We start from the raw sequence: 57,671 nt of genomic DNA, 5'->3' as shown, positions 1-57,671 counted from the left end.
GGCCGTTCATGCGTTAAACGGCGCGGGCGAACGGAATCCGTCGCGGTGTCTGCAAATAAATTTCGGCCGGACCTGACGCGCGTCGGCGCGGGCCGGATGCCGCGATGCGCCCACCGGGACGTGTGCCAACGCGCACGGGGTTGCCTTGCTGTCACAACCCGGCAAAACTGCCCTCCGACAATGTTTGCCACCGGAATCCCGCTCGTTTCCGGCCCACGCCCCGGCCACGCCCGCACCCGGCCAGGCGGTTCCACATCTCGCGTCTCCACCAACGAAAACACCGACCATGTCGAACCAGGACAACTCCCCGATCCAGCCGAACGAGCCGGCCGCGTCCGTCTCGCGCCGCGGCTTCCTGAAACTCGCCGGCGTATCCGGCCTCGCCACCGCCGCCGGTGGCCTCGCGGCAGCCAGGGCCGCCGCGTCGAACCCGGACGGCACGCCCGAACAGGTCCACCTGACGTGGGGCAACGACCCGACGTCGGAAGTCGTGATCTCGTGGGCATCGCTCGCGTCGGCCGTCAATCCGCGCGCGCGCATCGTCGCCGACGGCGAGCCGGCGCGCACCGTGCACGGCGTCCAGCGCCTGTACACCGACGGCCTGAACGGCGAGACGGTATTCGCGTACCACGCGCGCGTGCACGGGCTGAAGCCGAATACGCACTACCGCTACGAGATCACGGCCGACAACGACAGCAACGCCGCGCAGCCGTTCTCCGCGAATTTCTCGACCGCGCCGCGCGGCCGCGCGCCGTTCCGCTTCACGAGCTACGGCGATCTCGCGACGCCGAATGGCGCGTGGGTGCTGTCGTCGCCGCAGAGCCGCTTCGCGGTGCAGGCCGTCGAGCAGTTCCAGCCGCTGTTCCACCTGCTGAACGGCGACCTCTGCTACGCGAACCTGAACCCCGCGCACCAGCCCGAGGTGTGGCGCGATTTCGGCAACAACAACCAGACGTCGGCCGCGAATCGTCCGTGGATGCCGTGCCCCGGCAATCACGAGATCGAGTTCAACAACGGCCCGCAGGGGCTCGACTCGTATCTCGCGCGCTATACGCTGCCGGAGAACGGCACGCGCTTCCAGGGCCGCTGGTACAGCTTCCGCGTGAGCTCGGTGCTGTTCGTATCGCTCGACGCCGACGATGTCGTGTACCAGGACGCCGCCGCGTTCGTCGGCGGCCCCGCGCCGCTCGTGCCGGCCGCGAGCACGGGCCGCCCGCCGATCGAGCCCGGCACGTCGTTCTACGTGCGCGGCTACAGCAACGGCGAGCAGACGCGCTGGCTCGAACACACGCTGCGCCATGCCGCGCATGACGACGACATCGACTGGATCGTCGTGCAGATGCACCAGGACGCGCTCAGTTCGTCGAAGACGGGCAACGGGTCCGACAAGGGCATCCGCGAAGCATGGCTGCCGCTGTTCGACCGCTACGGCGTCGACCTCGTGCTGTGCGGCCACGATCACGATTACGAGCGCAGCTACCCGGTGCGCGGCTGCAATCACCGCGCGGGCGTCGATGCGACGACCGGCGAAGTCGTCGAGACGCTGCAGCCGCGTCCGGTCGGCTCGAACGACCCGGACCGCACGAAGTTCGACACGAGCCACGGCACGATCCACCTGATCCTCGGCGGCGGCGGCACCAGCGCGCCGCTCGACGTGTATGGCGAGAACCCGGCGACCGGCTTTGCGCGGGCGAAGGTGTTCACGAAGCCGAACCGGCCGGTGCCGGGCACGGCGCCGAATACGTTCGTGCGCGAGCCGGCCGATGCACTCGAGGATGCGATCTGGTCCGCGCGCCGCGATACGGGCACCGGCTACGGGATTGCCGTGTTCGACCACGACCCGGGCAAGCCGGGCGGTCACACGACGATCACGATGCGCTACTACCACGCGCCGGGCGCCGACCAGCACCCGACCGCCGACTACGAGCTGTTCGAGACGATCGAGCTGAGCAAGAAACGCAACGAGCGGTGATCGGGCGGGCGCCCGTCGCGACGGGCGCCCGATGCTTCATGCGCGCGGCCGGTTGCGTGCGCAACATTACGGTGCGATCAGGATGCCGCGGTTCGCGAAATAGCGGTCGAACGTCGCGCGCGGCATCGCCACGTTCTGCTGCGTGCGCACGTCGAACCCGGACGGGTTGTGGAACAGCCAGTCGCCGGTGTCGCGGTTCGCGCCGAACACGAGCACCATATGGCCGCCGCGCGACGGCGGCTCGAACCCGTCGTGCCGGATACCGGGATGAACCGACGCCATCAGCATGTGGCCGTCATGCAGCTTCGGTTCGAGCGCGGCCGAATCGATCCCTTCCACGACATCGCCATCGATCCCGTACCGCTCGCGCACCCAGTGCACGAAGGGCCGGTAATGCAGGCGCTTGCCGGTGTCGCCGAGTTCAGGCCGGTAGACGCCGAACCCGACGGCTTCGCGCACCAGTTCGAGCAACGGCACGATCGCATTCGACCGGTGCGCGAGCAGCATCTTCAGGCACGCGATGCCGCAGATGCTCGGGCTCCACCGCGCATATTCTTCCGGCGTGCTTGCGCCGGAGCGATGCCACAACGGGTCGTCTTCCGGGCGCAGCTCGCGGGACACGAACCGCGACACCAGGTGCGACGATTCCCATTGCGCGAAATACGGCACTTCTTTCATGGCTTCCCTCTCTGAAAGCGCGATGCGGCCGGCTCGCTACATCAGCGAGAACGTGATCTTCTGCTTCATGCGAATCGGACGTACGCCCTCATCGGCGGTACAGTGAATGCACATGAACGCCGCAGTCACCACGTCGTCGAGTTCCGTATGCCCGCTGCTCGCGAGCAGCGTCACGTCCGACACGGTGCCGTCCCGCAGCACGACGCCGCCGACCGTCACCTCCCCGCTCTGCCCGGCCCAGCGCGCGCTGGCCGGATACGGTACGTCGCGGGGATCGATCCGGGTGCAGCGTGGGACTTCGTATGCGTTGATGTAGGGCGCTTCGGCGCGCGCGACGCCGGAGATCGCAGCGAAGGCGGCGGCTGAAATGACGAGCATTGAGCGACTCGACATGGATCTTCTGGTTGGTCTTATGGGATTCGATGCATGCGACGACGGCTGCGTGACTATACCGCGACGACGCGCAGGCGCCCGATGCACGCCCACTGCGACGCGTTTCGCCATGACACGCGCTAGACTGCCCGCGTCGCCCACCGGCCCATGAAGATGAGTTTCGAATACCGCATCCACACGATCCCGTCGGCCGACGCATTCGATGCAATCGCGAACGCGTTGCGGCAAGCGCATGGCGACATCGACATCGATCCCGACCGACGACAGCTTGAAGTCCGTGGCGACGCCGGCGGCTGGCCGCTGGTCAACCTGTGGACCGACGACGACGGCTTCTTCCTGGCCACGACACTTGGGCGGTCGCGATACGCGATGCTCGACTCGATCGGCCGCGCGCTGCCGGCAATCGGCGCGGCTTGGCACATCGACGACGCATGACCGGCCCCCGTTTCGCCAGCTCGCCCGAATCGGCCACACACGCCGGGCCGCCCCCCCGCCGACGCCCGCCATTCGGCTCTCCCGGCTTCGTCCCTTTAAGCTACGCATGTCCGGGCACGCCACCCCGTGCCCACACCGGCCTCGCCCACGCGGCGAGTTAAGGTGTAAACCCTTATTTTTGCTTGGTCTATTCTCAACCTAAACTGTGTCTACAGTTTGTAGACAATGAAATCATGTCCAGACAGAAGCTTCAGACCGCCTCACCGGATGCCGAATCCGGCGGTTCGGCGGATCGCAAGAACGTAATGGCGGAGACACTGCGGCGACGCATCGTGAGCATGGAGCTCGCGCCCGGCGCCGTCGTCGACGAGCTCGCGCTCAGCGAGGAGTTCGGGCTCTCGCGCCCGCCGGTGCGCGAACTGATGCGCCAGATGGCGGCGGAAGGCTATCTCGAACTCGAGCCGAACCGGCCGGCCCGCGTGTCGCCGATGGGTTATCAGTCGCTGCGCAGCTTTTTCCTGGCCGCACCGCTGATCTACGTCGCGACGACCCAGCTGGCGGCAAGCCACGCGACGGCGGAAGAAGTGGAACGGCTGAAGGCGATCCAGGCGCAGTTTCGCACCGCGATCGAGGAGAACGACCTGCAGGCGCGCGTGCTGCAGAACGACGCGTTCCACTTCGAGATCGGCCGGATCGCGCGCAACGCGTACCTGATGCCGAGCCTGCGCCGCGTGCTGATCGATCACGCCCGCCTCGGCAAGATTTTCTATCGCTCGCCGGCGACGAGCGACATGCAGCACGATCTGGAAACCGCAGTCACGCAGCACGACCAGATCATCGAAGCGATTGCGCAGCGCGATGCGCAGCGCGCCGGCGAGCTGGTCCGCAGCCACATGGAGCTGTCGCGCCGCCGCATGGCCGAGTACGTGATCCCGGAAGGCCTCGACGTACCCATCCAGTTTTAACGGCCGCACCGGGCGGCGCACGCTTTCACGTGCGCCGCCTCTCCATGCCATCGATCAGGACTCTTTACCGATATTGGATTTAGGAATGCATAAGGTTACATCGCTTCCCGCCGACGACAGGATGTGCGGCTGGTACCACACCAGCCGGCAACGTCAGCCCCGGCCGTCGCACCGCGGGGAATCCAGCGCGCGCTGGGCCGTCGTCGGCGCGGGTTTCACCGGCCTGGCCGCCGCGCGGCAGCTCGCGCTGAACTTTCCGGACGACGAAATCGTCCTGGTCGATGCGCAGGAAGTCGGCTTCGGCACCTCGGGGCGCAACGCCGGTTTCGCGATCGACCTGCCGCACGACATCGGCGCCGACGACTACATCGGCGACATCCCCACCGCCAGGACGACGCTGAAGCTGAACGTGCTCGGCCAGACGATCCTGCGCCGGCTCGTCGCCGAGCACGGTATCGATTGCGCGATGAGCGCGTCCGGGAAATACCAGGCGGCCGTGGAGGCACGCGGCATCGCCGTGCTCGACGCCTACCGCCGCGGTCTCGACAAGCTCGGCCAGCCGTACGAGATGATCGAGGGCAAGGACCTGCCCGCGCATATCGGCACGTCGTTCTACCGGAAGGCGCTGTTCACGCCGGGCACCGTGCTGATCCAGCCGTCGGCGCTCGTGAAGGGGCTGGCCGACTGCCTGCCGCCAAACGTGACGCTGTACGAGCACACGCCGATCACCGACGTCGAGTACGGCGACAGGATCGTGCTCGCGCACCGCAACGGCCGGATCACGGTCGACAAGCTGGTGCTCGCGAACAACGCCTTCGGCATGCGCTTCGGCTTCCTGCAGCACACGATGCTGCCGGTCTTCCTGTACGCGAGCCTGACCCGGCCGCTGACCGGCGCCGAACAGGCGCAACTGGGCGGCAAGCCGTTCTGGGGCGTGATTCCGGCCGACCCGTTCGGCAGCACGCTGCGCCGCACGCACGACAACCGCATCCTGGTGCGCAACAGCTTCAGCTTCAACCCCGACGGTCGCCCGCGCGAAAAGTGCCTGCCGCGCTTCGCCGAGCGGCACCGGCTGTCGTTCGAACGCCGCTTCCCGATGCTGCCGGACGTCGAGTTCGAATACACGTGGAGCGGCTCGCTGGCGCTGTCGCAGAACCACAAGGGATTCTTCGGGCAGCTGGCGCCGAACGTCTACGGCGCGCTGTGCTGCAACGGCCTCGGCATCACGCGCGGCACCGTGACGGGCACGCTGCTCGCCGACTGGCTGGCCGGCAAGCGCAGCGACCTGGTCGACTTCCTGCTGGAAACATCCGGGCCGAACCGTACTCCGCCGGAGCCGTTCCTGTCGATCGGCGTCAATTCGACCCTCTGGTGGGGGCAACGCAAGGCGGGACTCGAAAGCTGACCGGGCCGCGGCGAGCGTCACCCCGTCGGGAAGCACCGGACAACCGAAACCGATTCATGCATCACGCTTAGTAGACCATATCAATAGATCGCGCAACGGTGTTCCGTTCGCCATTTCATGGAAGGAGACAGGCAATGTCAACGAATCACACGTCCATCGAGGATGTTCCGCTCAATGGATTCCACCAGTTGCTCACGATCCGCTCGGGCGGCGGCTGGCTCATGGACGGCTACGTGCTGAGCATCATCGGCGTCGCGATGGTGCAGTTTTCCGACGCGCTCGGCCTGACCGGCTTCTGGCAAGGCATGGTCGCCGCGTCCGCGCTGATCGGCATCTTCTTCGGCGGCTTCATCGGCGGCTGGCTGAGCGACCGCCTCGGGCGGAAGAAGCCCTACTTCTTCGGCCCCGTGATCTTCTTCGTCTGCTCGCTCGCGCAGCTGTGGGTCCACTCGGGCGAAGCGCTGTTCGTGCTGCGCTTCCTGATCGGCATCGGCGTGGGCATCGAGTACCCGGTCGCCGGCTCGCTGCTCGTCGAGTTCATGCCGCGCAAGTATCGCGGGCCCCGTCTCGCGATGCTGACCATCATCTGGTTCTGCGGCGCGGCGCTCGCGTACATCGTCGGCAACATCATCCTCGGCAGCGGCGGCCCGGATGCGTGGCGCTGGGTGCTGGCCAGCCCGGCCGTGATCGGTCTCGCGCTGTTCGTCGTGCGCATCGGCACGCCCGAATCGCCGCGCTGGCTGCTCAGCAAGGGCCGTGTTGCGGAAGCCGACGACGTGATCCGGAAAGTCTACGGCCTGTCGTTCTCGGTGAAGAACCTGCCGGAAGAGCAAACCGAAAAGAAGATCTCGCTGTGGGCACTGCTGCACTCGGGCTACGGCAAGCGGATGCTGTTCGTATCGGTGTTCTGGAGCTGCTCCGTGATTCCGGTGTTCGCCGTCTACTCGTTCGCGCCGCGCGTGCTCGAAGCGTTGCACCTCACCGGCCAGTGGGAATCGCTCGGCTCCGTGGCCATCACGTTGCTGTTCGTGGTCGGCTGCATCATCGCGACGTGGATCATCAACGAACTCGGCCGCCGCGCGATGGTGATCCACAGCTTCCTCTGGTCGGGCCTCGCGCTGCTGACCCTCGGCGCCTGCTCGGGCGGCTCGGCGGTGCTGATCCTCGTACTGTTCGGCGCCTATGCGGTGCTGATCGGCGGCGCGCAGGTGCTGCAGCTCGTGTACCCGAATGAAATCTTCCCGACCGACATCCGCGCATTCGCGGTCGGCATGGGCGCATCGCTGTCACGCATCGGCGCGGCTGTCGGCACCTGGCTCGTGCCGATCGCACTGCAGACCGTCGGCATCGGCAACACCATGTATGCGGCAGCCGCCGTGTCGTTCGTCGGGCTGATCGCGTCGCTCGCACTGGCGCCCGAAACGCGCTCGCTCAGCCTGCAAGAGGCCGCGTCGCTGAACCACTGAGACCCGTCACCGGAGCGCCGCCTTCACGACGGCGCCCCTTTCGTCAACCTGCCCCTATCCATTTCCGAGGAAGCACATCATGAATTTCGAAGGCATCTACACCCCGGCCATCACGCCGCTGAACGCCGCCGGCCAGATCGACAAGACCGCATTCGCCGACGTGATCGAATCGCTGATCGCGGCCGGCGTGCACGGCATCATCATCGGCGGTTCGACCGGTGAATACTATGCGCACACCGCGCAGGAGCGCTTCGACCTCGGCGCATGGGCGCGTGAAGTGATCGGCTCGCGCGTGCCGCTCGTGATCGGCACCGGCGCGGTACGCACCGAGGATTCCGTCGAATACGCGAAGGCGGCCAAGGCCGTGCGCGCCGATGCGATCCTGGTCGGCTCGCCGCCCTACGCGCTGCCCACGCAGCAGGAGAACGCGGCGCACGCGCTGGAGATCGACCGCGCGGCCGATCTGCCGATCATGCTGTACAACTACCCGGGCCGGATGAGCGTGTCGATGGACCGCGAATTCTTCCGCACCGTCTGCGACGCCTCGAAGAACATCGTCGCGATCAAGGAAAGCTCGGGCCAGACGGGCCAGTTGCACATGCTGGTACGCGAGTTCCCGACCATCAGCGTGTCGTGCGGCTGGGACGACCAGGCCCTGGAATTCTTCGCGTGGGGCGCACGCAGCTGGGTATGCGCGGGCTCGAACTTCCTGCCAGCCGAGCATATCGCGCTGTATCGGGCGTGCGCGATCGAGAAGGACTTCGACAAGGGCCGCCGGATCATGTCCGCGATGATGCCGTTGATGGATTTCCTCGAAGGCGGCAAGTTCGTGCAGTCGATCAAGTACGGCTGCGAACTCGCGGGGCTGCGTGCGGGCGGCGTGCGCGCACCGCTGCGCGCGCTCGACGAACAGGAAAAGCAGGCGCTGGCCGCAATCGTGGCCGGCATCAAGCGCGAAGTCGCCGCCGTCACCGGAGGCAACGCCTGATGGCCGACCTGCTCAGCGCGCCCGAATACGCGGCGTTGGCCGCGGCGTTGCGCTTCCCGACCGAGCCGTTCATCGACGGGGCGTTCCGCAAGGCCAGTTCCGGCGACACGTTCGCGACCGTCAATCCGGCCACCGACGCCGTCCTCGCGCAGATTGGCGCATGCAATGCGGCCGACGTCGACCTCGCGGTCGCCCATGCGCGGCACGCGTTCGAGGACGGTCGCTGGCGCAAGCTTGCGCCGTCGCACCGCAAGGCCGTCCTGCTGAAGTTTGCCGACCTGCTCGAGCACCACGCGCACGAGCTCGCGACGATGGAAAGCCTCGACAGCGGCAAGCCGATCCGCGAATGCCAGAACATCGACGTGCCGGAGACGATTCATACGATCCGCTGGCACGCCGAGCTGATCGACAAGATCTACGACAACACGGCGCCCGTCGGCGGCCATGCGCTGGCGCTGGTCGTGCGCGAGCCGATCGGTGTCGTCGGCCTCGTGCTGCCGTGGAATTTCCCGCTGCTGATGCTCGCGTGGAAGATCGGCCCGTCGCTCGCGGCCGGCTGCTCGATCGTCGTGAAGCCGGCGAAGGAAACCACGCTCACGGCACTGCGCGTCGCGGAGCTTGCACACGAAGCCGGCGTGCCGGCCGGCGTCTTCAACGTGCTGCCGGGCGGCGGCAAGGAAGTCGGCGAGCCGCTCGGCCGTCACGCGGACGTCGACATGGTGAGCTTCACCGGGTCGACGGATACCGGGCGGAAGTTCCTCAAGTACGCGGCCGAATCCAACCTGAAGCGCATCGTGCTAGAGTGCGGCGGCAAGAATCCGGCGGTCGTGCTGCCCGACGCCCCCGATCTCGACGCGGTCGCGCAGCACATCGTCAACGGCGCGTTCTGGAACATGGGCGAGAACTGCTCGGCGTCGTCGCGGCTGATCGTCCATGCCGACATCAAGGACGAACTGCTGCGGCGTATCGGCACGCAGATGCGCGAATGGCAGATGGGCAACCCGCTCGACCCGGCGCACCGGATCGGCGCGATGGTCAGCAAGGCCCACTTCGAGAAAGTGCGTTCGTACCTCGAGCAGGCCGGCGCGGAGCGCTTGCACGTGGCATTCGGCGGCCACACCGACGGCGGCATTTTCGTCGAGCCGACCGTGGTGGACGGCGTGAGCCCGCACAGCCGGCTGTTCCGCGAGGAGATCTTCGGCCCGGTGCTGTCGGTGACGACGTTCACCGACATCGGCGAGGCGATCGCGCTGGCCAACGACTCGGTGTACGGACTCGCCGCTTCGGTCTACACCGGCAGCCTGAATCATGCGATCCGGCTGTCGCGCGAGATCCGCGCGGGCGTCGTGACCGTCAACTGCTTCGGCGAAGGCGACGTGACGACACCGTTCGGCGGCTACAAGGAATCCGGTTTCGGCGGCCGTGACAAGTCGGTCTGGGCGCACGACCAGTACACCGAGATCAAGACCATCTGGATCGACGTACCCGTGGATCCCGCGTAAGCGGGCTGCATGGCATTGCCGGTTGCCGCCGCCCCGCGTGACGGCGGCAACCGGATCATTCCGCCGGCCATCGCGGCACGGGCAGGCGGAACCGAATCACCTGAAATCGAATTTGAATGTTGAAACAGGCAGGAAGCATGAAGCGCAAGAATAAGGCAACGCTCGCCGGGCTCGGCGCGGTGTTGTTGTGGGCCTCCGTGGTCGCCCTCGTTCGTGGAGTGAGCGAAAGCCTCGGCGCGACCGGCGGCGCCGCGATGATCTATACGGTGGCATCCGTGCTTCTGCTGTTTACGATCGGCTTCCCCGATCTGAGCAAATTTCCGAAAAACTATCTGCTCTGGGGCGGGCTGCTGTTCGTCGCGTACGAGCTGTGCCTGTCGCTGTCGATCGGCTATGCGAGCAATGGCCAGCAGGCGATCGAAGTCGCGATGGTCAACTATCTGTGGCCGAGCTTCACGCTGGTCGCGGCGATCGTGTTCAACCAGCAGCGTGCCAACCTGCTGGTCGTGCCGGGTGTCCTGCTGTCGATGCTCGGGATCTGCCGGGTGCTCGGCGGCGACCAGGGCCTCGATCCGGCCGGCATGCTGCACAACGTCGCGGACAATCCGCTGAGCTACGGCCTCGCGTTCTTCGGCGCGCTGATCTGGGCCGGCTATTGCACGGTGACGGCGCGCCTCGCCGACGGCAAGAACGGCGTCACGCCGTTCTTCATGCTGGTGGCGCTGGCGCTCTGGATCAAGTTCGCGATCGAAGGCGGCGGCGGCATGACGTTCAGCCTGCATGCGGTCGTCTACATCGTGCTGGCGGCATCGGCGCTGGGGTTCGGCTATGCGGCCTGGAACACCGGCATCATGCACGGCAACGTGACGATCATCGTCGGCGCGTCGTATTTCACCCCGGTGCTCGCCGCGATGCTCGCCGCCACGCTGCTGCATGCGCCGCTGTCGATCGAATTCTGGCAAGGCGCATCGATGGTTTGCGGCGGGTCGATCCTGTGCTGGCTCGCGACGCGCAGCCGGCGCCGTGAAAAAGCCGCGCCCGCTCGGGTCGGCAACGAAGCGCAGGGCAATTGCCAGGGCTGACGATGCCGGGCGCTGTCGTCGCGCTGCAGCGCGAACGCAACCGGGCGGTCCGGCAAACCGCCCGTCACCCGCGCTAGCGCGATTCCAGTGCGATACGCACGGCCAGCCCGGCCAGCACCGTGCCCATCAACCAGCGCTGGACCGACGCCCAGACCGGCCGCCCCGCCAGAAAGCCCGCGATGGCGCCGGCCATGCAGGCAATCAGCGCATTCACGCTGACGCTCACCGCGATCTGCACGCAGCCGAGCGCCAGCGATTGCGCGAGCACGCTGCCGTGCCCCGGCGAAATGAACTGCGGCAGAAGCGACAGGTACATCACCGCGATCTTCGGATTCGCGAGGTTCGTGACGAAGCCCATCGTGAACAGCCTGGCCCGGCTGTCATGCGGCAACTGCCTGACCTGGAACGCCGAGCGACCGCCCGGCTTCAGCGCCTGCCACGCGAGGTACGCCAGATAGAACGCACCGGCGAAACGCAACGCGTCGTACGCATACGGCACGGCCATCACCAGCGCGGTGATGCCCAGCGCGGCACACACCATGTAGAACACGAACCCCAGCGCGACACCGCCGAGCGACACCAGCCCAGCGCGGCGGCCTTGGCAGATCGAGCGCGAAACCAGGTAGATCATGTTCGGCCCGGGTGTCAGCACCATGCCGAGCGACACGAGTCCGAAAGCAAGCAAGGCGGGCATGGTCGGCACGGCAATCTCCTTCGGGGCAATGCGGTCAGGGGGTGGGTCCGAGCAATGTATTGCATCTCGAACGTCATCGGCATGAATAAACCTCAAGCCACCCATGAGCGCCGTTCATCGCTGAAGCCGCTCGTTACCTCCCCTTTCTCGCGCGCGTGTTGACCGCCTTCGCCGCCTTCGCGCGTTGCGCGTCGACGAGCCGCACGAACGCGTCGGTAATCGCATTGCCGGCCGCGTTCCACGACAGCCGCACGGAACGATGCAGCCTCGGTGACAGCGCCAGCACGTGGCCGCCAAACGGTGTGTACGTGAGCGTGATGCGCGGCACGATCGACACGCCCATGCCGGCTTCCGCCATCGACAGGATGGTGCGCATCTCGACCACGTTGAACGCGGCCCGCAGTGGCGCACCGCTGCGCGCGAAGTAATCCGCGATCACCGGCCCGCATCCTGCCTTCGAGAAAATGAACGGCGCCGCGGACAACTGTTTCGCCGACACGCTCTTGCGGCCGGCGAACATGCCGTCCGCCGCCACCGCGACAAAGTCCTCGTCGAGCAGCGGCAGATTGTGCGCGAACGTCTTCGAGCCGGCTACTACGCCGACATCGGCCGTACCGTCGTCGATCCACCCTTCGACTTCGCTGTCCGTGCCTTCGAGCAGCACCGCCGACACGCCCTGATGCATCTCCTTCAACGCCTCGAGCGCGGGCACGACGAACGCCAGCGACACGCTCGGCAGCGACGCGACCACCAGCTTCCCTTCGAGCTTGCCGCGCGACAGGCTGAACTGCTGGCGCAGCAGCTGCGCTTCCCGCACCACGTTCTGGATGGACGGCCACAGGCGCTCGCCCGCCGCCGTCAGGACGACCGGCTGCCGGTCGCGCCAGAGCAGCTTGACCTCCGTGAGGTCTTCCAGCTCGGTCAATGCATGACTGATCGCGGATTGACTGCGGCTGAGCCGATCGGCCGCGGCCGTGAGCGAACCGAGTTCGACCACGGCCGCCAGGGCCTGCAACTGGGCAAGCGTCATCGGGTCTCCTTGTTCCGGGGTATGTATGTCGCACATGAGACGACACACTGTCATGAATTATATTGAACCGCGGAAATGATCACGCAGACGCGACGGGTGGCGTGCCGCGGCCGGCGCCGAATGTCCTCCGCAACGCTCAGGTAAGATGCATCCTCGAACCGCGTGTCGATTGCCTGCGGCGCTCGCCGCACCACGGCACGGCGCCATGCGATCGACTTCCGGTTCAAGCCAATCCAGAACACATGCGTGCAACACGCACGCGACCGCAACGGGCTCCGTCGACAGCGCTCGCTGCCGGATATGCCGCGACAAGCCATTCCATGATGCATTTCAATCTGACTGAAGGTGTGCTGGTCTCCAGCCTGCAGGGGCTCAGCGCGTTCGACCTGGCCGGCATCGCCATCGCGCTGCTGCTGGGCGGCATGGCCAAGGGGATCACGGGCATCGGCGTGCCGCTGATCGCGATGCCGATACTCAGCCAGTTCCTGCCGATCCGGCACGCGGTGCTGCTGCTGTCGATGCCGATCATCCTCGGCAACATTCCGCAGGCGCTGGAAGGCGGTCAAGTGCTGGCGACGGCGCGCAAGATCGCCGCGCCGATCGTGGGCACCGTGATCGGCAATATCGTGGGCGTCGCGATCCTGCTCTCGCTCAATCCGGGTCATGCGCAAGCGGCGTCCGGCGCGCTGCTGATCGTGGCCGCGGCGCTGATGCTCGCCGCGCCGAAACTCAACCTGCCGGAAGCATGGCAAAAGCCCGTCGGCTTCGCGCTCGGCTTCGGTGCGGCGCTGATGGAGAGCATTGCGTCGGTTCCGGGCCCGCTGCTCGCCACTTACCTGATTTCGTCCGGTGCGACCGGGCGCGTCTTCACGAAGCAGATCGCGATCATCCTCGTCGTGTCGATCGTTACGTTGATCACGACGTTCAGCGGTGCCGCGCACGCAAGCGGCGCCGACCTCGCGATCTCGGCGGCCGCCAGCCTGCCCGCCATAGCCGGCATGTGGCTCGTCCGCCCGCTGCGGGACAAGATGTCGCCCCGGATCTTCCGCATGGTCGTGCTGCTGTTCGTGCTCGTCGCGGCGTCGCAGATGATCTGGAAATCGGGCGTGTTCCGGCACGGCGGATCGCACGTCACTCAGACGGTCGACATGCACGCGGGCAAGAACTAGGAGATGGTGCCAAGCCATCGATCGCGCATGCGTTCTGAAAGCTGCGAAGCGTAGTATTCGCGGACCCGGCGTATCGCCCCGCCCGACGACGCGGACGATACGCCACCGACTTTACTGCCCGCACGTCGATGCCCATATCGACGCTGCCACGCTTTCAGAGGCATGAAATGGAAACCTACGTATTACTCGGCTGCGGATTCGGCCTCGGCCTGTTGATCGCCATCTGGGGCATCTGGCAGCTCAAGTAACGCTCGCCGGCCCCGTCCACGCGCAAGCCATCCGTATGGAGACAGACGGGAAATTGTAGTTTGCGTCCGTATTCGTCACGCGATTATTTCGCACTCCGATTCAGCCATCCGACAACACCCGCTACCCGTTCCGGCTTCCGTTCGACAGCAAACGGGATCGAACCGTATCGAAGCGCTCGCACTCGGCCTTGAGCCAGTCCGAAAAGACCGCGGTACACGGATCGTCGGGATTGCGTGACAACAGCATGTAGCGCGCCGGCGCACGCACGTGCGTGCCGAAGACATCCACGAGCCGCCCGCTCGCGATCTCGTCGTGCACGAGCGCGGCGCGCCCCATCGCGACACCCTGATGGTTCAGCGCGGCCGTGATTGCCAGGCTGGAGAAATTGAACTGCGGGCCGTCGAGATGCGACGTCCACGCCGGACAGGCTTCCTCCAGCCACGTGCGCCACTCCACGAATTCGGGCGCGCCGCCCCACGGCGCGGCGTCGTGCAGCAGGACGACGCCATCGAGCGATTCCCCGCCGGCAAAGGCCGGATGCTGCGCCAGGTACGCAGGCGTGGCGACCGGGAACAGGATTTCGTCGAGGATCGCCTCGGCATGCAGCCGATCGTATTGCACCGGGTCGTAGCGCACCGCCACATCGATGTCGTCGGTCTCCATCGCCTGACGGTCCAGCACCTGGAACTCGGCCTTCACGCGCACCGGCACGTTCGGGTGTTGCCGGTGAAATTCGGACAGGCGCGGCATCAGCCATTGCAGCGCGAGCGACGGCAGGCAGCTGACCTGCAGCGGCGCGTCCGACATGCCAAGCGCCTGGAGCGTGCGATTGATGTCGACGAACGCGCCCGACATCGTCCCGAGCAGGATCGCGCCCTTCTCGGTCAACTTCAGCCCGCGCGCCTGGCGCACGAACAACGGATAACCGAGCCGGTCCTCCAGGTTCCGGATCTGCTGGCTCACGGCGCTTTGCGTCAGGTTGAACGCCTGGGCCGTCTTCGTGAAGCTCAGCAACCGGCCGGCCGTTTCAAAGCAGTGCAACGCACCCAGGATCGAACCGTCGAGTCGCATAGATATAAGTCAGGCTAATGCATTCATTAGAAATCGGCGCTTTTGCGCAGGCTTCCGGAATCGTAGCATTCCGGCCAGGCTTCCCGATTATCTGATGCGCGACCGATCCATGACCGTCACCCTCCAGCCCACCGATCTATTAGCCAAACTGCAATCCCGCCACCCGCTGCTGTGGCTGAACCCGCATGTCGGCAGCCCGTTGCCGCAAGACGCGCCGGGGCTCGGCGCCATTGCGATGGCCGAAGCGCGGCTGGCGCGCTGTGAACCGCTGATGGCCGAGCTGTTTCCCGAACTCGCGGCAAGCGCGGGGAAAGTCGAATCGCCGCTGATGCCGGCCGACAGCCTGCCGCGCAGGTTGTCGCTCCCCGCAAACGCATCCGGCACCTGGTTCATCAAGCGCGACGACGCGTTGCCGGTCGCCGGTTCGATCAAGGCACGCGGCGGCTTTCATGAAGTGCTCGCGCTCGCGGAATCGATCGCGATCGAACACGGGCTGCTCGAACCCGCGGGCGACCGGCGGATCCTCGCATCGGCCGGCGCACGCGAACTGTTTGCCACGCACACCGTGACCGTCGGCAGCACCGGCAATCTCGGCCTGAGCATCGGCGTGATGGCCGCCGCGCTGGGGTTCGAGTCGATCGTGCACATGTCGATCGATGCGAAGCCGTGGAAGAAGGCGCGCCTGAGACAACGCGGCGTACGCGTGATCGAACATGACGGCGACTACGCGCAAGCCGTCGCGGCCGGACGCGCGCAGGCACGCAATCGGCCGCGCAGCCACTTCGTCGACGACGAAGGCTCGCTGATGCTGTTCCTCGGCTACGCGGCCGGCGCCCGGCATCTCGCCGCGCAGCTCGCCGAAGCGGGCCGCCGCGTGGACGCGACGCATCCGCTCTTCGTCCATATCCCGTGCGGTGTCGGCGGCGCACCGGGTGGCATCGCGTATGGCCTCAAGGCGCTGTTCGGCGAGCACGTGCATTGCTTTTTTGCCGAACCCGTCGCTTCGCCTTGCATGCTGGTCCAGCTGGCCGCCGGCCCCGGGAAGCCCGTGTCCGTCTACGACGTGGGACTCGACAACCGGACCGAGGCCGATGGCCTGGCCGTCGCACAGGCATCGCACCTCGTCAGTCCGCTGATGGCGTCGCTGCTGTCGGGCGTGTTCACGGTCGGCGACGCGCAGCTCTACGCCCAGTTACTCGCGGTTCAGCGCGCTACGGGCGTGGAACTCGAGCCGTCGGCCGCCGCTGCCGTCGGTGGCCCCGGCTGGCTGATGCAGTCCCCGGCAGGCCGCGACTACTTGCATCGCCGCGCGATCGACGTGCGCCAATCGACGCACGTCATCTGGGCGACCGGCGGCTCGCTCGTGCCGCCGGAAGAACACCGCCGCTTCCAGTCTCATGCGAAAGCGCTCGCCGATGCCGCCGCGGCCGGCACATGACACGCCGGGGCAAGCGTCCAGCCCCGTTCCCGAAGACGCGTTAGACTGTCCCGATGGAACAATGCCGTTATTGCCAGAGAATCCGCGATGAATGGGATTGCCACGGTGACGAATGCCGCCGGGCAATCGCCAAGGCGCTGCGCCGGCAGCGCGCGGGCCTGCCCATGGTGCCCGATCGCATCCGCAACGAACTGCCGTCCGGCGCGCCGACCCAGCAGGTGATCGCCGTGCTGTCGCGCCAGCGCCTGCGCGCGCGCCGCGGCAACGAGGAACGCCGGGAACGCAAGGAAATCGACGACGACGTCTGATCCGGCAGCGTCGCCGCCCGTCCGTCTCCTTTCCGCCCGCGCGTTCGCCGCGGCGCGCCCGTCCGTGCACGCGATCCACGCCGCACGCCCCCACCCCTCCCCCTTGCAGATCCGGCAACACCCAATAGGGACGGACCGCGTTTATCTCCAAATTATTACCCCGGCTGTAACGATCCTTCACCAAAACTCACGTTTACCCTAGGTCGACCGGCGCCTACGATGTAATCAACCGCTTACGACATGGTGTCGAACGCGGAAAGCCAAAAACATCGGAGATCATCATGAAATCGCTCGTTTCCGCAGTCGTTGCCGCCGCCGCCCTGTCCGCCTCGTTCGGCGCATTCGCCCAAAGCACCGTGACCCGCGCCCAAGTGCGCGAAGAACTGGTCCAGCTCGAAAGCGTCGGCTACAAGCCGGGCCAGTCGAGCCCGCACTACCCGGCCGACATCCAGGCCGCGCAAGCCCGCGTGAACGGCGGCGACAACAGCGGCTCCGGTGGGCAACCGGCCGCGACCGTTCAGGGTGGCGCACCGGCCGCCACGGTACAAAACCCGCGCGACTCGGTCTACTTCGGCCACTAAGCAGGCCTGGCGCTGTGCGCCTTCGCGCGCAGTCCGCACCGTCAACGAGCCCGTCCCGCGACGGGCTCGTCGCGTTCGAGCCGCGCGCATCCGCGGCCGGCCGTCACCGGCTGCCGCCCGACGCGACGCGGCCGGCCGCTTCGTCCGTCCCGCTGCCGGTGCCGGTGCCGCCTGTGCCGCTCACGCTGCCGACCAGTTCCTGGTAGCGCACGTATGCGCGCTGCGCGGACGCCTTCGCCGCGTACATCGCCGCGTCGGCCTTGACGAGCAACTCTTCGGCCGACGCGCCGTCGGCCGGAAACTCGCTGACGCCGATGCTCGCGCCGACAGCCACGCGCCGGTCGCCGAACTCCAGTTCCTCGGCCATCACGAGCTGGATCCGCGACGCAACATCGCCGATCACCGCCGGTGAGCGCACGTCCGTAATCAGCACGATGAATTCGTCGCCGCCGAGCCGCGCGACCATGTCGCCGCCGCGCAGCACGAGGCTCAGCCGCTTGGCGACCGCGACGAGCGTGCGGTCGCCGGCCGAGTGCCCGTGCTGGTCGTTGATCTGCTTGAAGCGGTCGAGATCGACGAACATCACGGCCAGCCCTTCGTGCATCGCGGCCGCCCGCCGGATCGCGGCATCGAGATGCTCCATGAACAGCAGGCGATTCGGCAGCTCGGTCAGCGCATCGTGGCCGGCGAGGTGTGTAAGCTCCAGCTGCTTCGCGCGCAGCATCGCGACCTGCGTGCGGATCTCGACGCGCATGCTGTCGAAGCAGCGCGCGAGCACACCGATCTCGTCGGCGCGCCCGACCGGCAGCTGCTCGGCGGCCGGATCGTCGAACACGTGCGTCGCGGCACGCGCAAGCGTCTGCAGCGGCCGCGTGATCGCACTCGCGAACAGGATCGCGAGGATCACCGCCATCAAGCTCAGCACGAGTACCATCCGGACGATTCGTTCGCCGAGCATGCCGGCCGGCGCCAGCACGTCCGCCAGCGGACGTCCCATCCCGAGCACGACGAAGCGGTTGCCCTCGTCGTGCCCGAACGGCGTGCGTGCGAACGCGAACATCTGCCCCGGCGCCTCGGCGGGGTCGGCCAGGCCATTGAGGGTAACGTTTGCACGCACGCTGTCGAACAGCGCATGCGTGACGGCAAAGCGATCCTGCATCAGCACGCGCCGGCCGCGATCGAAGCCGAACGTCTGCGACGGATCGGGGTGCACGAGGAAATCGCCCCACTCGTTCGCGAGATATACCGCGTAGTCTTCCGGCAGATCGCGTTCGAGCCGCTCGAACACGCGCGACAGCTCGACGTCGACGACGAGCGCGCCGACCGTCTGGCCCGACGTGTCGACGACTGGCGTGCCCACGCGCAGGATCGGCAGCCCCTCGGCCGCGTGCGACCCCGTCTCGTGGTTGATCACGATCGGCGACAGGTAGATATGGCCGGGCGCCGTCGCAAGCGTATCGAATACGTAGGAAAACTGTCCTTTCTCCTGGAACGCGCTGTCCGGCAGCACGACGATGCCGTGCGCATCGCGATCGACGCGGATGCGTTCGAGCCCGAAATCACCGCGTGCGATCAGCCGGATCTGCAGGTACTCCGGGTGATTCTTCATGAAGCTGTAGAACACCTGCTCGAGCCGCGCGCGTGGCGCGCCGTCCCGGTTGTCGCCGCCCGAGACCAGCGCGCACGACGGCAGCTGCGCGAGCACGAGCGCATCGTCCGCGACGTCGGACAGCGCCGTGGTGAAGCGCTGCCCGAGCAGTTGCGTCGACATCAGCAGGCTGTGCTGCGCTTCCTGCACGAGCATCGCGCGGTTCGCGCGATACGTGTAATAGCCGGTCGCGCCGGACGCGATCACGCCGATGCAGGCGAACAGCACCGACAGTTTCGACGTGAGCCCGAGCCGGATCATTTTCCGAACCGCTCCGGACGGTCGCCCGACACGATGCGGCTCCACAGCGATTCGCGCCGCGCGATGTCCTCGACGGGCTGGAGCCAGACGAGATGCTGGTGCCCGGTGTCGAGGCCCGGCGGCGGCGCGAGCGTGTTCGCGAGACCCTGGCGTTCGGTCAGCAGCGCGCCGATCGCCGGTTCGAGCATGTAGTTGATCCATGCGAACGCGAGCTCGGGATGTTGCGCACCGCGCGTGACGGCCCAGCAGTCGAGCCACGCGAGCGCGCCTTCGTCGGGGATCACGTAGCCGACGTCCGCACCGGCACGCCGCAGCAGCTCTACCTGCTGCGTGCCGTAGTTGCCGAACATCAGCGCTGCGCGATGCTGGACGAACAACTCGGTCGCCTCTTCAGGAAGCGTGTAGTACGTCAGCAGGTTGCGGCGCAGGTCGATCAGCTTGTGCGCGACGGCGAGCGTCTGCGCGGGCGACAGGCGAAACGGATCGGGATAGCCGAGCGCCAGCGCCGTGAACGAGAAATTGTGCTGCGCGCTGTTGAAGTCGAGCACCTTGCCGCGGTAGCGCGGATTCCACAGCTCCCGCATCGAGCGCGGCGCGGCCGTCACCTGCTTGCGGTCGTAGATCAGCCCCATCGACGAATACGTGAACGGGATCGCATACGCGGCGCCATCTTCCACGAGCCCGTCGATCGTCGCGAGTTGCTGGAAGTTCGGCAACTGCCGCCGCCGGTTCGGGATGCGCGACAGGTCGATCGGCGCGAGCAGGCGTTCATGCGCATAGCGCTGGATCTCGGCCGTGTTCGCGGCCAGCACGTCGTAAGGCGGTGGCGCCGCGCTGTGCATGCGCGCCCACAGTGCTTCGTCGGAGTCGACGAACGTCACTTCGACGCGTACTTGAAATTGCGCCTCGAACGCACTGACGATGTCGCTGTCCGCATAGCCGGGCCAGGCGAGCACGCGCAGCACGTTGTCGTTGATGGCTTCGGGAGAGGCGGCGAATGCAGGAGGAAACACCGAGGCCAGTAAGCCCGCCGTCAAAATGATGAGCAGCCGGCGCACGGCGGCACGTACGCGTGTACGTCCGCCGATTCCCCTGATCAATTGGACCCCGTGTGAATCGCCCGGCTGCATTCGACTTTCCTTTTTCGAGTCGATGCGATATCCCGCAACGAGACCATAAAACCTACGGTCGCGCAATTGGAAGAAGCCGTACACGCGGCGCGTGCGTCTGTCGTCGACGCTGAATGACGGTGCCGTTACAACGCCCCGTTTCGATTGACCGGAACGAACGTCAGCGCCACGCCTGCGTGAATTCCGCGATCACGCGCGACAGGTGTGCACGCATCGCTTCGCGTGCGGCAGTTGCGTCGCGCGCCATGATCGCCGCGAAGATCCGCTGGTGATCTTCCTGCGACGCCTCGCGCAGCGCGGTCGAGTGAAAGTGCTCCTCGATCTTGTCCCACAGCGGATCGCTGCGCGCGCAGTCCCACATCGCGGTGACCATGTGCAACAGCACCGTGTTGCCGGTCGATTCGGCGATGCGCAGGTGGAACTGGCGATCGGCCGCGTCGTACGCGGCCTTGTCGTGCATCTGCTCGCGCATCGTCGTCAGCGAGAAAAACAGCCGGTCGAGATCCGCATCCTTGCGCTCGGTCGCCGCGAGCGCCGCGACTTCCGCCTCGATCAGCCCGCGCGCGCGCAGCGTCTCGATCGGCCCGGGGCCGCGCGGCACCTCGAACGTCACCGGACGCGCAGCGTCGGCTGCCGATACGTAGATGCCCGAACCGATCCGCACCTCGACGATCCCCTGCACCTCGAGCGCGATGATCGCCTCGCGCACCTGCGTGCGGCTCACGCCGAACTGGTCGGCCAGGCTGCGCTCGGACGGCAGCCGCCCACCGGCCTCGAACGCGCCGGCGGCCACCATCGCGTGAATCTGCCGCGCAAGGCCGATATAGGAGCGGTCCGCGGCATCGGTATCGCGGCTGGCTGGCAGGCTGGAAAGATCGGTCATCGAAAGGCTCGCAACAGGCTGGCCGGCACCGTCGCGGCGCCGGATCGCCAAAATGGTACACCAATTTCGGCCGGGGCCCGATTCGGTGTGTCGACCGGTGCGCTGGGCGTCGCCTGAAGCGCACTGCCAGTTGGTTCCGGCCGCGACAACTGGTAAACCACTATCCCGCACAACTGGCATACCAATCATAATCCGCACACCGGAAACGGGCCGGCACGCTGCCACCCGTCCACCCGATGCATCAACCGCCAGCCAGGAGCCGCTCCAGTGAAGATGTCTTTCCGTTGGTACGGCGAGTCCGATCCGGTCTCGCTGCAATACATCCGCCAGATCCCGGGCGTCACGCATATCGTGTCCGCGATCTACGACGAACCGGTGGGCGAAGTCTGGCCCGCGCACAAGATCGACGCGCTGAAGGCGGCGATCGAAAGCGCCGGCCTGCAATTCGAAGTCGTCGAATCGGTGCCCGTCCATGAAGACATCAAGCTCGGCAAACCGGGCCGCGACCGGCTGATCGACCACTACCGTCAGACGATTCGCCATCTCGGCGCGGCCGGCGTGCGCGTGATCTGCTACAACTTCATGCCCGTGTTCGACTGGACGCGCACCGAGCTGTCGAAGACGCTCGACGACGGCTCGACCTGCCTCGCGTTCAGCACCGATGCGGTCGACCGGATCGATCCGAACGACGGCATCTCGCTGCCGGGCTGGGATTCGAGCTACCGGCCCGAACAATTGCAGGCGCTGCTCGCCGAGTATCGCGACGTCGACGAAGCGGCGCTGTGGGCGAACCTCGAATACTTCCTGAAGGCGATCATCCCCGTCGCCGAGGAAGCCGGCGTGAAGATGGCGATCCACCCCGACGATCCGCCGCGCCCGATCTTCGGGCTGCCGCGCATCGTGAAGAACCGCGACGATCTCGCGCGGATCGTGCGCATCGTCGACACGCCCGCGAACGGGCTGACGCTGTGCTCGGGCTCGCTCGGCGCGGGCCCGCAGAACGATGTCGAAGCGCTCGTGCGCGAATTCGGCGCGATGGGACGCATCCACTTCGCGCACATCCGCAACGTGAAGGTCGACGCGAACGGCGATTTCGAGGAAACCGCCCACCTGTCGAGCTGCGGCTCGCTCGACATCGCCGCGATCGTGAAGGCGTATCACGACACCGGCTTCACCGGCTACGTGCGCCCCGACCACGGCCGCATGATCTGGGGCGAGACGGGCAAGCCCGGCTACGGCCTCTACGATCGCGCGCTCGGCGCGGTCTACCTGAACGGCCTGTGGGAAGCGCTCGCGAAGTTCGACCGCACGCCGTCGCAAGCCACGCGATAACCCGCCCATCGAGGCCGCCGGCGCAGCGGATCGCCGGCCGCCCGTCACGACATTCCGCGCGGAGACACCGCATGCCACGCATCCGATGGGCCATGATCCTCATGTGCTTCCTGGCCAACGTCATCAACTTCATCGACCGCGCGAACCTCGCGATCGCCGCGCCCAGCATTCGCGCCGACCTCGGCCTCGACGCGGTCGGCATGGGGCTCGTGCTGAGCGCGTTCTTCTGGACCTACGCATTCCTGCAATTGCCGGCCGGCTGGTTCATCGACAAGGTCGGCGTGCGCGTGAGCCTCGCGCTCGCGGTCGGCTGGTGGTCGATGTTCACCGTCGCGACGGGCGCCGCGCGCGGCCTCGCACAGCTCGTCGGCGTGCGGCTGATGCTCGGCGTCGGCGAAGCGGCCGCGATCCCGTCGTTCGCGAAGGTCGCGTTCAACTGGTTCCCGCGCAGCGAACGCGGGCTCGCGAGCAGCATCTTCGACAGCGGTTCGCGCGTCGGCTCCGCGCTGTCGCTGCCGCTCGTCGCGTGGCTGATCTCGATCGTCGGCTGGCGCGGGTCGTTCGCGATCACGGGCGGCATCGGCATCGTCTGGGCACTGGCGTGGTGGTTCGTCTATCGCGACCCGGAACGCTATCGCGCGATCGCGCCCGATGCCGTCGATGCACTGCTCGCGCAGCGCGGCACGCAAGCCGTTGCGGCCGCAACCGACGGCCCGAAGGTGTCGTGGCTCGACCTGTTCCGCTACCGCACCGTGTGGGGCATGATGATCGGCCTGTTCTGCCTGAACTTCGCGATCTACTTCTTCATCACGTGGTTCCCGAGCTACCTGCTGCAATCGCGCGGCTTCTCGCTCGCGTCGCTCGGCACGTGGGGCATGCTGCCCGCGCTGCTCGCGATTCCCGGCGGCTGGCTCGGCGGCTATGTGTCGGACAGCCTGTTCCGCCGCGGCTGGAGCGCGACCGCCGCGCGCAAGACCTGCCTCGTGCTCGGGATGCTGCTGTCTTCGTCGATCGCGCTGTCGGCGTTCGTCGAGAACGTGTGGGCCTGCCTCGGCCTGTTCGCCCTCGCGTATGCGAGCCTGTCGTTCGCAGGCGCCAACGTGTGGACGCTCGTCGGTGAAGTCGCGCCAACGCCCGCGCATGTCGCGTCGCTCGGCGGCATCCAGAACTTCGCGGGCAACCTCGCGGGGATCTTCATCACGACGTTCACCGGCGTGATGCTGTCGATCACGAAGGGCTCGTTCGTCGTGCCGCTCGCGGTGGCCGGCGCGTTGTGTGTGGTCGGCGCGATGTCGTACCTGTTCATCGTCGGCAAGGTCGAGCCGTTGCCGCCGCTGCGCCGCGGTTCGAGCGAGCAGAACGTCGAGCCGAACGCGGCCTGACGCAGCCGGAAAGCGCGGCCGCCGCGCCTGCGCTTTCCTTTTCGGGCCGCGCATCGGACAATGAGCCGCGCCCGCCGGCGCGGCGCCACTCCGGCCCGCGCGTGGCGACGGCGCGCGCCACCCTCGCCGATGAAACGCTACGAAACCCTCGCCCACACGATCGCCGACGACATCCGCAACGGCAACCTCGCCGTCGGCACGCGCCTGCCGTCGCTGCGGCAGATCATCGCGCAGCACGGCGTGAGCCAGTCGACGGTGTTTCGTGCGTACTACCTGCTCGAACAGTGGGGGCTGATCCGCGCACGCGAACGCTCGGGCTACTACGTCGCACCGGGCGCCACGCCGGAGGCGAGCCCGGCCGCCAAGCGCCGGGCAAGCCGTGCCGGCGCCACGCGCAAGGTCGACATCAGCAACCTCGTGTTCTCCGTGCTCGACGCGGCCACGCAACCCGGCATCGTGCCGCTCGGCTCCGCGTTTCCGTCGCCGCAACTGTTTCCGCTGCCGCGTCTCGCGAAATCGCTCGCACAGGCCACGCGGCTCGTCAGCCCGTGGAGCACCGTCGTCGACCTGCCGCCCGGCAACGAGGCGCTGCGCCAGCAGATCGCGCGGCGCTATCTCGCGACGGGCATCTCGCAGCCGATCGACGAGATCGTCGTCACGAACGGCGCGCTCGAAGCGCTGAACCTGTGCCTGATGGCCGTCACGCGGCCCGGCGACGTCGTGGCCGTCGAAGCCCCCGGCTTCTATGCGGCGCTGCAGGCGATCGAGCGGCTCGACCTGCGCGCGGTCGAGATTCCCGTCGATCCGCGCACGGGCCTCGATCTCGATGCGCTCGCGAACGCACTCGACCGGCACGACATCCGCGCGTGCTGGTTCATGACCAATTTCCAGAATCCGACCGGCGTCACGCTGTCCGCCGAAAAAAAACGTGCACTCGTCGAGTTGCTCGCCGCGCGCGAAGTGCCGCTGATCGAGGACGACGTGTACGGCGAGCTGCATTTCGGCCCCGACTATCCGCTGCCGGCGCGCGCGTTCGATCGACACGGCCTCGTGATGCACTGCAGTTCGTTCTCGAAGACGCTCGCGCCCGGCTACCGGATCGGCTGGGCCGCCGCCGGCCGGTTCGCGGAGAAGGTGCAGCGGCTCAAGCTGATGACGACGCTGTCGGCCAGCATTCCCGCGCAGGTCGGTATCGCGAACTATCTCGAGCACGGCGGCTACGATCGACACCTGCGCAAGCTGCGCGGCGCGCTGCACACGCAGCTCGACCGGATGGACGACGCGCTGCGGCGCTGGCTGCCGGCCGGCGTCGAGTGGGTACGCCCCGAAGGCGGCTATTTTCTGTGGCTTGCCTTCCCCGACGCGATCGACGCGATGGAGCTGCATCGCCAGGCGATCGCACGCGGGATCAGCTTCGCGCCGGGGCCGCTGTTTTCCGCCGCGCACGGCTTCGAGCGTTGCGTGCGCGTGAACTTCGGCCATCCGTGGAGCCGCGACATCGAGCATGCGATCCGCGTGCTCGGCGAGCTCGTCGCGCAGCCTTCGGTGCGCAAGGGCGGTTGATTCGCACACGGTGCACACGGTACGCACTGCCTGCGTCACGATGATGCACGCAATCCACGCGCGGGTTACAGTGCGGATCCCGCCGCCCTTCACGATTTCCGATGAGTCAACTGCCCTACCTCGATCACGACGCGCTGTTGAAACTTACGGCTGAAGCCGCGCACGTCACGCAATCGTGCACCTGCACGAACACGCCGCTCGCCGGATGGACGACCCTGCCGCTGTCGCTGTCGCTGCAGGACGCGCAACTGACCGAAGTCGCCACGCTCGCGCCGCCCGACGAGACGGAGCCGACCTACGCCGAATATCATCCGGCCGGCACGCACTACGCGTCGGACGACGCGCCGATCGCACTGCGCCATTTCCCGTACAACCGCTGCACCGTCAGCCGCTGCCGCTCGTGCAGCCGCCTGTTCCTGCGCTACCAGGAAGGTGGCGGCTACTTCATCGACCAGCGCATCCGCGCGCTCGATCCGGCGCTCGTCGTCGACGCCCACGCATAAACACCCGCCACGGGCATGCATGCACGCATGCCCGGCCCGCGCCGGCGTCGCGCCGGCCATCTGCTGCGCCCTTTTCGTCCCGATCTGCTGCTTGTCCCGCCGCACCGCGTTCCCTACGCTGTCTCCGGTTGCCTGACACCCGTCGCAACGTCTCTCCCGAGCCGCGCGCTTCGCGCCGCGGCTCCTCTCGCGTATCACGTCATGTATCGATATACCGTTTTCGACCGGGCGCTCGTGCACAGCCGCGCCGCCCAGTTTCGCGACCAGCTCGAACGCTGGCAGCACGGCACGCTGAGCGAAGACGCGTTCCGGCCGCTGCGCCTGCAGAACGGCTGGTACGTGCAGCGCCACGCGCCGATGCTGCGCGTGGCCGTCCCGTACGGCGAACTGTCGAGTGCACAGCTGCGCGTGCTCGCGCGGATCGCGCGCGACTACGACGTGCCCGACGACGCCACCTACCGTACCGCATGCGACGCACAGTCCTTGCTCGGCACGCTGCGCCTGCCGACCCGCAGCGCGCACTTCACGACGCGCACCAACGTGCAGTTCAACTGGATTCCGCTCGACAAGGCCGCCGACGTGATGGACCTGCTCGCGACCGTCGACATGCACGGCATCCAGACGAGCGGCAACTGCATCCGCAATATCTCGTGCGACGAGCGCGCGGGTGTCGCGCCGGACGAGATCGCCGATCCGCGCCCGTTCGCCGAAGTGATGCGCCAGTGGACCACGCTGCACCCCGAGTTCGCATTCCTGCCGCGCAAGTTCAAGATCGCGATCACCGGCGCGACTGAAGACCGCGCGGCCACCGACTGGCACGACGTCGGGCTGAAGCTCGTGCGCAACGACGCGGGCGAGCTCGGCTTTCGCGTGAGCGTCGGCGGCGGGATGGGCCGCACGCCGATGATCGCGACGCCGCTGCGCGCGTTCCTGCCCTGGCAGCACGTGATGAACTACATCGAGGCGATCGTCCGCGTGTACAACCGCTACGGACGGCGCGACAACAAGTACAAGGCGCGCATCAAGATCCTCGTGAAAACCGAGGGGCAGCGCTACATCGACGACGTCGACGAGGAATTCCGCCAGATCGTCGATCACGACGGCGGGCTGCACACGATTCCGCAGGTCGAGTTCGACCGCGTCGCCGCGTCGTTCGTCCCGCCGCGGCTCAAGCCGCGCACGGTCAGCCTGCGCGACGCAAACCAGCGCGTGTCCGCGCACGCGGCACGCCATCCGGCCTTCGCGCGCTGGGTCGCGCGCAATGTGGCCGACCACCGCGACCCGGCGCTGCGCATCGTCACGCTGTCGTTCAAGCGCCGCCTGCAGGCACCGGGCGACGCGTCGCCGGACCAGCTCGACGCGCTCGCCGATCTCGCCGACCAGTTCTCGGCCGGCGAGGCACGCGTCACGCACACGCAGAATGTCGTGCTGCCATGGGTGCATGTCGACGACCTGTTCCTGCTGTGGGAAAACGCGCGCGCGATCGGTCTTGCCAGCGCTAACGTCGGACTCCTGACGGACATGATCGCGTGCCCGGGCGGTGATTTCTGCGCGCTCGCGAATGCACGCTCGATCCCGATCGCCGATGCGATCGCCGAGCGCTTCCAGGATCTCGACATGCTGCACGACGTCGGCGACATCGACCTGCACATCAGCGGCTGCATCAACTCGTGCGGCCATCATCACAGCGGCCACCTCGGCATCCTCGGCGTCGACAAGGACGGCGCCGAGTGGTACCAGGTCACGCTCGGCGGCTCGGACGGCGCGACCGCGAGCGGCCCCGCGCGGCCGGGCAAGGTGATCGGCCCGTCGTTTTCGGCGGACGAGATCGTCGATGTCGTCGACGCGATCGTCAACGCGTATCTCGACGCGCGCATCGATGACGACGGCCGCAGCGAGCGATTCATCGACACCGTCCGCCGCATCGGCACGGAACCCTTCAAGGCCGCCGCGAACGACGCGCGCCATCAGGTGGAGCACGCATGAAGCAAGTGAACCCGACCGCACGCATCCGGCTGCTGACGCCGGCCGAACACGCGAGCGACACGCAGCAGCCCGACGATGCGACGCTGACGATCGGCAACGACGAGGAACTGCCGCCGCTCGCCGCGCAAATCGCACAGGCTGCGCGCATCGACCTGCAGTTTCCGTCGTTCACCGATGGCCGTGCATACAGCCAGGCGTACCTGCTGCGCAAGCGCTACGGCTTCGCCGGCGACCTGCGCGCAACCGGCGACGTGCTGGTCGACCAGGTGCTGCTGATGGAGCGCACGGGGTTTTCGAGCGCGGTGCTCGGCGACGGCACGGACATCACGGCCGCGCGGCGGCAGCTCGACCGGTTCCCGGGCTTCTATCAACGCGATGCAAGAACGGCGATGCCGCAGCATGACGCTGTAACGCCAGCCGGAAAATGAAACGGGCGGCCCGCAGGCCGCCCGAACGATGCACCGGAAGCTACCGGCCGGCACCCGCCGCGAAGCGGGCGCCGGCGTTCAGCGCGCCGCCACCGGCTTGCCGAACGCGCCGAGAATCTTCTTCTCGAGCGCGATGTAGTCGCGGCCGAAGTGGTGATCGCCCTGCGTCTTGATCACATCCGCACCCGTGTTCACGAGCGCCGGGCACATCGTGTCCTTCTCTTCCGCGCCATAGAAGCACTGCACGAGCTGCGGCGGCACCTTCGCCATTTCCGGCGCGACCTTCAGCGCCTTGTCGCTCGCGGGCATGCCGAGCCAGCCCGTCACGCGGATCTGGAAATCGGCGGCCGGCGCGAAACCGAGCAGCGACATCACGGCGACCTTGTCGCGCAGGTCGGCCGGCAGCCGGTTGTACGCGAACGGCATCACGTCGGCACCGAACGAGTAGCCGACCAGCGCCACGCGATTCGCATGCCAGCGCGCCATGTAGGTGCGCATCACGCGCGCGAGATCGCGGCTCACCTGTGCCGGCGGCTTCTCGCTCCAGAAATAGCGCAGGCTGTCGATGCCGACCACCGATACGCCGTCGCGCTGCAGCGCCTCGGCGATCGTCTTGTCGAGATCGCGCCAGCCGCCGTCACCCGAAATCACGATCGCGAGCTGGCCGTTGCCACCCTTGGCCGGCAGCTCGACGAGCGGCAGGTCCGACACGTCGAGTTCGTCGCCGCTGCTGGTGTCCCGCAGATGCGACGAGACGAGCGACACGAGCTTCGCGGAATCGCCCGTGGCCGCCGTTTCGACGAAGCCCGGCATCGCGCGGCGCACGATCGTCGGATCGGGCGGGCACGGCTTGAAGCGCGGATCGAGCTTCGCGGCCGGATCGACCGAGACGACGCCGGCGATCGTGTTCTCCGGCGCCATCGACAGGATCTGCTTCGCGATCGCACCGCCCTGGCCCACGCCCGCGACGATCGGCGTGAAATAGCGCGACGATTGCGCAAGGCGTTCGAGCTGGTGGCTGACCGCTTCGGCATCGCCGTCGAGGTGGTGGCAGGTCTCCTGCTTCGCGGCGAGATTCATCGCATACCGCTCCGAATCGACGCCGACCGTCATCGCCCCGGCCTTCGCCAGTGCATCGGCGGCCTGCTGGTCGGCCGCATTCCAGCCGGCCTCACGCGAGAACAGCACGACGAAGCCGCGCAACGGCCCGCTGGGCTTGGTCACCGTTACAGGTCCATAGCGGCCGCCCGATACGGTTTCGGCCTTCACTGCGGCTGGTTGCGTGGCGCACGCGGCGCCGGCCAGCATCATTCCCGCGCAGGCGGCTGCCGCCCGCGCGATTCCCTTCTTCAACATCATGAACGCCGACCTCCAGCCAGCAATGACAGATCCGCCAGCGTGACGAACACGCCGACCGTGCCCGAGGCCGCGAGATAACGCGGTTCCCAGTGCGGTTCGAACTTGCTCTTGAATGCGCGCAAGCCGCGGAAGTTGTAGAAGCGGCCGCCGAAGCGCCAGACCATCAGGCCGATCCGGTGCAACGGCGACGGCATCTTCGCCGCCCCCATCCCCGAGAACGGCGCGATACCCAGGCTCAGCTTGCGGAAGCCTGCTTCCTTCAGATGCAGCGCGAGCTGCGTAAACAAATATTCCATCGCGTACGGCGACGCGTCCGGCAGATGGCGCATCACGCCGACCGTCGCCTCGGTGTTGAGGTCGGTCGTCATGAACGTGACGAACGCGATCGGCTTGTCGGCCTGCCGCACGAGCATCACCGACTGCGTCGCCAGATAGCCGTCGTGGAACGCGGCGACCGAGAAGCTCTTCTCGCGCGCGTCGCGGCTGTCGAGCCAGCCGTCCGAGATGTCGCGCAGCGCCGGCAGCGCGGCCGGCACGTCGCTCGGCGCGATCACCTCGACCGTCAGCGCGTCCTTGTCGCCGCGACGCAGTGCGTAGCGCAGGTGCGACCGGTTCGAACCCTTCAGGTCGAACCGGTCGAGCGCGATATGCGCTTCCTCGCCGAGCTTCATCAGCGTGAGCCCCGCGTCGAGATACAGCGGCAGCGCGTTCGCCCGCACCTGGTAGAACGCCGCACGGCCGCTATGCGCGTGGGCGAGCGCGATGAACTTGCTGATCAGGGCCGGCCATTCCTCGCGCGGCCCGACCGGGTCGTGGAGCGCGGCCCACGTGCGGCCGTTCTTCGCGTACATCAGGAATGCCTGGCGCGATTCCGAGAACAGGAACGACTTGTCGCCCATCAGCGCGAGGCCCGCATCGCTGCACTCCTGCGCGCGGATGATCCGCTCGGCGTCCGACAGATCCTGTGCCGCGGGCTTCACGAAACGGCCGGGCGCCGGGCGCAGCAGTTGCCACAGCGCGAACAGCGCGACGAACACGCCGGCCGCGAGCGTCGCGCGCAGTGCGCGCGGCGCACGCGCGTCGAACGAGAAATGCGACCACAGCTCGCGCGTGTACGGCACGTCGCGGAACGCGAAGAACAGTACCCACACGGCCAGCATCAGCACCATCGCCACCGACACGAACCAACTCACCGTGAAGCGCTCGGCCAGCAGCGACGAATGGCGGTTGAAGCGGCGACGGCTGACGAGCAGCAGCATCAGCAGCGTGCCGAGCACGCCGGCCTCGACGAACGCGAGGCCCTTCGCCAGCGACAGCGCGAGGCTGGCCAGCGTCAGTGCAAAAGTCATCCACCATGCGCCGTCGAGACGACGCAACAGCCCGCGCGCGACGAACAGCAGCGCGACACCGAGCACGCTGCAGATCACCTGCGAGCCTTCGAGCACCCACAGCGGCACGAGGTGGCGCAGGATCGCGATCCGGTGCCAGAACGCGGGCGTCGCGCTCGAGATCACCAGCATCCCGCCCACCGCGAACGTCACGAGGCTCAGGAACACCGGCGCGAGCTGCGACACGCGCACGGCCTGCCGCGTCACGAGCCGGCGCCGCAGCGCGCGGCCCTCGAAACCGGCCAGCAGGCCGGCCGACAGTACGAGCGGCACGCCGAAATAGATCGCGCGATACGCGATCAGCGCGGCGACCATCGCATGCGCAGGCACTTCGCGACCGAGCGTGAAGACCATCGCGGCCTCGAACACGCCGATCCCGCCCGGCGTATGGCCGATCATCCCGAGCAGCAATGCGGCGGCGTAAACAGTAATGAAGGTCGGGAAGCCGACCGGCGCGGCCGGCAGCAGCACCCACAGCGTCAGGCCCGCCGCGACGACGTCGAGTACCGCATAGACGACCTGCGCGACGAGATCGCGCCGCGCCGGCACGTCGAACGACAGCCACTTGAAACGCGTGACGACCGGGCGGGCGGTGTTGCCGCACATCACGACCAGCGCGGCCAGCGCCACGAGCAGCGCCGCGCCGGTCCACGTCAGCACGCCGGGCGCGACGTGCAGCATCGCGGCGAGCGCTTCCGGCACGCAGACCATGCCGACCGCCGTCATCAACACCATCGCGAGCGCCAGCGTGCCGCTCGTGAACACCGTCATCCGGCCGATCTGCGCGGGCGTGACGCCCGACACGCCGTATACGCGTGCGCGCACCGCGCCGCCCGTCAGCGCGCCGAAGCCGGTCGCGTTGCCGAGCGCGGACCCGGCGATCGCGCCGATCCACAACGCGACGCGCGGCACCTTCGCGGCGACATAGCGCAGGCCGACCGCGTCGCGGGCGACGAGCGCGAGATAGCTGAGGGCCGTCGCAGCCAGCGACGCGCCCCACTCGCCGGCGGACATGTGACGCAGCTGGCGGATCACCGACCGGTAGTCGACGGATTCCGACAGGTGCTGGAAAACCACGATCAGCAGCAGGCCGATGCCGAGCGCGAGCAGCGGCGACAGCACACGCTCGTGGCGGATCAGCGCCCGGACACGGGCGATCACCGCCGCGGCGCGACCGGGCGAACCAGAGTGGCGGGAAGACATAGGTTGTTCAGTGGTAGTGCATAGCGTGTCGCGGCGCAAGACGGCCAGGCGGCGACGTATCTGGTTGTTCTGCGTGGGCGCTCGGCCGAAGGACGTGGCAGGTGGCGCCTGGATCAGAACTTACGAGTATACGGAATTTATATTACAGAATCTTTCAAGCCCGGATTGTGCGGATTTGTCGTGCCGCGTGCGTAAACATCGCATCAAAAATAGTGCGTCCGATCAACGCAAGGTGCGCATCATACCGGGAACCGTCACGGTTTTTTCATCGGAGGAATGGCCGGTCGCGGAATTTGGGAGAAATTCTCCCTGCCGGGCTGCACGGGTGAGGACGAATACACGGGCCGGCGCGGCACTCTGGAAATGGGGATGGATGGATTTGCGTGGCTGGCGCCCGCCCCGTTCCGCGCGGGAACACACGGGCCCCGTCATTCCGCCCGCTCATGCTCCCCCAACCCGATCGCCTTGTAGTCGTAAGTCGGATAGAACTCCGTCCGATACGCGCCCCACGCCGTATCCTCCAGCACGCGATTGACCTCGCGCAGCCGCGACGCCGGCAGCCGCAACACGACGATCTGCCCGATCCCCATCGTCACGGTCCAGCTCACCACTTCGACGCCCGGCGGCGGAAACGCCTTGTAGAACCCCTGCTTCGCGAGCTGCGCATTCAGCTCGGCGAGCGGGCGGGACTGGTCGTGTTTCAGGAATACCGTGAGCAGTACCGCGTTGTCGGGCGTCGCGGCAGCCGAACCGGCCGGCACGGTCGACGTCTGGCCGATGGCCGGTGCGCTGCCGATCGCGGCGCCGGCCAGCGCTGCAGCGATTGCAAGGGTTCGAATCGGGGAATACGGGAATGCCGTCATGACGCGACTCCGTGGCTTCGTGGCTTCGTGGCTGGAGCCGCCATCATGCGCCGTCGGACCCATCGCTGCAGTCAGTCGGCCGGCCGATGCGGCTACGCGTCGTCCGCCCCGTTGCGTTCGCGCAGCACGTCGATGAACGCACGCAGCTTGGCCGGCACGTGCTTGCGGTTGACGTAGTACAGCCACATCGGCGGCAGCGTGCGGCACGCCCCGGGCAGCACCTCGACGAGCGTACCGTCGCGCACGTCCTGCTCGATCCGCTCGCGCATGAACGCGAACGCGATGCCGACACCCGCACGCGCCGCATCGATCACCGCGTCGGCGTCGTTCGTCACGAACACGCCGTCCGGATCGAGATCGACGTCGCGTTGCCCGTCGCGCAACAGCCATTTGTGCAGGCGCCCGCTCTCCGAGAACCGGAAACGGATGCACGCATGCCGCTCGAGCTCCGCAATCGACGCCGGCGCGCCATATCGCGCCAGATAACCGGGCGATGCAACCAGCGCACACGTCAAAGCCGGCGCGATCCGCACGCCGATCATGCCCGGCTGCAACCGGTCGGCCAGGCGAATCCCCGCGTCGAACCCGTCCTTCGCGATATCGACCAGTTCGTTCTCGTAGCGGATCTCGAGCCGGACTTTCGGGTAGCGCTCGCGGAACGTCGCGAGCACCGGCGTAATCACGAGCGCACGCGCCAGCGGCAGCGCGGTCACGCGCAACAGCCCGTTCGGCTCGCTGCGCGCATCCTTCAGCTCGTCGCGGGCCTGCATGACCTGCCGGTACGCAGGCTCGGTCTGCCGCCAGTAACGCTGGCCGGCTTCCGTCAGGCTCACGCCGCGCGTGCTGCGGTTGAACAGCTTCACGTTCAGCTCACCCTCGAGCTGCCCGATCGCGAGGCTGACGGCCGCCGGCGTCAGGCCCAGGGCTGCGGCGGCCCGCGTGAAGTTGCCGGCCGTCGCGACGGTCATGAATACGTGCAGCCCGGCCATCGGATCGCGTCTGCTCATCATTAAAAAAACTTGAAACTGCTTCGAGTGGAATGCGGATTCTCCCATATACCGCAACTGCCTACACTGGCCCTGTCGTCCCACCGGAGCCTCGCATGAACCCGCTCACCGCCGCGCTGCCGCTCGCGGCCGCCCGCCGCACGATCGACGCGGCACTGGCGCATGCCGCATCGCTGCAGGTCGCCGGCATCGCCGTCGCGATCGTCGATGCCGGCGCGAACCTGCTCGCGTTCGCGCGCACCGACGACTGTTTTCTCGGCGCGATCGATCTCGCGCAACGCAAGGCGCTGACGGCGGCCCGCTTCCGCACATCGACCGGCGCGCTCGGTGCGATGTCGGGCGACGGTCCGCTGCGCGGCATCGAGCACAGCCACGGCGGGCTCGTCACGTTCGGCGGCGGCGAACCGCTCGTCGACGGCGACGGGCGCTGCATCGGCGCGATCGGCATCTCGGGCGGCAGCGTCGACGAAAACACCGCGATCGCGCAGCACTGCCGCGACCGCTTTCCGGCAACGTTCCCCTCCACAAGGTAAGCACATGGCACAGAAACGCATCCTCATCACCGGCGCGGGCACCGGCTTCGGCCGCGAAGTCGCGCTGCGTCTCGCCGAACGCGGTCACGACGTGACGGCCGGCGTGCGCGTCACCGCCGAAATCGACGCACTGACGGCCGCCGCCACGCAGCGCGGCACCACGCTGCGCGCGATCAAGCTCGACGTGACGTCGCCGCACGACCGCGCTCGCGCGGCGGAACTCGACATCGACGTGCTCGTGAACAACGCGGGCGTCGGCGAAGCCGGCGCGCTGGTGGACCTGCCGGTCGAGATCGTCCGCGAGCTGTTCGACGTCAACGTGTTCGGGCCGCTCGAACTCACGCAGCAGATCGCGCGCGGCATGCTCGCGCGCCGGCGCGGCAAGATCGTGTTCGTGTCGTCGATCGCGGGCCTGATCACGGGGCCGTTCACGGGCGCCTATTGCGCGTCGAAGCACGCGGTCGAATCGGTGGCCGAGGCGATGCACGCGGAACTCGCGCCGCACGGGATCCAGGTCGCGGTCGTGAACCCCGGCCCGTACCGCACGGGCTTCAACGACCGGATGATGGAAACGACGCGACGCTGGCGCGATCCGGCCGTGCACACCGTGACGCCCGAGCGGCTGACGTTCCCGCTCGAACAGCACGACCCGGAGGAAATGATCGCGAAGATGGTCGACGTGATCGACAGCGACGGCGGCGCGTTCCGCAACCTGCTGCCGGCGTCGTCGGAAGCGTTCGTGCGCGCCGAGCAGGCACGCGCGTGGGAGCGGCAGCAGTAACCCGCCGGCGGAGCGGCGGACGGTTCGCCGCCGCTCGCGCCTTCAGTAGACGTCCCGCATGTAGCGGCGCGCCTTCGAGAGCCGCGCGACGTAGTCGTTCGCAGCCTCGTCCGACATGCCGCCGTGCTCGGCGACCACCGCCTTCAGCGCCGTGTCGACGTCCTTCGCCATCCGCGCGGCATCGCCGCACACGTAGAAGTGCGCGCCTTCCTCCAGCCACGCGAACAGCTCGGCGCCCTGCTCGCGCATCCGGTCCTGCACGTAGATCTTGTCGGCCTGGTCGCGCGAGAACGCGAGATCGAGCCGCGTCAGGAAGCCGCTGTCGTGCATCGCACCCAGTTCGTCGCCGTAGTAGAAGTCGGTCTGCGCGTGCTGCTCGCCGAAGAACAGCCAGTTGCGCCCGCGCGCGCCGCGTGCCTGCCGCTCGTGCAGGAAGCCGCGGAACGGCGCAACGCCGGTACCGGGGCCGACCATCACGATCGGCACGTCGCCGTTCACCGGCGGCCGGAAATGCGCGGACTTCTGCACGAACACCGGCACGCGGCCGTCGTCCGCGCGATCGGCGAGGAACGTCGACGCCACCCCTTTGCGCGCGCGCCGGCCGTTGTGATAGCGCACGGCCGACACGGTCAGGTGGATCTCGCCCTGGTGCGCGCTCGGGCTCGACGCGATCGAATAGAGGCGCGGCTGCATGCGCTTGAGCATCCCGACCAGTTCCGTGCCCGACAGCTCGACCGGAAACTCGTGCAGCACGTCCGCGAGCTGCTGCCCCCACAGCCATTGCTTCAGGTCGCCCTTGCGATCGTCGCCGAGCAGCGACTTCAGCGCGCCGTTCGCGCTGCGCGACGCGATGTAGGCAAGCGTGTCCGGATGCGGGCGCGTGATGTCGAAATGTCGTGCGAGCGCGTCGCCGAGGCGCACGTCGCCGACACCCGCCACCGCCACCGGCGCATCGGCCTTCAGCGCGGTGACGGACAGCAGTTCGTCGACCAGCTCCGGGCAGTTGGTCGGCCACACGCCGAGCGCGTCGCCGGTTTCGTATTCGAGGTTCGCGCCTTCGGTCGACAGCGACACGTAGCGCGTGTCCTTCGCCGCGCCCGGACGGTTGAGCCGCAGGTTCGCGACGAGCTTCGACGGCGCCGGATGCGCCTTCGTCGGCAGCAGCCCCGACGGGCTCATCCCGCCGGTCGGCACCGCGTGCAGCGCCGCATCGGCTTCCTTGATCCGCGCGACGACGCGTTCGAGCCACTGGTCGGCATCGCGCTGGAATTCGACGTCGCAATCGACGCGTGCGCAGAGACGCGCCGCACCGAGTTCCGCGAGCCGCGCGTCGAGCCGGCGGCCATGGCCGCAGAACTGGTCGTAGTTGCGATCGCCGAACGCGAGCACCGCGAAGTGCACGCCGTCGAGGCGCGCGGCGCTGCCGGCCTGCAGCGCGTCCCAGAATTCGCTGCCGTTGTCGGGCGCATCGCCGTCGCCGAACGTGCTCGTCATCAGCAGCACGTATTGCGCACCGGCGAGCGACGCCACCGGATAGTCGGACATGCATGCGGTGCGGATCTCGAAGCCCGCGTTCATCAGCTGCGTCGCGTAATCCTCGGTCAACGATTCGATGTTGCCGGTCTGCGATGCCCACAGCAGCACGACCTTCGGCCGCGTGCGCACGATCCGCACGCCGCCGGACGCGCCGGCGTCGGCCGGCAGCGCAGGCGCCGCGACACCCGGCAGGCTCGCCGGCAGCGAGCGGCTGAACAGCCCCGCGAGCATCCCGTCGAGCCAGAACCGCACCGGCGGCGTGAGCGGCGCGCCAGCCGGCAGCACGGGCACGCTGCCCTCGCGCCGGCCCGCGCTCGCCTTCAGCCCGCTGACGAGGCCGGCCACGTACAGCCGTTCGGTGTCCGTCAACGGCGGCGGTGCGAGGTCGGCGACGCCGAGCGCGGCCGCGAAAGTGTCGATGTCTGCCATGTCGGATTCCTGTGAAGCAGTCGCCTGCGCCAGAGCCGGCGCGGGCCGCGCGTCTTCGGCGCGTGCGTCCGGTTGCGCCGTCTCGTCGTCGGCAGCCGCGAACGCATCGGTCTCGACGCGTCGCAACGCGACCGCGCAGTATTTCAGTTCGGGTTGCTGCGATTCGGGATCGATCGCGTCGTTCGTCACCGCGTTGATGCACAGGTCGTCGCCGTACACGTCGTTCCAGTGCATCGGCGCGAAGCAGTTGCCGCGCCGCACGCGCTCGGTCACGACGGCCGGCAGCACCGCGCGGCCGCGCGCCGAGCGGATCTCGACGCTGTCCTTCGCGGCGATGCCGAGCGCGCTCGCGTCGTCGGGGTGCAGCTCGACGAACGGGCGCGGGTTGAGCTTGTTCAGCATCGCGACCTTGCCCGTCTTCGTCATCGTGTGCCATTGATGCTGCAGCCGCCCGGTGTTCAGCACGATCGGGAACGTGTCGTCGGGCAGCTCGGCCGGATCGACATGCGGCCGCGCGAAGAAGCGCGCCTTGCCCGACGGCGTCGGGAACGCGATGCGCGGCACGTCGTTGCCGTCGGCGGCCGCGCGCAGCGTCTGGCTCACGCCGTCGTTCAGGTAGCGGATCGGGTGCCGCTCGCGCGCGGTGCCCGGTGCGACCGGCCACTGCACGGGCCCGTCGCGCAATGCCGCATGGCTCGCGCCGCGCAGGTCGTAGCCCGTCGCCGGATTCGAGAAGCGGACGATCTCGTCGAACACGTCGGCCGCCGACGCGTAGTCGAACGCGTCGCCGAAGCCCATCGCGCGCGCGACTTCCGCAATGATGCGCCAGTCGGGCAGCGCATCGCCGGGCGGCGCGACCGCCGCGCGCATCAGCGTCATGTTGCGCTCGGAGTTGATCATCACGCCGTCGCCCTCGGCCCACAGCGCGCCGGGCAGCAGGATGTCCGCGTAACGGTTGGTCTCGGTGTCGAGGAATGCGTCCTGCGCGATCACGAGTTCGGCGGCCTGCAACCCGGCGATCACGTTCTGCCGGTTCGGCACCGTGGCGACCGGATTCGTGCAGATGATCCAGCATGCCTTGATGTCGCCCGCAGCCATCCGCGAGAACATATCGACCGTGCCTTGCCCGGTCCCCTTGCGCAGCGTGCCGGCCGGCACGCGCCACAGGTTCTCGACAAAACGGCGGTCGTCGTCGGATGCCACCGAGCGCTGGCCCGGCAGCCCGGGGCCCATGTAGCCCATCTCGCGCCCGCCCATCGCGTTCGGCTGGCCGGTCAGCGAGAACGGCCCGCTGCCGGTGCGGCAAATCCTGCCCGTCGCGAGATGCAGGTTGCAGATCGCGTTGGTGTTCCACACGCCGTGCGTGCTCTGGTTGAGCCCCATCGTCCAGCAGCTCATCCATTCCTGCGCGTCGCCGATCCACTGCGCGGCCGTGCGCAGGTCGGCTTCCGCGAGCCCCGTGATTTCGGCGACACGCTCCGGCGTGTAGTCGGCGAGGAACGCGGGCATCGCGTCCCAGCCTTCGGTGTACGCATCGATGAATGCGCCGTCGGTGCGGCCGTTCGCATGCAGCAGGTGCAGCAGCCCGTTGGTCAGCGCGAGGTCGGTGCCCGGCCGGATCTGCAGGAACAGGTCGGCCTTGTCGGCCGTGCCGGTGCGACGCGGATCGACGACGATCAGCTTCGCGCCGGCCTTCACGCGATCCATCATCCGCAGGAACAGGATCGGATGGCAGTCGGCCATGTTCGCGCCGATCACGAAGAACAGGTTCGCGCGATCGAAATCCTGGTACGACCCGGGCGGGCCGTCCGCGCCGAGCGACTGCTTGTAGCCGGTGCCCGCGCTCGCCATGCAAAGACGCGAGTTCGACTCGATGTTGTTGGTGCCGACGAAGCCCTTCGCAAGCTTGTTGACGAGGTATTGCGCCTCGATCGACATCTGCCCCGATACGTAGAACGACAGCGCGTCCGGTCCGTGCGTATCGAGCACCGTGCGCAGGCGGCGCGCGGTGTCGGCGATCGCGTCGCGCGCCGGCAGCGGCACCAGGTCGTCCTCGCGCGCGCGGCGCACGAACGCGCGGTCAAGCCGCCCCGAGCGGCGCAGCGCGACGTGCGCCGACGAGCCCTTCGTGCACAGCCGCCCGAAGTTGGTCGGATGGTCGGAGTCGCCGGACACCTTGACGACTTCGCCTTCCTCGACGTGCAGCACCATCCCGCAGCCGACGCCGCAGTACGGACACACGCTCTTGACGGGGGTGGCGGTCATGCGCGCTCCGGGGTGGTCAGGCTGCGATCCACACGAAGCCGTCCTCGACCCGCGACGGATACGCGCTCACCGACTGCTCGGGCGACTCGAGGCATTCGCCGGTGCGCAGGTCGAAATGCTGCTTGTACAGCGGCGACGCGACGACGACGCGCTCGCCGAGGCTGCCGATCAGCCCGCGCGACATCACGGCCGCCTGCGATACGGGATCGACATTGTCGATCGCGAACACGCCGCCTTCTTCGGCATGCGCGACGTGAAAGACAGCGACCTGCTCGCCGTTGACGAGTGCACACACGCCGGTGTTCGGCACGATGTCGTCGAGCGGGCACACGCGGGTCCAGGACAGCGGAAGACGATCGTTCATGATGGGCTCCTTGGAAAAGACGCTGGTGTCGGTCAGGGTCAAACGGTTGCGGGTTCGGTGGCGGCTTGCGTCACGCCTTCGGCCACGACGGGAATCGGCACGGGCTTGCCGCCCGCGCGTTCGCCGGGTGTCGCGGGCCGGATCTGGCCGCGCGTCTCGACGAATTCGATGGTCGTGTCCGGTGCGTCGCTGTTCACGAAGTGGCGGAAGCGCTTGCGCGTGTCGGGGTCGGTCACGGCCTTCTTCCATTCGCATTCGTAGGTGTCGACCACGTGCTGCATGTCGGCTTCGAGTTCGGCGCCGATCCCGAGGCGATCGTGCACGACGACGTCGACCAGGTAGTCGAGGCCGCCTTCGAGGTTGTCGCGCCATACGCTGGTGCGCTGCAGCCGGTCGGCGGTGCGCACGTAGAACATCAGGAGACGATCGATGTAGCGGATCAGCGTGGCGCGGTCGAGATCGGACGCGAGCAGTTCCGCGTGACGCGGCTTCATCCCGCCGTTGCCGCACACGTACAGGTTCCAGCCCTTCTCGGTCGCGATGATGCCGACGTCCTTGCCCTGTGCTTCCGCGCACTCGCGTGTGCAGCCGGACACGCCGAACTTGATCTTGTGCGGCGCGCGCAGCCCCTTGTAGCGGTTCTCCAGGTCGATCGCGAGGCCGACCGAATCGTCGACGCCGTAGCGGCACCACGTCGACCCGACGCACGACTTCACGGTGCGCAGGGCCTTGCCGTATGCGTGGCCCGATTCGAAACCGGCCGCGATCAGTTCTTCCCAGATCGACGGCAGCTGCTCGACGCGCGCGCCGAACAGGTCGACGCGCTGGCCGCCGGTGATCTTCGTGTAGAGCCCGTACTTCTGTGCGACCTGGCCCACCGCGATCAACCCTTCCGGCGTGACTTCGCCGCCCGGCATGCGCGGCACGACCGAGTACGTGCCGTCGCGCTGGATGTTCGCGAGGTAGTAGTCGTTCGAATCCTGCAGACCCGCGTGCTCCTTCTTCAGCACGAACTCGTTGAAGCACGACGCGAGAATGCCCGCCACCGCCGGCTTGCACACGTCGCAGCCGAGGCCGTGGCCGTGCTTCGCGAGCAGTTCGTCGAAGGTCGTGATGCGCTCGACGCGGATCAGGTGGAACAGCTCCTGGCGCGAATGCGGGAAGTGCTCGCACAGATGGTTGTTGACCGCGAGGCCCTGCTTCTTCATCTCGGCCTTCATGATCTGCGTGACGAGCGGCACGCAGCCGCCGCACGACGTGCCGGCGCCCGTGCACGTCTTCAGCGCGCCGAGGCTCGTCGCGCCGTCGGCGACCGCCGTGCAGATCTGCGACTTCGACACGTTGTTGCACGAGCAGATCTGGGCGGCCGCAGGCAGCGCCTCGACACCGATCGCCGGCTTCGCGACGCCGTCCGACGACGGCAGGATCAGGAATTCCGGCGACTCCGGCAGCTCGATGCGATTCAGCATCATCTGCAGCAGCGTGCCGTATTCGGCCGCATCGCCAACCATCACCGCGCCGTGCAGGAACTTGCCGCAGTCGGACACCACGAGCTTCTTGTAGACCTGGCGGCGCTCGTCCGCGTACTGGTAGGTGCGGCTGCCGGCCGTCGTGCCGTGCGCGTCGCCGATGCTCGCGACGTCGACGCCCATCAGCTTCAGCTTCGTGCTCATGTCGGCACCGGCGAATGCGGCCTCGGCTGCACTGTTCGCATCGCCGCCGAGCTGCTTCGCGACCACGCGCGCCATGTCGTAGCCGGGGGCCACGAGGCCGTACACCATGCCGTTCCAGGCCGCGCATTCGCCGATCGCGTAGATGTCGGCATCGCTCGTGCGGCACGCGTCGTCGATCGCGACGCCGCCGCGCGGGCCGATATCGAGCCCGCATGCGCGGGCCAGTTCATCGCGGGCACGGATGCCGGCCGAGAACACGATCATGTCGGCGTCGAGGTGCGAGCCGTCGGCGAACGCCATCCGGTGCGTGCCTTCCTCGCCATCGACGATTTCCAGCGTGTTCTTGCCCGTATGCACGGTCACGCCTAGCGCCTCGATCTTCGCGCGCAGCATCCGGCCGCCGCCGTCGTCGACCTGCACGGCCATCAGCCGCGGCGCGAATTCGACGACGTGCGTGTCGAGCCCCATGTCGCGCAGCGCTTTCGCGCATTCGAGGCCGAGCAGCCCGCCGCCGATCACGACGCCGCGCTTCGCGTGCGTGCCGCACGCCTGCATCGCTTCCAGATCCTCGATCGTCCGGTACACGAAGCAGCCGTCGCGATCGTGCCCCGGCATCGGCGGCACGAACGGGCGCGAACCCGTCGCGAGCACCAGCTTGTCGTACGCGAGCGTTTCGCCGGACGCGAGCGTGACCGTATGCGCGGCGCGGTCGATCGACGCGACTTGCGCATTCAGGCGCAGGTCGAACTGCGGATGACGCTCGAAGAAGCCGGGTTCGACGAGCGACAGGTCGTCCGCCGACTTGCCCGCGAAGAATTCGGACAGGTGCACGCGGTCGTACGCCGGGCGCGGTTCCTCGCCGAGCACGGTGACCTGCAGCGTGCCGGTGTTGCCCGCTTCCGCCGCGACACATTCGAGGAGCTTGTGGCCGACCATGCCGTGGCCGATGACGATGAGTTTCATGGTGACGTTTCCTTCGGTCGATCAGTTCGCGGCGCTGCTGGCAGCCAGTGCGCGGTCGCGCAGCTCGGCTTCGCGTGCCTTGTGTTCTTCGCTGAAGCGCACGGCCATCGCGCACAACGCGGTCGCGGTGACGGCCAGGCCGAGCAGGCTCAGCGTGTGCTGCACGTCGCCGACGCCCTTCAGCAGGAAACTCGCGGCCACTGCGCCGACGTTGCCGCCCGCGCCGACGATCCCCGCGACGCCGCCGAGCGCCTTGCGGTCGATGAACGGCACCAGCGCGTAGGTCGCGCCGCAGGCCATGTGCGTGAAGAGGCCGAAGGTGAGCATCGCGACGAGTGCGATGCCGATGCTTTGCGCATGCGAGAACCAGATCAGCCCGAGCCCTTCGCCGACGATCAGCGCGCACAGCAGCGTCGCGCGCACGTCGAGGCTGCGACGCGCGGCGATCTTGTCCGACAGCCAGCCGCCGAGCGCGCGGGCGAACAGCGCGAGCAGCCCGAACAGGCCGACCGCGAAACCGGCATCCTTCAGCGACAGGCTGAAGTGATCGACGTAGTACAGCGCGGCGATGTTGTGGATGAACACCTCGACGCCGAAGCACGCGCCATACGTGACGAACAGCATCCACACGCGATAGTTGCCGCAGGCGGCGAAGAAGCTCGCCCAGCCGCCCTTCTTGCCGCTGTCGACCGTCACGCCTGCCTTGCGCAGCGCGATGATGTCGCCTTGCGGGCAGTCCTGCGTGAAGCGCCAGTAAGCCCAGGCCATCACGAGCATCGCGACGCCCGGCACGACCAGCGCGATGCGCCACGACGAATCCTCGCCGAAGCCGAGCATCAGGCCGGCGGCGACGAGCAGCGGCATCAGCGCCTGGGTGGCGCCCGCACCGGCATTGCCCCAGCCGGCCGTCGTCGCGTTCGCGGTGCCGACCACGTTCGGCGCGAACATCACCGACGTGTGGTACTGCGTGATCACGAAGCCCGCGCCGATCGCGCCGATGCCGAGCCGGCAGATCAGGAACGACAGGTAGTCGTGCGTGAACGACACCGCGAACACGGGGATCGCGCCGAGCAGCAGCAGGCCGACGTACACCCGGCGCGGGCCGAAGCGGTCGCACAGCGGGCCGACCAGCAGCCGCACCGCGATCGTCGCGGCCACGGCCGCGATGTTGATGTTGGCGACCTGTGCCGCGGTCAGGTGGAATTCGCGTGCGATCAGCGGCATCAGCGGCGCGCACGCGAACCACGCGAAGAAGCACACGAAGAACGCCATCCACGTCAGGTGGAACGCGCGCATCGGCGCGGTGCGGAAGCTGAAGAGATCGATACGGGTAGCTTTGTCGGTCATGTCATCCGCCAAACGAAAAACGGCGTCCTGCGCACCCGGTCTCGTCGAGACCCGATGCGTAGGACGCCGTTGCCCATGAAGCCCGTTGCCGGGCGCGTCTAGTAATCGGTACTGCCGGACGAATCGCCGTTGATCCGCCCGAACCACCTAACGCAAGCGCCGTGCCATGTCGATGCGAACCGGGCCCGCAGCCCCGCTACGCAAGGCTCGCCGGACATCGTGCGACGCGCGGGGACACGTGGCACACGATGCGCCGTGAGGCAGCGAAGCACAGATGTGGTGCGCTGCAGCACTGTCGCCGTGCGACATCGCGGTGCGCGCTGACGGGGCACGATGCACGCCGATGCGGCATTGCGGCTGCCCGCGCGCGGCCGCCGCATGCGCACACGGGGCCACCGCGCGGCGCGATGCACGCCGTTCGCGCCGCGCCGGCACGACGCGCCATGCCGGTTGGCCCGGATATTGCTGAACTCGATGCATGACACCGGCAACGGCGCCGGTGGGCAGTCCCCGCAAACCAGGCCCGTCGTACAGCCGGGCCGATCAGGACAACGGTGTCCCCCCGTGCGCAGCACGGCCGGATGCCGGTGCGTTTCGACAGCCCGCCGCCGCCGCGCGCAACGACACGCAATCGACCGCCGCATGCAGGCGGCACAGGAACACGACATGACGACAGGCAAAGTCACGCTGCTGGGCGCCGGCCCCGGCGATCCTGATCTCCTCACGCTGAAGGCCGTGAAGGCACTGGCCGCGGCCGACGTGCTGCTGCTCGACGATCTCGTCGCGCCCGGCATCGTCGAACTCGCACCGCAGGCACGGGTGATCCGCGTCGGCAAGCGCGGCGGCTGCCGCTCCACGCCGCAGGCATTCATCGAAAAGCTGATGCGCCGCTACGCGCTGCGCGGCGCGCACGTGGTGCGCGTGAAAGGCGGTGACGCGCTGCTGTTCGGGCGTGCCGGCGAAGAACTCGCGACGCTGCGCGCCGCCGCGATTCCGGTCGAGATCGTCAACGGCATTTCGTCGGGCTTTGCGGCCGCCGCGAGCCTCGGCATCTCGCTGACGCACCGCGAACATTGCCAGGGCGTCACGTTCGTCACCGCGCACCGTCAGGACCACGGCGAGCCCGACTGGGCGCGTCTCGCGGCGACCGGCACCACGCTCGCGATCTACATGGGGATGAGCCGCGTCGACAGCATCGCCGCCGGCCTGCTCGCCGCGCTGCCGCCCTCGACGCCGGCCGCGGCCGTGCAATGGGCCGGCACGCCCGACGAACGCCGCTGGACCGGCACGCTCGGCGATCTCGCGCGCGGCATCGACGAAGCGCGGCTCGGCAGCCCGGCCGTGATCCTCGTCGGCGGCGCGATCGGCGAAGCGGCCGTGCAACGCGTGCCGGACGCGGGCGCCGCGATCGAAGCCGCCTTGTCCCGGGCCGCGTAGCATGCGCGACACCACGCGGCACCGGCCGCCCACCTATCATGAAGACAGCGGCACCGGCCGCCGGGCCAGCGCGCCCGGCACCGCCCCGATGTGCGCGCGGGGCCACCGCCCCCGATCCGTGCATCGCGCCACGATTTCGCCGCCGCCGTTCGCGTCATGAGCACCCCTGCTTCCTCCGCCCGCCTGCGCGTGCTGCTCGTCACCGATACCGACAAGCCGATCGGCGAGCTCGGCGATGCGCTCGCGCACCTCGGCTACGAGATGCTGAACGACGTCGCGACGCCCGCACGCCTGCCGGCAGCCGTCGAGGAGCAGCATCCCGACGTCGTGATCATCGATACCGATTCCCCGTCGCGAGACACGCTCGAGCAGCTTGCCGTGATGCACGCCACCGCGCCGCGCCCCGTGCTGATGTTCAGCCACGACGCCAACCAGTCGCTGATCCGCGCGGCGGTCGGCGCGGGCGTCAGCGCGTACCTCGTCGAAGGGCTGTCGGCCGAGCGCCTCGCGCCGATTCTCGAAGTCGCGCTCGCCCGCTTCTCGCACGACGACGCGCTGCGCCGCCGGCTCGCCGACGTCGAGCGCGAGCTCGCGGAGCGCAAGCTGATCGACCGCGCGAAGCGCCTGCTGATGGACCAGCGCAAGCTGTCCGAACACGACGCGTACGCCGCGCTGCGCAAGCGCGCGATGGACCAGGGCCTGCGCATCGTCGACGTCGCGCGGCAACTGCTCGACGCGTCACCCCAGTCATGACTGCCATGGATACCTCTACCCCCGCCGCGCCGGAACGCGCACATCTTCGCCTCGGGTTCGTCGCGCTGAGCGACGCGGCCCCGTTGATCGTCGCGCAGCGCCTGAACCTCGGCGCACGGCACGGCCTCACGCTCGAACTCAGCCGCCAGCCGTCGTGGGCCACCGTCCGCGACAAGCTGCTGAGCGGCGAGCTCGACGCCGCGCATGCGCTGTACGGGCTCGTCTGCGGATTGCAGCTCGGCATCGGCGGCCCGCAGGCCGACATGGCCGCGCTGATGGTGCTGAACCGTAACGGCCAGGCGATCTCGTTGTCGCGCGGCCTCGCCGACGCGTATCGCGCCAGCGGCAGCGTGCGCGGCGCGTTCGCGACGCTCGGCCGCAAGCCGCTCCTCGCGCAGACGTTCCCGACCGGCACGCACGCGATGTGGCTGAACCACTGGCTCGCGTCGCACGACGTCGATCCGCTGCGCGACGTGCGCAGCGTCGTGATCCCGCCGCCCGAGATGGTGGCCGCGCTCGCCAGCGGCGAGCTCGACGGTTTCTGCGCCGGCGAGCCGTGGCATGCGGTGGCCGAGTCCTGCGGCGCGGGGCGGACCGTTGCCGTCACGAGCGAGATCTGGCCCGATCATCCGGAGAAGGTGCTCGCGGCCCGGCGCGATTTCGTCGCGCTGTACCCGGCCACGGCCCGCGCGCTGATCCGCACGCTCGTCGATGCCTGCGCATGGCTCGACAGCGCCACGCACCGTCGCGAGGCGGCCGACTGGCTGGCATCGCCCGACGCGCTCGGCGTGCCGGCGCGGCTGATCGCACCGCGCCTGCTCGGCGACTACGGATCGGGCCCGTTTGCCGTACCGCCGCTGCCGATCCGCTTCCACGACGGCGCCGTGAACCGCCCCGATCCGCTTGAAGGCCGGTGGTTCCTGACCCAATACCGGCGCTGGGGCATGCTCGACGGTTCGCAAGACGACGCGGGGATCGCCCGAGCGATCGCGCAAACCGCGTTGTATGATGCTGCCGTCGCCGAACGCGGCGCACCGGGCCTGTCGCAGGCGTGATGCGCGCCGCGTAATGCAGGCGGCGCGCGCTCCCGCGCCACGCCTGTCCGGGCCGCCAGTCGGCGCCCGGCACGCGCCCCCGGGGGACGCCGCATGACTACTCCGTCCCCGATCAGATTCCATGCCGAAACCAACGCGCGCGCCGCTCGACGTGCTGCTCACTGAAATCCGCGCGTGCCGTGCCTGCGAAGCCGACCTGCCGCTCGGCCCGCGCCCTGTCGTGCGTGCCCATCGCGACGCGCGCATCCTGATCGTCGGGCAGGCGCCGGGCGCGCGCGTCCATGAAAGCGGCATCCCGTGGGACGACGCGAGCGGCAAGCGGCTGCGCGGCTGGCTCGACGTCGACGCCGACACGTTCTACGACGAGACGCGCTTCGCGATCGTGCCGATGGGCTTTTGCTACCCGGGCCGCGGCGCAAGCGGCGACAACCCGCCGCGCCCCGAATGCGCGCCACTGTGGATCGACCGGTTGCTCGCCGAGTTGCCGTCGATCCGACTGACGCTGCTGATCGGCCAGTACGCGCAGCGGCATTTCCTGCGCGACACCCGCAAGGCCACACTGACCGACACCGTGCACGCCTGGCGCGACTACGGCCCCGACGTGCTGCCGCTGCCGCATCCGTCGCCGCGCAACCAGGCGTGGTTCAAGCACCACCCGTGGTTCGACGCCGACGTCGTGCCCGAGCTGCGGCGCCGGGTCGCGCCGCTGGTCGCCGAGTAAACGAATCCACCGACAGGTCGCGGCGCTTCGCGACACCCCGTTATCCGTACCGAATCAAGCATGAACGACACCCCCACCGATATCGACTTTGCCTGCAACGGCTGCGGCGGATGCTGCCGCGACCTGCGCATTCCGCTGACGATCGACGAGGCCATTGCGTGGCTGCAGCGCGGCGGCCACGTGGAGCTGCTGTGCGATGCAATGCCGTGGCTCGTCGAGCCCGAACCCGACAACGCGTTCGCCGCGTACAAGCGCGTGCGCTCGACCGCCGCGCTCAGCGGCTCGCTGCCCGTCCGCATCACGGTCATGCTCACGGCGACTCATGCCGGGCCGTGCCCGAACCTGCTCGACGACCTGCGCTGCGCGATCTACGACGAGCGCCCGCTCGTGTGCCGGATCTATCCGGCCGAAGTGAATCCGTTCGTGCCACTGGTGCCGAACGGCAAGCAATGCACGCCCGACGCGTGGCAGCATGCACCGTTCGTCCGCGGCGGCACGATCGTCGACGCGGACACCCGCGAGAACATCGCGCGCTCGCGTGCGGCAAGCGAAGCCGAGACGCCGCTGCGGGCACGGCTTTGCGCGGCATTGGGGATCGATACGGCGGCGGTGGCCAACGAAGGGTTCACGATCCATGCGCCGCCGGCCGCCACGCTGCTTGCTGCGCTGACGGCGTTGCGGGCAGCGGAGTCGGAGTTGGTGCCGGCCAGCGCCGACGACACCATCGCGTGGACGCTGGTGTCGAACCGTACGTCGACGGTCGATGCGCTCGTGTCGGTCGGCGCGACAAGCCAGCGTGCAGGTAGCGCCAACCCGCACGCCAGTTATCTCGGCTTCCATCCGGACGAATGATCGCCGCGCGGCACGCCCGCGAGCGCGACACCGGGCGAAGCCGTGCGGCCGCGCAGATCGCCGTCGCGCCCGGTTCGCTGTACCATCGCGGCTCAACCGCGTCACGAACAGCAGAATCCTTCATGCCCTCCACCGCCCCGCCGCGCCTGTACGGGATGCCCGAACGCAGCGACCGGCTCGACTTCTACATCCGCGACCAGGCGTCGCGCCAGGCGATCACCGAGCCGCACCGGCACGCGTATTTCCAGATCCAGTTCAATCTCGGCGGCGACACCGAACAGCGGATCGGCGGCGTCACGCGGCCGTTTCCGCGCGGCGCGCTCGCGTTCGTGCTGCCGCACCGCGAGCACCTGATCCCGCATCCGGAAGGCGCGCACTTCATCGTGATCAACTTCAGCCAGGCGTTCCTGCGCGCCGATCTCGACGTCGACCCGCTCGATCTCGAGGACGTGCCCGCGCACCGCTTTCCCGAACTGACACCGTTCCGCTTCCAGGAACACCTCGATTTCATCCTGACCGGCGACACCTACGACGAAGCGCGCCGCCTCGCGCTGTGCATGCTCGACACCGATCGCGTGCGCACGTTCGGCTCGACCACGTTGCTGCGCGGCTACCTGCTGCAACTGATCGGGCTGGTCTGCACGCAGTATGCGGGTGCGCTCGACAAGCTCGCGCAGCGCGGCGCCCAGCGCGCGGGCCGGCGCGACGCGCTCGCGCGCGTGCTGCGGCACGTGCGCGCCAACCTGACCCGCGAGGACCTGACGCTCGCCGCAACCGCCGAGGCCGCGTTCCTGTCGCCCAACTACCTCGCACACCTGGTTCGCAAGGAAACCGGCAGCACTTTCACCGATCTCGTGACCGAGCGCCGGATCGCGCTCGCGCAGTCGCTGCTGGCCCACACGAGCCGGCGCATCGCGGATATCGCGCGCTCGGTCGGCTTCCGTGACGAAGGGTATTTCGCGCGGCGCTTCCGTGCGCGGGTCGGCGTATCGCCGAAAGCGTACCGCGACGCGAATGCCGCGCTGCCGGGCGGCGACGATGCACCGGCGGCGGCCGACGCGTAGTTTTGTCCCGGTAAAACGCAGTTGCGTCGCATCCGGCCGCACGGGTGTCGGGTATCGTTGCACGCATGCCGGCCCGTGCGCCGCACGGGCGCGGTATCCGTCTTATCACCGAACGAGGCCATCCGATGTCCGCTTATGTCATCGACGCTGCCGAGCGTCCTTCCGTCGAAGTCGAACAGTCGTCCGCGCGCTTTCCGGTGCGCCGCGTCTTCTGCGTCGGCCGCAACTATGCCGACCACGCGCGCGAAATGGGTGCCGATCCCGACCGCGAACCGCCGTTCTTCTTCACGAAGCCGGCCGACGCGATCGTCCCGGCCAGCGGCACCGTCGCCTATCCGCCGCTGACGAACGATCTCCATCATGAAATCGAGCTGGTCGTCGCGATCGGCAAGGACGGCCGGTCGATCGACCCGGCCGACGCGCTGTCGCACGTATGGGGCTACGGCGTCGGCGTCGACCTGACGCGCCGCGACCTGCAGGCCGAAGCGAAGAAGCTGAGCCGTCCGTGGGACTGGGCAAAGGGCTTCGACGCATCGGGCCCCGTGACCCCACTGCGCGCAGCAGCGGCCACCGGCCACCCGGCAACCGGCCGCATCTGGCTCGCGGTCAACGGCGACACGCGCCAGCAAGGCGACCTGGCCGACATGATCTGGGCCGTGCCCGACGTCATCGCGTATGTGTCGCGCTCGGTCGAGCTGAAAGCCGGCGACCTGATCTTCACCGGCACGCCGGCCGGTGTCGGTGCGCTGCAGCCGGGCGACCGCGTGACGGGCGGCGTCGACGGCGTCGCGACGTTCGAATTCGTCGTGGGCGCGAAACCGTAAGTCGTCACGCAGCATGCATGGCGGCCGCCTGACCGGGGCCACCGTGCGCTATCCCGATGCCGGTCAGTCGTATCGGCGCAGAAATGCGTCGGCGACGGCCGGCGGATTCAGCACCTTCGCCGATTCGTTTTCCAGTTCCTCGGCAGCATCGTCGTCGCTGATCGACACGAATAGCGTTATCGCCGCCCGTTCGTCGCCGGTACCGAACAGGCCTTCACGGTCGAGCAGGCGCAACGCCCCGATCATCTCGGCGTGCAGTTGCCGCGAAAATTCCGAGAATCTCGACCGGACGAACTGCGGGCTCAGCAAATCATCGGCGAGCTTGCCGCAGATCGCATTGAACGGCGACGCTTCAGCGGCCGCGTACGCCCATTCCGAAAAGCCCCACACATACCACGGGTCGTCGTCCGGGACGGCCTGTTGCTCGCGGATCCGGCGCAGCCCCTCCAACGAATTGGCCGCCGGCACCACCGTCATCGCGCCGCTGTCGGTATACAGCGCGAACGCGTAGAAATGCTCGTCCGGGTGGAGCGCCCGCAGCGCCCTGAATGTCGCTCTCGCGGCGTCGGCAATGTCCCGCTGGAAATCAGAAAAATCGCTCATCGCGTCCTCGTCCAGTCACCCTTCGCGCGTCGAAGAGCACGCGGCGCGCGGAGGGTTCGTCGTCTCCCGATATTCGGGCGATTGTCCGCCAATCGCCCGCGACACGGTAGCGGCGCCCGCACCCGTCCCCGGCTCCGCGCGGCGATGCCGCGCGCCTGCGCTCACCGCCCAACGTCCCGCGCATCGAACACGCGTACGCAGACGGCCGCCGCCAGTGCGATCGCGGCCGACAGCAGCATCATCGCCAGCGGCGCATAGCCCGCGTTACCGGGTGTCAGCACCGCACCCGTCAGAGACGAAAGCGCGGCCCCGCCGGCGATCGTCATCGCGCCGGCCAGCCCCGACGCGCTGCCGGCCAGTTCCGGGCGCACCGACACCGCGCCGGCATGCGCACCGGGATTGGTCAGCCCGTTGCCGATGCCGACCAGCACACACGGCCCGAACCATGCGAGCGCCTGCGTCGCGCCACCGAGCATCAGCGCAAGGCCGATCAACGGCCCCGCGCACGCGACCACCCGCCCGCACAGGATCGTCGTGGCCAGCGCGTAGCGGCGCGCGTAACGCGCGGCCAGGAAGCTGCCGCACACGAAGCCGGTCGTGATGGTGCCCATGTAGAAGCCCACCTCCGCGGGCGCGATGCCGAACACCCGTTGCGCGGCGAGCGGCGCGCCGGCCAGGAACGCGTAGAACGAGCCGGTCGAAAACGCCATGCAGAGCGCATAAGCCCAGAATCGGCGCGCACGGAGCAGCGCCGGATACGCGCGAAGCTGCTGCCCGAGGCTCGACGACCGGTTCGCATGGGTTTCGACGAGATCGAACGCACACCAGACGAACAGCGCGATGCCCGCCGCGCCGAGCAGCCAGAAGCTCGCGCGCCAGCCCAGCGTCTGGTCGAGCGCGCCGCCGAGCGTCGGGCCAAGCATCGGCGCGAACGCGGCCGCCATCGCCGCATAGCCGATCCGGCTCGCCGTCCGCGCGCCGCCACCGGTATCCCGGATCGTCGCCATCGATACCGGGTAGACCGACGTGATCGCCGCCTGCATCAGTCTGCATGCGAGAAACGCACGAATATCGGTCGCCATCGCGCAGCCGAGCGAACCGAGCGCGAACACGCCGACGCTCGCCAGCACGACCGGCCGCCGCCCGAACCGGTCCGACAGCGGCCCCATCACGAACTCGAGCGACGCGGCCACCGCCGCGTAACCGCCAAGCGACAACGCGACGAGCGCATAGTCGGCGCGCAGGTCGCGCGCGATGGCCGGCAACGACGGCAGGAACAGGCTCAGCGGCAGCACCGAGCACGCACACAGCAGGATCAGCGTCGCGTGTCTCGGCGACGTCCGTTCGGCAGCGATCGGCAGGTTCGATTGCAAGTGGATGCCCTCCGCGCACGTGCCGCACGGCCGTGTGCAATGCAAAAAAAAGCCCCCGAACCAGTCGGGGGCGCATGGGTGCCGGCGCGGTGCCGCTACCGGACCCTGCGCCTGTGGACTACTACGATGATGAATGCTGCTTTCATGCCGGATGGCTCGTGATTGCCTGGCTGACTGCGTGCCAGATCGACCGATGGTAGGCGGACGATACCGACCGCGTCAACGTTCTAGCGTGCACGCACCGACACGAACTTCCGCGCGTTGTTGCGCTGGATCAGCACCGCGATCACGCTGCCGCCGCTCGCTTCGAGCGTCTGCACGTCGTCCGGCGTCTCGAGCAGCGTGTCGTTGAGCTCCAGCACGACATCGCCCGGCTGAATGCCCGCGTTCGCTGCCGGGCCGTGCACCGCGTCCACCATCATCCCGACCGCGAGCCCCGTCGAGCGGCGCTCGTCGTCGCTGAGCGCGTGCATCGTCAGCCCGAGGCGGTCGCCGCCATCGGCTGCCCCCGGCACCGGTCGTGCAGCCGCCTTCGGCGCGGCCATGCCGATGGCCGGGCCCGCGTTGCCGGCGGCCTCGTCGGCGCCGGTGATCGTCAGCATCACCGGCGCGCGGTTACGGATCAGCCGCAGCGGCGCCTTCTGGCCGGGCGGCAGCGCGGCGGCCAGGTCGTTGAGCTCGGCCGAGCGGCCGATCGTCTTGTCGCCCAGCTTCACGATCACATCGCCGGGCTTCACGCCGGCCGCGGCGGCCGGCGAGCCGGGCGCGACGCCGTTGACGAGCGCGCCCGCCGGACGCGGCAGCCCGAACGCTGCGGCCAGCCCGATGCCGACATCCTGCACGTCGACGCCGATCGCATTGCCGGATGACGGCGCATCCGGCGCCTGGGACTGCTGCGCCTGCGCCTGCATCTGCTTCTGCAGTTGCGCACGCACCTTTGCGGCAAACGCGATCGGGATCGCGAACGTCGTGCTCGCGTAGCGGTCGGCACCCGTATAGACCTGCACCGCGATGCCGATCACGTCGCCCGCGCGGTTGAACACGGGGCCGCCCGAGTTGTCGGGGTTCGGCGCGATGTCGGTTTCGAAGAACGGAAACGCGCTGCCATCCGGCAACCGGTGCGACGTCGCGCTGACGATGCCGGCCGTGACCGTGTTGCCGGATCCATCCGGCGCGCCGATCGTCATCACCGGCTCGCCCGCGCGCACCTTCGACGAATCGCCGACGCGCACGAACGGCAGCTTCGTTGCGTTGACACGCAGCACGGCGACGTCGCTTTGCGGATCGACGGCCAGCACGGTCGCCTTGAATTCGCGGCGGTCCGTGAGCCGCACCGTCACGTCGGTCGCATCGTCGACCACATGCGCGGAGGTGAGAATCAGGCCGTCGGCGCTGACGATGAACCCCGAGCCGCTGCCCGATACCGCACGCGGCGACGTGTCGGGCGCAGGCGCAGGTGCCTGCGCCTGCGGGCCCTGCGCGGGCGGCGGTGCGTCGCGCCGGAAGAACGCGGCGAGCGGATCGTCGGGATCGAGAATCGCGAAGGACGGGCCGCTCGCCTGCTGGTCGGGTGCGGCGGTCATGATGGTCACGACCGCCGGGCCGTAGCGGTCGACGATCGCCGGAAAATCGACCGGCATCGCGTAAGGCGCAGCAGCCGGCCGCTGCTTCATGGGGTGTGGCGTAACGGGCGGTGCGAGGGTTCCGGCAAGGACGGCCGGCGGGAGCAGCAAACAGCCGGCAAACACGCCCCCGATCAACGCGGTGCGAAGCACGGCGCGAGCAAGCGTCTGGCGAACCACGGTGCACCTCCCCCGGGAGTCACGGCGCCGACATGCGCGAGACGCGCAGGCGCCCGACAAGCCCCGGTACACGCATCCATTTATAGTCCAAGCGGCCTGTTCGAACATACGAATCGAAACCCGAATGCCATGCGGCGCGGCACGCGCGGAGCCGCGATGGCGTTCGTTTCGAACAAAGTGCGCGGTTCGTCAATCCGCACAAGTCCGATTGTCGTGTGCGGCGATGGGCGGTTCGTTCGTGTCGGGCGGTGCAAGGTATGCGCGCGTCGTCGATCTTCGCTCTACCCGGATGTCGACGATCCTCGGGGGGCGAGCAATCGCCCTCCATCACATCGAATCGACCGTGTGGGCTTCCGCCAGCGTCTGCAGGCGTCGCCCCAGATCCCGGACCGCGTCGGCCGGCGCCCCCGACACGACGAGGCACAGGTTCTTGTAGATCCACACGAGTCCGAGCCCGGGACCGGGGATGCTGCTCCGGACCGACACGCTGCCGATCGAATCGGGATCCGTCTCGAACGGCACACGCGCGATCGACGGCGACGTGGTCTCGTGAAGGAAATATTCCGCCGCCTTGAAGCGATCCTTGGCCTGCGCCACCGTGATCGACACGCCCGCCCCGTTGAACCGGCCGTTGAAGACAAACACCCGGACATCCTCGAGCGGCCCGGTTTCGTCGAGATGCTGTTCGGAAGTGTCGATCTTCAGCGCGTTCAAACCAGGGACGCGCTGCGTCGCGAGGTTGCCCCAGTCGAACGCGACGATCTTCCGGCCATCGTCGGCCGCGAACTTCCGGTCGAAATCGATGCGCGACTTGAATGCGTCGACACGCGCGGTCGGGCTGAAGGCCCTCCGAATGGCTGCGGCTCTTTCATCCGGCGTCATGACGCGCGCCGATACCGGCGCCTGCGCATGGCTCGAGCCGACAAGCATGGAACCTAGCAGCAGGCCGATGACAACCGCTTTCATTCCCCCGCTCCCGCACCCGGCGCGCCCTTTGCCATCGTCATGAAGCCCGCGAAGCATCGCATCCTGCGCCTCGAAGTCGCGACGCCCGTATCGGCGCGCTCGGCGGAAGCAAAACGAGCACTCATGGCGCGATTCCCGCAATTCCTTTGTCCGGTGCCGGGCAGTCAGGGCTGCTGTTCAACACCGTAAAGTGTCCGGGGCAAGCCTTGCCAGGCACCTGCAATCCCTCCGGAAATGCCGGTGCGCCCGGCAGCCACGGCGACGCGTATGCCTTGATCCTGTCTCCCGGGAAAAACACGATCCACAGATAGCCGTCCGAGAACGAACCATACTGCTCGATCGGCACGACCCGGCTAGCCACCGCCTTCGGATTGCGCTTGTACATTTCGTCGTTGCGCCATTCGACCTCGACCGTCAATCCCGGGCGCCACTTTTCAGGAACGGTCACGCAGCATGTGATGCCGCCGCCGGCGCTGCCGATACGGGCGGCCACATTTCCGCCCCAGGTGCCGTCGACCGAGTAGGTACCGATCGGCACGTCCGTGTAGTTCAGCGCATCCAGCTTCAGCCCGATCCCGGCATCCTTGTCGCCGGGCGGCGCGACGTCATCCGTCGCACGCGAGCACCCGGCTCCCGTAGCGCAGGCAGCCAGGAAAACGGCCAGACGAACGACGGTCATCACCGATCCGGCTCGTACCTTCATGACTCGATTCTCTTGTCGGGATCCCGAAGCGAAATCGCAAGCGATACGGTAGCGGAAATCACCGGCGACGGGTGACGTAACCCGCGCGCCCTGCCCGCAGCACGTCACTCCCCGCCCACCCGCTCCGCGATCGCCGACAGCATCCGCAACATCGGCTCGAACGCGTCGGCCGACGTATTGCCGAACCCGAGCACGAGCCCGTTGCCCGCCGATGCCGGATCGATCGAAAAACCCGACAGCGGAAACGGCCCGATGCCATGCGCGCGCGCCGCGTCGACGATCGCGCGGTCGCGGTAGCGCGCAGGCAGCCGCAGCGCGAGATGCAGCCCGCACGGCCCGCCCTCGATCTGATGCGGCACGCTCAGGTTGCCGTCGAGCGCGGCGAGCAGCGAGCGCCGCCGGTCGCGATACAGCCGGCGCATGCGGCCGAGATGGCGGCCGTACTCGCCCGTCTCGATGAAATCGGCCAGCGCGAGCTGTACGTGGCGCGTCCCGCCGCGCAGCATCTCCGGCAGCACCGGCCGCACCGCGGCCAGCAGCGCGTCGGGCAGCACGAGAAAACCGATCCGCAGCGCCGGAAACATCGTCTTGCTGAACGAGCCGAGATAGACGACGGGCGAATCGGGCGCGAGCCCGTGCATCGCGCCGATCGGCTCGCCGGTGTGACGGAATTCGCTGTCGTAGTCGTCCTCGATGATCCACGCGCGATGCCGGCGCGCGGCATCGATCAGCGCGAGCCGGCGCGAGATCGACAGCACGGCGCCGGTCGGAAACTGGTTCGACGGCGTCGTGTAGACGAGGCGCGGCGTCCGCTCGCGCCAGTCGTCGGCATCCACGCGCAGCCCTTCCGCGTCGACCGGCATCGGCACGACGTCGAGGTCGGCCGCCTGCATCGCGGTGCGCGCGCCGCGATAGCCGGGCTCCTCGACCCACACCGGATCGCCCGGGTTCGTCAGCAATTGCGCGCACAGCGCGATCGCACCCTGTGCGCCTTCCGTGATCACGATCTGCTCGGGATCGCAGCGCACGCCGCGCGTCACGGCCAGGTGGCGCGCGATCGATTCGCGCAGCGCGCGCTCGCCGAGCGGATCGCCATAGCCGAGCAGGTCGCGGCCCGCGCGGCGCAGCGCGCGGTCGATCGCGTGGCGCCACGCGTCCGCCGGGAAATGCGTCAGTGCGGGCACGCCCGGCCGGAAGCCCTCCGATTCGCCGGTGCCGATGCGGCTCGGGCGAATCCGGCCGAGCCGCTGCGCGACGGCCGGCGG

The 57,671-nt window shown here is 68.2% G+C and carries 49 protein-coding genes; 27 read left to right on the top strand and 22 right to left on the bottom strand.

Going from position 1 to position 57,671, the window contains the following annotated elements:
• The first annotated feature begins 286 nt into the window (after positions 1–286).
• Positions 287–1,972 carry a purple acid phosphatase family protein gene (locus tag BDI24065_RS35880; protein ID WP_174943110.1) on the top strand — a complete coding sequence of 562 codons (1,686 nt, stop codon included), beginning with the start codon at positions 287–289 and terminating at the stop codon, positions 1,970–1,972.
• A gap of 66 nt (positions 1,973–2,038) precedes the next feature.
• Here BDI24065_RS35880 and BDI24065_RS35875 read toward each other — a convergent pair whose 3' ends face one another.
• Both BDI24065_RS35875 and BDI24065_RS35870 read right to left on the bottom strand, forming a co-directional pair.
• Positions 2,039–2,650, bottom strand: coding sequence for a hypothetical protein (locus BDI24065_RS35875; protein ID WP_175035164.1), 612 nt, complete (start codon positions 2,648–2,650; stop codon positions 2,039–2,041).
• A 36-nt stretch (positions 2,651–2,686) separates the two neighbouring features.
• On the bottom strand, positions 2,687–3,028 hold the full coding sequence (locus BDI24065_RS35870) for a TonB family protein (protein ID WP_175035163.1): 342 nt from the start codon (positions 3,026–3,028) through the stop codon (positions 2,687–2,689).
• 162 nt (positions 3,029–3,190) lie between these two features.
• On the opposite strand from BDI24065_RS35870, the gene BDI24065_RS35865 reads away from it, so the two are divergent.
• The 7 genes from BDI24065_RS35865 (at position 3,191) to yddG (ending at position 10,886) form a co-directional block, all read left to right on the top strand.
• The gene (locus tag BDI24065_RS35865; protein WP_175035162.1) at positions 3,191–3,478 is read left to right on the top strand and encodes a hypothetical protein; all 288 of its coding nucleotides are present in this window, start codon (positions 3,191–3,193) and stop codon (positions 3,476–3,478) included.
• Between the two features lie 233 nt (positions 3,479–3,711).
• On the top strand, positions 3,712–4,443 hold the full coding sequence (locus BDI24065_RS35860; protein ID WP_175035161.1) for a GntR family transcriptional regulator: 732 nt from the start codon (positions 3,712–3,714) through the stop codon (positions 4,441–4,443).
• An 85-nt stretch (positions 4,444–4,528) separates the two neighbouring features.
• Positions 4,529–5,848, top strand: coding sequence for an NAD(P)/FAD-dependent oxidoreductase (locus BDI24065_RS35855; RefSeq protein ID WP_175035160.1), 1,320 nt, complete (start codon positions 4,529–4,531; stop codon positions 5,846–5,848).
• A 134-nt stretch (positions 5,849–5,982) separates the two neighbouring features.
• The gene (locus BDI24065_RS35850) at positions 5,983–7,314 is read left to right on the top strand and encodes an MFS transporter (RefSeq protein WP_175035159.1); all 1,332 of its coding nucleotides are present in this window, start codon (positions 5,983–5,985) and stop codon (positions 7,312–7,314) included.
• Positions 7,315–7,393: 79 nt separating this feature from the next.
• Complete coding sequence (locus BDI24065_RS35845) at positions 7,394–8,302, top strand: dihydrodipicolinate synthase family protein (RefSeq protein WP_175035158.1); 909 nt, start codon at positions 7,394–7,396, stop codon at positions 8,300–8,302.
• Positions 8,302–9,804 (top strand): aldehyde dehydrogenase, encoded by a 1,503-nt coding sequence (locus tag BDI24065_RS35840; protein WP_175035157.1) that lies wholly within the window; start codon positions 8,302–8,304, stop codon positions 9,802–9,804. Before BDI24065_RS35845 ends, BDI24065_RS35840 begins: the two co-directional genes overlap by 1 nt.
• 137 nt (positions 9,805–9,941) lie before the next feature.
• On the top strand, positions 9,942–10,886 hold the full coding sequence (gene yddG, locus BDI24065_RS35835; protein ID WP_175035156.1) for an aromatic amino acid DMT transporter YddG: 945 nt from the start codon (positions 9,942–9,944) through the stop codon (positions 10,884–10,886).
• Positions 10,887–10,959: 73 nt separating this feature from the next.
• Here yddG and BDI24065_RS35830 read toward each other — a convergent pair whose 3' ends face one another.
• Together BDI24065_RS35830 and BDI24065_RS35825 are read right to left on the bottom strand one after the other, a co-directional pair.
• Positions 10,960–11,589 carry a LysE family translocator gene (locus tag BDI24065_RS35830; protein ID WP_175035155.1) on the bottom strand — a complete coding sequence of 210 codons (630 nt, stop codon included), beginning with the start codon at positions 11,587–11,589 and terminating at the stop codon, positions 10,960–10,962.
• 124 nt (positions 11,590–11,713) lie between these two features.
• The gene (locus BDI24065_RS35825) at positions 11,714–12,610 is read right to left on the bottom strand and encodes a LysR family transcriptional regulator (protein ID WP_175035154.1); all 897 of its coding nucleotides are present in this window, start codon (positions 12,608–12,610) and stop codon (positions 11,714–11,716) included.
• 320 nt (positions 12,611–12,930) lie between these two features.
• On the opposite strand from BDI24065_RS35825, the gene BDI24065_RS35820 reads away from it, so the two are divergent.
• Positions 12,931–13,779 carry a sulfite exporter TauE/SafE family protein gene (locus BDI24065_RS35820; protein ID WP_175035169.1) on the top strand — a complete coding sequence of 283 codons (849 nt, stop codon included), beginning with the start codon at positions 12,931–12,933 and terminating at the stop codon, positions 13,777–13,779.
• Positions 13,780–14,148: 369 nt separating this feature from the next.
• Here the strand turns inward: BDI24065_RS35820 and BDI24065_RS35815 are convergent, their stop codons facing one another.
• Entirely contained in the window at positions 14,149–15,099 is a 951-nt protein-coding gene (locus BDI24065_RS35815) for a LysR substrate-binding domain-containing protein (protein ID WP_175035153.1), read from the bottom strand.
• A 94-nt stretch (positions 15,100–15,193) separates the two neighbouring features.
• Here BDI24065_RS35815 and BDI24065_RS35810 point away from each other — a divergent pair, with 94 nt between their 5' ends.
• The 3 genes from BDI24065_RS35810 to BDI24065_RS35800 all read left to right on the top strand — a co-directional run bounded on the left by BDI24065_RS35810 (position 15,194) and on the right by BDI24065_RS35800 (position 17,426).
• The gene (locus BDI24065_RS35810) at positions 15,194–16,537 is read left to right on the top strand and encodes a D-serine ammonia-lyase (RefSeq protein WP_175035168.1); all 1,344 of its coding nucleotides are present in this window, start codon (positions 15,194–15,196) and stop codon (positions 16,535–16,537) included.
• Between the two features lie 53 nt (positions 16,538–16,590).
• Complete coding sequence (locus BDI24065_RS35805) at positions 16,591–16,845, top strand: hypothetical protein (protein ID WP_027791787.1); 255 nt, start codon at positions 16,591–16,593, stop codon at positions 16,843–16,845.
• 281 nt (positions 16,846–17,126) lie between these two features.
• Complete coding sequence (locus tag BDI24065_RS35800) at positions 17,127–17,426, top strand: DUF4148 domain-containing protein (RefSeq protein ID WP_175035152.1); 300 nt, start codon at positions 17,127–17,129, stop codon at positions 17,424–17,426.
• A 103-nt stretch (positions 17,427–17,529) separates the two neighbouring features.
• Here BDI24065_RS35800 and BDI24065_RS35795 read toward each other — a convergent pair whose 3' ends face one another.
• From BDI24065_RS35795 to BDI24065_RS35785, 3 genes are all read right to left on the bottom strand, one after another.
• A complete protein-coding gene (locus BDI24065_RS35795; protein WP_175035151.1) occupies positions 17,530–19,335 on the bottom strand; it encodes a diguanylate cyclase domain-containing protein in 1,806 nt (601 codons plus the stop codon).
• On the bottom strand, positions 19,332–20,465 hold the full coding sequence (locus tag BDI24065_RS35790) for an extracellular solute-binding protein (RefSeq protein WP_175035150.1): 1,134 nt from the start codon (positions 20,463–20,465) through the stop codon (positions 19,332–19,334). The genes BDI24065_RS35795 and BDI24065_RS35790 overlap by 4 nt, the downstream gene beginning before the upstream one ends.
• Positions 20,466–20,625: 160 nt before the next feature.
• Positions 20,626–21,348: a FadR/GntR family transcriptional regulator gene (locus tag BDI24065_RS35785; RefSeq protein WP_175035149.1), complete on the bottom strand. Its 723-nt coding sequence runs from the start codon at positions 21,346–21,348 to the stop codon at positions 20,626–20,628.
• 267 nt (positions 21,349–21,615) lie between these two features.
• On the opposite strand from BDI24065_RS35785, the gene uxuA reads away from it, so the two are divergent.
• The 6 genes from uxuA to BDI24065_RS35755 all read left to right on the top strand — a co-directional run bounded on the left by uxuA (position 21,616) and on the right by BDI24065_RS35755 (position 28,542).
• Positions 21,616–22,680: a mannonate dehydratase gene (uxuA, locus tag BDI24065_RS35780; protein WP_175035148.1), complete on the top strand. Its 1,065-nt coding sequence runs from the start codon at positions 21,616–21,618 to the stop codon at positions 22,678–22,680.
• Between the two features lie 71 nt (positions 22,681–22,751).
• A complete protein-coding gene (locus BDI24065_RS35775) occupies positions 22,752–24,062 on the top strand; it encodes an MFS transporter (protein ID WP_175035147.1) in 1,311 nt (436 codons plus the stop codon).
• Positions 24,063–24,191: 129 nt separating this feature from the next.
• On the top strand, positions 24,192–25,625 hold the full coding sequence (locus BDI24065_RS35770) for a PLP-dependent aminotransferase family protein (protein WP_175035146.1): 1,434 nt from the start codon (positions 24,192–24,194) through the stop codon (positions 25,623–25,625).
• 101 nt (positions 25,626–25,726) lie between these two features.
• Complete coding sequence (locus tag BDI24065_RS35765; RefSeq protein ID WP_175035145.1) at positions 25,727–26,128, top strand: hypothetical protein; 402 nt, start codon at positions 25,727–25,729, stop codon at positions 26,126–26,128.
• Between the two features lie 201 nt (positions 26,129–26,329).
• Positions 26,330–28,114, top strand: a complete 1,785-nt coding sequence (locus BDI24065_RS35760) for a nitrite/sulfite reductase (protein ID WP_175035144.1) — start codon at positions 26,330–26,332, stop codon at positions 28,112–28,114.
• Positions 28,111–28,542, top strand: coding sequence for a DUF934 domain-containing protein (locus tag BDI24065_RS35755; RefSeq protein WP_175035143.1), 432 nt, complete (start codon positions 28,111–28,113; stop codon positions 28,540–28,542). The genes BDI24065_RS35760 and BDI24065_RS35755 overlap by 4 nt, the downstream gene beginning before the upstream one ends.
• A 78-nt stretch (positions 28,543–28,620) precedes the next feature.
• On the opposite strand, the gene BDI24065_RS35750 is transcribed toward BDI24065_RS35755, so the two are convergent.
• The 4 genes from BDI24065_RS35750 to BDI24065_RS35735 all read right to left on the bottom strand — a co-directional run bounded on the left by BDI24065_RS35750 (position 28,621) and on the right by BDI24065_RS35735 (position 34,362).
• A complete protein-coding gene (locus tag BDI24065_RS35750; protein ID WP_175035142.1) occupies positions 28,621–29,901 on the bottom strand; it encodes a virulence factor family protein in 1,281 nt (426 codons plus the stop codon).
• A complete protein-coding gene (gene mprF, locus BDI24065_RS35745) occupies positions 29,898–32,492 on the bottom strand; it encodes a bifunctional lysylphosphatidylglycerol flippase/synthetase MprF (RefSeq protein WP_175035141.1) in 2,595 nt (864 codons plus the stop codon). Before mprF ends, BDI24065_RS35750 begins: the two co-directional genes overlap by 4 nt.
• A 428-nt stretch (positions 32,493–32,920) precedes the next feature.
• Complete coding sequence (locus BDI24065_RS35740) at positions 32,921–33,355, bottom strand: hypothetical protein (protein ID WP_175035140.1); 435 nt, start codon at positions 33,353–33,355, stop codon at positions 32,921–32,923.
• A 92-nt stretch (positions 33,356–33,447) separates the two neighbouring features.
• Positions 33,448–34,362 (bottom strand): LysR family transcriptional regulator, encoded by a 915-nt coding sequence (locus BDI24065_RS35735; protein ID WP_175035167.1) that lies wholly within the window; start codon positions 34,360–34,362, stop codon positions 33,448–33,450.
• A gap of 95 nt (positions 34,363–34,457) precedes the next feature.
• On the opposite strand from BDI24065_RS35735, the gene BDI24065_RS35730 reads away from it, so the two are divergent.
• On the top strand, positions 34,458–34,895 hold the full coding sequence (locus BDI24065_RS35730; RefSeq protein ID WP_175035139.1) for a GlcG/HbpS family heme-binding protein: 438 nt from the start codon (positions 34,458–34,460) through the stop codon (positions 34,893–34,895).
• Positions 34,896–34,899: 4 nt separating this feature from the next.
• Positions 34,900–35,676 (top strand): SDR family oxidoreductase, encoded by a 777-nt coding sequence (locus BDI24065_RS35725; protein ID WP_175035138.1) that lies wholly within the window; start codon positions 34,900–34,902, stop codon positions 35,674–35,676.
• 42 nt (positions 35,677–35,718) lie between these two features.
• Here BDI24065_RS35725 and BDI24065_RS35720 read toward each other — a convergent pair whose 3' ends face one another.
• The 4 genes from BDI24065_RS35720 to BDI24065_RS35705 are packed head-to-tail and all read right to left on the bottom strand — an operon-like array spanning position 35,719 to position 44,253.
• Positions 35,719–39,906 (bottom strand): bifunctional nitrate reductase/sulfite reductase flavoprotein subunit alpha, encoded by a 4,188-nt coding sequence (locus tag BDI24065_RS35720; RefSeq protein ID WP_175035137.1) that lies wholly within the window; start codon positions 39,904–39,906, stop codon positions 35,719–35,721.
• A gap of 16 nt (positions 39,907–39,922) precedes the next feature.
• Positions 39,923–40,270, bottom strand: a complete 348-nt coding sequence (nirD, locus tag BDI24065_RS35715; protein WP_175035136.1) for a nitrite reductase small subunit NirD — start codon at positions 40,268–40,270, stop codon at positions 39,923–39,925.
• A gap of 38 nt (positions 40,271–40,308) precedes the next feature.
• Positions 40,309–42,906 (bottom strand): nitrite reductase large subunit NirB, encoded by a 2,598-nt coding sequence (nirB, locus tag BDI24065_RS35710; protein WP_175035135.1) that lies wholly within the window; start codon positions 42,904–42,906, stop codon positions 40,309–40,311.
• A 21-nt stretch (positions 42,907–42,927) separates the two neighbouring features.
• Positions 42,928–44,253: an MFS transporter gene (locus tag BDI24065_RS35705; protein ID WP_175035134.1), complete on the bottom strand. Its 1,326-nt coding sequence runs from the start codon at positions 44,251–44,253 to the stop codon at positions 42,928–42,930.
• 666 nt (positions 44,254–44,919) lie between these two features.
• On the opposite strand from BDI24065_RS35705, the gene cobA reads away from it, so the two are divergent.
• The 7 genes from cobA to BDI24065_RS35670 all read left to right on the top strand — a co-directional run bounded on the left by cobA (position 44,920) and on the right by BDI24065_RS35670 (position 50,959).
• Entirely contained in the window at positions 44,920–45,690 is a 771-nt protein-coding gene (cobA, locus tag BDI24065_RS35700; RefSeq protein WP_175035133.1) for a uroporphyrinogen-III C-methyltransferase, read from the top strand.
• 156 nt (positions 45,691–45,846) lie between these two features.
• Positions 45,847–46,443 (top strand): ANTAR domain-containing response regulator, encoded by a 597-nt coding sequence (locus BDI24065_RS35695; RefSeq protein ID WP_043191078.1) that lies wholly within the window; start codon positions 45,847–45,849, stop codon positions 46,441–46,443.
• 5 nt (positions 46,444–46,448) lie between these two features.
• Entirely contained in the window at positions 46,449–47,498 is a 1,050-nt protein-coding gene (locus tag BDI24065_RS35690) for a CmpA/NrtA family ABC transporter substrate-binding protein (RefSeq protein WP_175035132.1), read from the top strand.
• A 121-nt stretch (positions 47,499–47,619) separates the two neighbouring features.
• The gene (locus tag BDI24065_RS35685; RefSeq protein ID WP_175035131.1) at positions 47,620–48,219 is read left to right on the top strand and encodes a uracil-DNA glycosylase family protein; all 600 of its coding nucleotides are present in this window, start codon (positions 47,620–47,622) and stop codon (positions 48,217–48,219) included.
• 60 nt (positions 48,220–48,279) lie between these two features.
• Positions 48,280–49,071: a YkgJ family cysteine cluster protein gene (locus BDI24065_RS35680; RefSeq protein WP_175035130.1), complete on the top strand. Its 792-nt coding sequence runs from the start codon at positions 48,280–48,282 to the stop codon at positions 49,069–49,071.
• 122 nt (positions 49,072–49,193) lie between these two features.
• A complete protein-coding gene (locus tag BDI24065_RS35675; protein ID WP_175035129.1) occupies positions 49,194–50,135 on the top strand; it encodes a helix-turn-helix transcriptional regulator in 942 nt (313 codons plus the stop codon).
• Between the two features lie 125 nt (positions 50,136–50,260).
• Entirely contained in the window at positions 50,261–50,959 is a 699-nt protein-coding gene (locus BDI24065_RS35670) for a fumarylacetoacetate hydrolase family protein (protein WP_175016187.1), read from the top strand.
• 63 nt (positions 50,960–51,022) lie between these two features.
• On the opposite strand, the gene BDI24065_RS35665 is transcribed toward BDI24065_RS35670, so the two are convergent.
• The 6 genes from BDI24065_RS35665 to BDI24065_RS35640 form a co-directional block, all read right to left on the bottom strand.
• The gene (locus tag BDI24065_RS35665; protein ID WP_175035128.1) at positions 51,023–51,562 is read right to left on the bottom strand and encodes a DUF4303 domain-containing protein; all 540 of its coding nucleotides are present in this window, start codon (positions 51,560–51,562) and stop codon (positions 51,023–51,025) included.
• A 161-nt stretch (positions 51,563–51,723) separates the two neighbouring features.
• The gene (locus BDI24065_RS35660) at positions 51,724–52,935 is read right to left on the bottom strand and encodes an MFS transporter (protein WP_175035127.1); all 1,212 of its coding nucleotides are present in this window, start codon (positions 52,933–52,935) and stop codon (positions 51,724–51,726) included.
• Between the two features lie 227 nt (positions 52,936–53,162).
• Positions 53,163–54,737, bottom strand: a complete 1,575-nt coding sequence (locus tag BDI24065_RS35655; RefSeq protein WP_175035126.1) for a trypsin-like peptidase domain-containing protein — start codon at positions 54,735–54,737, stop codon at positions 53,163–53,165.
• Positions 54,738–55,064: 327 nt separating this feature from the next.
• The gene (locus tag BDI24065_RS35650; protein ID WP_175035125.1) at positions 55,065–55,760 is read right to left on the bottom strand and encodes a hypothetical protein; all 696 of its coding nucleotides are present in this window, start codon (positions 55,758–55,760) and stop codon (positions 55,065–55,067) included.
• Positions 55,761–55,824: 64 nt separating this feature from the next.
• Complete coding sequence (locus BDI24065_RS35645; RefSeq protein ID WP_175035124.1) at positions 55,825–56,406, bottom strand: DUF3304 domain-containing protein; 582 nt, start codon at positions 56,404–56,406, stop codon at positions 55,825–55,827.
• 104 nt (positions 56,407–56,510) lie between these two features.
• On the bottom strand, positions 56,511–57,671 hold a 1,161-nt coding region (locus BDI24065_RS35640; protein WP_175035123.1), incomplete at its 5' end, for a PLP-dependent aminotransferase family protein.

Origin of the sequence: Burkholderia lata (assembly GCF_902499025.1) — a bacterium.
Taxonomy (GTDB): domain Bacteria; phylum Pseudomonadota; class Gammaproteobacteria; order Burkholderiales; family Burkholderiaceae; genus Burkholderia; species Burkholderia lata_C.
This window is presented reverse-complemented; position numbering and strand designations above follow the sequence as displayed.

Excerpts from the sequence above, each read along its gene's own strand:
- BDI24065_RS35805 (WP_027791787.1), top strand. The coding sequence starts at position 16,591 with ATGGAACAATGCCGTTATTGCCAGAGAATCCGCGATGAATGGGATTGC.
- BDI24065_RS35675 (WP_175035129.1), top strand. The coding sequence starts at position 49,194 with ATGCCCTCCACCGCCCCGCCGCGCCTGTACGGGATGCCCGAACGCAGC.
- nirD (WP_175035136.1), bottom strand. The coding sequence starts at position 40,270 with ATGAACGATCGTCTTCCGCTGTCCTGGACCCGCGTGTGCCCGCTCGAC.
- BDI24065_RS35815 (WP_175035153.1), bottom strand. The coding sequence starts at position 15,099 with ATGCGACTCGACGGTTCGATCCTGGGTGCGTTGCACTGCTTTGAAACG.
- BDI24065_RS35820 (WP_175035169.1), top strand. The coding sequence starts at position 12,931 with ATGATGCATTTCAATCTGACTGAAGGTGTGCTGGTCTCCAGCCTGCAG.
- BDI24065_RS35665 (WP_175035128.1), bottom strand. The coding sequence starts at position 51,562 with ATGAGCGATTTTTCTGATTTCCAGCGGGACATTGCCGACGCCGCGAGA.
- BDI24065_RS35680 (WP_175035130.1), top strand. The coding sequence starts at position 48,280 with ATGAACGACACCCCCACCGATATCGACTTTGCCTGCAACGGCTGCGGC.
- cobA (WP_175035133.1), top strand. The coding sequence starts at position 44,920 with ATGACGACAGGCAAAGTCACGCTGCTGGGCGCCGGCCCCGGCGATCCT.
- BDI24065_RS35785 (WP_175035149.1), bottom strand. The coding sequence starts at position 21,348 with ATGACCGATCTTTCCAGCCTGCCAGCCAGCCGCGATACCGATGCCGCG.
- BDI24065_RS35855 (WP_175035160.1), top strand. The coding sequence starts at position 4,529 with ATGCATAAGGTTACATCGCTTCCCGCCGACGACAGGATGTGCGGCTGG.
- BDI24065_RS35880 (WP_174943110.1), top strand. The coding sequence starts at position 287 with ATGTCGAACCAGGACAACTCCCCGATCCAGCCGAACGAGCCGGCCGCG.
- BDI24065_RS35695 (WP_043191078.1), top strand. The coding sequence starts at position 45,847 with ATGAGCACCCCTGCTTCCTCCGCCCGCCTGCGCGTGCTGCTCGTCACC.
- BDI24065_RS35765 (WP_175035145.1), top strand. The coding sequence starts at position 25,727 with ATGAGTCAACTGCCCTACCTCGATCACGACGCGCTGTTGAAACTTACG.
- BDI24065_RS35705 (WP_175035134.1), bottom strand. The coding sequence starts at position 44,253 with ATGACCGACAAAGCTACCCGTATCGATCTCTTCAGCTTCCGCACCGCG.
- BDI24065_RS35800 (WP_175035152.1), top strand. The coding sequence starts at position 17,127 with ATGAAATCGCTCGTTTCCGCAGTCGTTGCCGCCGCCGCCCTGTCCGCC.
- BDI24065_RS35725 (WP_175035138.1), top strand. The coding sequence starts at position 34,900 with ATGGCACAGAAACGCATCCTCATCACCGGCGCGGGCACCGGCTTCGGC.
- BDI24065_RS35775 (WP_175035147.1), top strand. The coding sequence starts at position 22,752 with ATGCCACGCATCCGATGGGCCATGATCCTCATGTGCTTCCTGGCCAAC.
- BDI24065_RS35825 (WP_175035154.1), bottom strand. The coding sequence starts at position 12,610 with ATGACGCTTGCCCAGTTGCAGGCCCTGGCGGCCGTGGTCGAACTCGGT.
- BDI24065_RS35875 (WP_175035164.1), bottom strand. The coding sequence starts at position 2,650 with ATGAAAGAAGTGCCGTATTTCGCGCAATGGGAATCGTCGCACCTGGTG.
- BDI24065_RS35740 (WP_175035140.1), bottom strand. The coding sequence starts at position 33,355 with ATGACGGCATTCCCGTATTCCCCGATTCGAACCCTTGCAATCGCTGCA.
- BDI24065_RS35790 (WP_175035150.1), bottom strand. The coding sequence starts at position 20,465 with ATGCAGCCGGGCGATTCACACGGGGTCCAATTGATCAGGGGAATCGGC.
- mprF (WP_175035141.1), bottom strand. The coding sequence starts at position 32,492 with ATGTCTTCCCGCCACTCTGGTTCGCCCGGTCGCGCCGCGGCGGTGATC.
- BDI24065_RS35750 (WP_175035142.1), bottom strand. The coding sequence starts at position 29,901 with ATGATGTTGAAGAAGGGAATCGCGCGGGCGGCAGCCGCCTGCGCGGGA.
- BDI24065_RS35670 (WP_175016187.1), top strand. The coding sequence starts at position 50,261 with ATGTCCGCTTATGTCATCGACGCTGCCGAGCGTCCTTCCGTCGAAGTC.
- yddG (WP_175035156.1), top strand. The coding sequence starts at position 9,942 with ATGAAGCGCAAGAATAAGGCAACGCTCGCCGGGCTCGGCGCGGTGTTG.
- BDI24065_RS35850 (WP_175035159.1), top strand. The coding sequence starts at position 5,983 with ATGTCAACGAATCACACGTCCATCGAGGATGTTCCGCTCAATGGATTC.
- BDI24065_RS35755 (WP_175035143.1), top strand. The coding sequence starts at position 28,111 with ATGAAGCAAGTGAACCCGACCGCACGCATCCGGCTGCTGACGCCGGCC.
- BDI24065_RS35760 (WP_175035144.1), top strand. The coding sequence starts at position 26,330 with ATGTATCGATATACCGTTTTCGACCGGGCGCTCGTGCACAGCCGCGCC.
- BDI24065_RS35685 (WP_175035131.1), top strand. The coding sequence starts at position 47,620 with ATGCCGAAACCAACGCGCGCGCCGCTCGACGTGCTGCTCACTGAAATC.
- BDI24065_RS35650 (WP_175035125.1), bottom strand. The coding sequence starts at position 55,760 with ATGCTTCGCGGGCTTCATGACGATGGCAAAGGGCGCGCCGGGTGCGGG.
- BDI24065_RS35870 (WP_175035163.1), bottom strand. The coding sequence starts at position 3,028 with ATGCTCGTCATTTCAGCCGCCGCCTTCGCTGCGATCTCCGGCGTCGCG.
- BDI24065_RS35730 (WP_175035139.1), top strand. The coding sequence starts at position 34,458 with ATGAACCCGCTCACCGCCGCGCTGCCGCTCGCGGCCGCCCGCCGCACG.
- nirB (WP_175035135.1), bottom strand. The coding sequence starts at position 42,906 with ATGAAACTCATCGTCATCGGCCACGGCATGGTCGGCCACAAGCTCCTC.
- BDI24065_RS35770 (WP_175035146.1), top strand. The coding sequence starts at position 24,192 with ATGAAACGCTACGAAACCCTCGCCCACACGATCGCCGACGACATCCGC.
- BDI24065_RS35845 (WP_175035158.1), top strand. The coding sequence starts at position 7,394 with ATGAATTTCGAAGGCATCTACACCCCGGCCATCACGCCGCTGAACGCC.
- BDI24065_RS35645 (WP_175035124.1), bottom strand. The coding sequence starts at position 56,406 with ATGAAGGTACGAGCCGGATCGGTGATGACCGTCGTTCGTCTGGCCGTT.
- BDI24065_RS35810 (WP_175035168.1), top strand. The coding sequence starts at position 15,194 with ATGCGCGACCGATCCATGACCGTCACCCTCCAGCCCACCGATCTATTA.
- BDI24065_RS35860 (WP_175035161.1), top strand. The coding sequence starts at position 3,712 with ATGTCCAGACAGAAGCTTCAGACCGCCTCACCGGATGCCGAATCCGGC.
- BDI24065_RS35865 (WP_175035162.1), top strand. The coding sequence starts at position 3,191 with ATGAAGATGAGTTTCGAATACCGCATCCACACGATCCCGTCGGCCGAC.
- BDI24065_RS35840 (WP_175035157.1), top strand. The coding sequence starts at position 8,302 with ATGGCCGACCTGCTCAGCGCGCCCGAATACGCGGCGTTGGCCGCGGCG.
- BDI24065_RS35735 (WP_175035167.1), bottom strand. The coding sequence starts at position 34,362 with ATGAGCAGACGCGATCCGATGGCCGGGCTGCACGTATTCATGACCGTC.
- BDI24065_RS35795 (WP_175035151.1), bottom strand. The coding sequence starts at position 19,335 with ATGATCCGGCTCGGGCTCACGTCGAAACTGTCGGTGCTGTTCGCCTGC.
- BDI24065_RS35720 (WP_175035137.1), bottom strand. The coding sequence starts at position 39,906 with ATGACCGCCACCCCCGTCAAGAGCGTGTGTCCGTACTGCGGCGTCGGC.
- BDI24065_RS35690 (WP_175035132.1), top strand. The coding sequence starts at position 46,449 with ATGGATACCTCTACCCCCGCCGCGCCGGAACGCGCACATCTTCGCCTC.